The sequence below is a fragment of the Caulobacter sp. GW821-FHT12F03 genome, assembly GCF_058806855.1.
Genome location: NZ_JBXAQC010000001.1, coordinates 109,732 through 164,753, shown reverse-complemented (window position 1 = coordinate 164,753; position 55,022 = coordinate 109,732). Strand labels below are relative to the sequence as shown.

The following is a 55,022-nucleotide window of genomic DNA, read 5'->3' as shown; positions in this document are numbered from 1 at the left end:
CGACGGCGACGCCCTGATCGAGACCGTCGACGCCCGCAAACCTCGCCTGCTGATGTTCGGCGCCGGCCATGTCGGCCAGGCCATCGCCCGGGCGTTCGCGCCGCTGCCCTTCTTGCTCGACTGGCATGACAGCCGCGACGAGGCCGCCGCCCCCGGCGTGGCCGTGCACGACGAGGCACGGCTGGTCGCGATCGCCGGCGACATCGCCGAAACCGACTTCGTCCTCATCCTGACCCACAACCACGACCTGGACTACCAGCTCACGCGGGCCGCCTTGACCGCCGGGACCTTCCGCTACTGCGGCCTGATCGGCTCCGACACGAAGCGCGCCCGCTTCCTGCGCCGCCTGCGCGAGGACGGCGTTCCCGAGGCCGCCGTCGCCCGCCTGACCAGCCCGATCGGCCTGCCCGGCCTCAAGAGCAAGGCGCCGGAAGTGATCGCCGTGGCCGTGGCCGCCCAACTCCTGCAGATGATCGAGACGCCATGATCGCCGACCTCCTCGCCTGGCTGAACCTCGGCGTCCGGTGGCTGCACGTCATCGCCGGCATCGCCTGGATCGGCTCGTCCTTCTACTTCATGTGGCTGGACGCCCGGCTGAAGGCCGATGCGACGACGCCCCAGGGCGTGCAGGGCGACCTGTGGGCCGTCCATGGCGGCGGCTTCTATCACAAGCGCAAATACCTCTCGGTCCCGCCGGACATGCCCGAGGACCTGCACTGGTTCAAATGGGAGGCCTACACCACCTGGCTCAGCGGCTTCGCCCTGCTCGGGGTGATCTACTACCTCGGCGCCCCGACCTACCTCATTGATCCATCCAAGGCGGCGCTGGCGCCGTGGCAGGCGGTGGCGATCGGCCTCGCCTTCCTCGCCGGCGGCTGGCTGCTTTACGACGGCCTGTGCCGCTCGCCGCTGGGCCAGCGGCTGCGGCTGTTCGGGGTGGTCTGGTTCCTGATCCTCACCGCCGCCGCGTATGCGCTGAGTCACCTCTTCAGCAACCGAGGCGCCTTCATCCACCTGGGCGCGATGATCGGCACGGTGATGGTGGCCAACGTGTTCCTGGTGATCATCCCCAACCAGCGGAAGATCGTCGCGGCCATGCTGGCCGGCGAACCGGTCGACCCGGCGCTCGGCAAGCGCGGCAAGATGCGCTCGGTGCACAACAACTACATGACCCTGCCGGTGCTGTTCCTGATGGTCAGCAACCACTACCCGATGGTCATCGACCATCCGCTGAACTGGCTGCTGGTCGCCGGCATCGGCCTGGCCGGCGTCACCATCCGCCATTTCTTCAACCGCCGGAACGCCGGCTCCAGCGAGCCGATGATCCTCGTCGGCGGCGGCTTCATCTTCCTGCTGGTCATGCTGCTGGCGATTGGCACGAAGCCCAAGGCCGCGGAGATCGCCGGGGTCGTGCCGTTCCGCGAGGTGCAGGTCATCGTCCGCACCCACTGTATCGCCTGCCACTCGGCCAACCCGACCAACCCGGCCTTCGCCGGCCCGCCCAACGGCGTGGCCTACGACACGCCCGAGGAAATCCGCCGCTACGCCCCGCGCATCTACGAGCGCGCCGTGGCCACCGACAGCATGCCGCTCGGCAACGAGACCGGCATGACCCGGGCCGAGCGCGACCGTCTCGGCGCCTGGATCAAGGCGGAGACGAAGTGATGCGGCGGGTCACGCCAAAGCTCATGACGCCTGAGGCCTTCGCCCCCTACGGCGACGTCATCTCGGCCCGCGACGGCGTCGAGCGGTATCCGATCAACTACGGGGCCACGACGCGGTTCAACGACCTGGCGGCCATCGACACGGCCGAGGGCGGCGGCCGGACCATCGTCAGCCTGTTCCGCTCGCAGCCGCTCATCCCGGCCGTGCTGAAGATCATGGAGCGCCATCCGCTGGGCAGCCAGGCCTTCATGCCGCTGAACGGCCGGTCGTACCTGGTGGCCGTGGCCCCGGCGGGTGATCTGGACCCGGACCGGATCGAGGTGTTCCTCGCCTCCGGCGACCAGGGTGTGAACTACGCCGCCGGAACCTGGCACCACTATTCGCTGGCGCTGGAGGCCGAGAGCGACTTCCTCGTCATCGACCGCGCCGGTCCGGGCGAGAACCTCGACGAGGTGGAGCTGGGCGAGGCGGACTGGATTGAGGTGGTGGTCCCCTGATCCCGTCATCCGGGGCCCTGTGCCCAGGATCCCTCGCGCAGCCGCACGTGCGGCTTTCCAGCCTTGGCTGTTCGCTTCGCGTCCAGAGGAATCCTCGCCACAAGGGCGAGGATGACGGAGTTAGTCGGCTCGAGCCCTACAGCCGCTCGTAGGCGCTCAGCGTCAGGAACTCCGCGAACTCGTCCTGCAGGCAGAGGTCGCGCATCAGCTGCGCCGCCTCGTCCCAGCGGCCGGAGGCCCAGCGCGCCTCGCCGACCTCGGCGCGAACCACGGCCAGTTCCTCGACAAAGGTCTTCTCGAACAGCGCGGCCGTCACCGGCGTTCCGTCGTCGAGCGTCACGCCATTGCGGATCCACTGCCAGATCGAGGCGCGGGAGATCTCGGCCGTCGCCGCGTCCTCCATCAGGCCGTAGATGGCCACCGCGCCGGACCCGCCGAGCCAGGCCTCGATGTACTGCACCGCGACCCGCTGGTTGTGGCGCAGGCCGGCTTCGGTGAACGGTCCCGGGGGCGGGGCGAGCAGGTCCGCTTCCGTCACCGGCGCGTCATTGGCGCGGCTGACCTCCAGCTGGTTGGTCCGCCCCGGCGCGAAGGCCTTGCCGTAAACATCGTTGACCACGTCTGACAGGCCGGGATGGGCGATCCAGCTGCCGTCGTGGCCGTTGGCCGCTTCGCGCGCCTTGTCGGCCCGCACCCGCTCCAGCACCTGGGCGTTCTCGTCCGGATCCTTGCGCGGAATGAAGGCGCTCATGCCGCCCATGGCGAGGGCTCCCCGGCGGTGGCAGGTGCGGATCAGCAGGCGCGAGTAGGCGTCGAGGAACGGCTTGTCCATGCCGACCGACATGCGGTCCGGCAGCAGCCGGTCGCCGTGCCGGCGCAGGGTCTTGATGTAGCTGAAGATATAGTCCCAGCGGCCGCAGTTCAGCGCCGCCGCGTGGTCCTTCAGCTCGTACAGGATCTCGTCCATCTCGAAGACCGCCGGCAGGGTCTCGATCAGCATAGTCGCCTTGATCGTGCCGACGGGGACGCCGTGACGTTCCTGGGCGAAGATGAACACCTCGTTCCACCAGCGCGCCTCCTCGTGGTGCTCCAGCTTGGGCACATAGAGGTAGGGCCCGCTGCCGATGGCCTTCAGGGCGGCGTGGTTGTGGTGGAAGTAGAGGCCGAAATCGACCAGCGCCCCGGGGACCTTCCGGCCATTGCGCAGGATGTGCTTCTCGTCGAGATGCAGGCCGCGGACCCGGGCGACCAGGGTCGCGAGCTTCGGGCCGAGCGCATAGTGCTTGCCGCTGGCCGGATCGTCCCAGGTCAGCGTCCGGGCGATGGCGTCGCGCAAGGCCCGCTGGCCGCCGACGACGTTGGCCCAGGTCGGCGACAGGGCGTCCTCGAAGTCGGCCATGAACAGCTTCACGTCGCTGTTGAGGGCGTTGATGACCATCTTCGGCTCGGCCGGGCCGGTGATCTCGACGCGCCGGTCGAGCAGGTCCGCCGGCAAGGCTCCGACCGTCCAGTCGCCCTCGCGGATCGTCGCCGTCTCGGGCCGGAAGCCGGGCAGGCCGCCGGCGTCGATCCGCGCCTGCCAGACCTTGCGGGCCGCCAGCAGCTCGTCGCGGCGCGCGGCGAAACGGTCGACGAGCTCGCCGAGGAAGGCCAGCGCCTCGTCGGTGAGGATCTCGCGATCCGCCTCGGTCAGCGTCTCGGTGAAGGTGAAGCCCGCGGCCATGTCTCGCTCCTGAATGGGGACCGGTGATAGACCCCTGCACACAGGGGCGACAAGTCGGGGAGCCATCCATGCCGTTCAACGCCGATCTCGCGGGTGCGACCTGGGGGCCCGTCGCATGGGAGATGACGCCCCGACGCGCGCTGGCCTATCGCGCCGCGCTGGCGCCGGACGACGCCGCCGGCCTCGACGACGCCGCGCCGGACGGCCTGTTCGCCCTGCCGATGCAGGTGGTCTCTCCGGAATGGGTGCTGGTGCTGCTGGCGCGCGAGCATCCGGATCAGACCCTGACCGCCGCCGAGGGGCGCCGCGCCGTGCACGCCGGCCAGGACAGCCGCTTCCACCGCCCGATCCGCGCCGGCGACGCGCTGGAGCTCACCGCCACCCTGCTGGGCGCCCGGGCCAGCCGGGCCGGCGTGGTGACGGCCATCCGCTTCGACACGCGGGACGCCCGGACCGGCGAACTGATGGTCGAGACCCTGTCGACCACGGTCTATCGCGACGTAGCGCTGACGGGCGCGGAGACGCCGGACCTGCCCTCGCCCGCGTATGAAGCGCCAGCCGAGGATGCGCCCACGGTCACGATCCCGACCAGCCCGGGTCTGCCGCACATCTATTCGGAATGCGCCGAGATCTGGAACCCGATCCACACCGAGCGCCATGTCGCGCTGGCGGCGGGACTGCCCGACATCATCATCCACGGCACGGCGCTCTGGGCCCTCGCCGGTCTGGAAGCGGCGCGGCTCTACGCCGGCGGCGACACGCGACGGCTGACCCGGCTGGCGGCGCGGTTCACCAGCCAGGCGTTTCCCGGACAGCCGATAACCCTGGCGCATGACCAGCATGGCGAGACCGTGCGGCTGGCGCTGCGGTCGGATGACGGGCGAGTGCTGCTGACGGGGATGGCGGCGTTCGCGTGACGATCCTCCCCCGAGAGTGGGAGGAGTGACTATCGTTCAGCCGCCAGCAGCGCCCGCAGCTCGGCCTTGGCGATCTTTTCCAGCGTCGATCGGGGCAGCTCTGGCGTCAGCCGCACCTCATGCGGCCGCTTGAAACTGGCAAGCGTCGCCGTGCAGGCCTCGAGGATCCGGTCCGGCAGGGTCGTGTCCGCCGGATCCACCGGAATCACAAAGACCACCGGCACCTCGTCGAGCATCGGGTGACGGCGGCCGACCACGGCGCATTCGCGGACCCCGGCCACCGAAGCGACGACCCGCTCGATCTCCGACGCCGCGACGTTCTCGCCGCCGACCTTGAGCATGTCCTTGCTGCGGTCGGCGAAATACAGGAACCCGTCCTCGCCCAGCCGCACCCGGTCGCCGGTGATGAACAGGCCGTCGGCCGTGTAGGCGTTGGCGGTCGCTGCCGGGTCGCCGGCGTATTCCAGGAACAGCGACAGACCCGGCTGGCCCTCGACCAGCAGGTCGCCGGTCTCGCCGGGCTTCACCGGCCGGCCGTGCTCGTCGAGCACATGGATGCGGTATCCCGGCGACGGGCGGCCCATCGACATCGGCGCATCGGGCAGATGCGGGTTGCCGACCGTGCCGTGGGTCATGGTCTCGGTCATCCCCCACCAGCCGATGGTCTTGACCCCGAAGAGTTTGTCTGTCGGCGGCTCGCAGATGCCGTTGCCCCAGAGGCGGTAGCTGTGCCGGTCCGGCTTCGGCTGCTCGGCGATGGCCTTGAGGCAGAACGGCACCATGGAGGCCCAGGTGCAGCCGTGCTTCAGCGACACCGGCCAGAACCGCGAGGCGGAGAACTTCGGCTGCAGCACGATGGTCGCTCCCGCCCAGAGCGCCGCCGCCACGGAGTAGACCTGGGCGTTGGTGTGGAACATCGGCAGGTAGACCAGATGCACGTCCTCCGGACGCAGGTCCTCATGCAGGGCGCACATCTTCGCGCCCCACAGGAAGTTGGCGTGGGTCCACAGCACCGCCTTGGGCCGGGCCGTGGTGCCCGAGGTGTACTGGATGCCGAAGTGGGCCATCGGATCGTGCGGCCGGGCGGTCAGGGTCGCAGGATCGCCCGACAGGGCGGAGAAGGGTTCGTATCCCGAGATGTCGGCCGTCGCGGGCGCGCCGTTGTCGGTCTCGGTCACCACCAGCCATCCGAGGCCCGGCGCGGCGTCGCGAACCAGCGCGGCGAAACAGGGCTGGGTCACGCCGCCGACCGCGCCGCTGTGGCTGGCGAAATAGCTGATCTCGTCGGCGCTGGACTTGGCGTTGGTCGTCACCGCCACCGCGCCCGCATAGGCGCAGCCGAGCCAGGCGATGACCGACTCCGGACAGTTGTCGAGGTGCACCAGCACCCGGTCGGCCGGCTTCACGCCCCGCGCCTGCAGGCCGGCTGCGAAGCGGCGGATGTCCTCGGCCAGTTGCGCGTAGGACCAGGTCCGCCCCTCGCCCTCGAAGGGTTCCCAGATCAGCGCGGGATGATCGCCGCGCCGCGTGGCCTGCGCATCGATCAGGGTGCGGGCGTCCTGCCCGGCGAAGGGGTTGATCGGCGTGGGCGTGGTCATCGGCGTTTCCCCTTGTGGCGTCAGGCCGTCTGCGCGGTCTTGCTGGGCAGAGCCCATGCCCGAACCGCGACCGGCTTGCAATTCTGACTGACTAGTTCAATAATGACTAAACAGTCAAATATGGACCCGCGCGATGATCGCCGCCCCTATCGACATCAAACCGGACCGGCGCCGGGCCCGCACCCGGGCCGCGTTACTGCAGGCCGGGCAGAGCCTGTTCGCCGCCCAGTCCGTCGACGCGGTCAGCATCGACGACATCGTCGCGGCGGCCGATGTGGCCAAGGGCAGCTTCTACAACCACTTCACCGACAAGGAGGCCCTGGCGCGCGAGATCGCGAGACAGGTGCGCGCCGAAGCGGAAGCCCAGGTCGACCGCGTCAACGACGGCGTGACCGACCCCGCCCGCCGCATGGCCCGCGCCCAGACCGTCATCGTGCGCTTCGCCCTCCAGAACCCCGAACGGGCCCGGGCGATGATGCGCCTGTTCGCCGGCGCGACCCTGCCGAACGCGCCCCTGAACCGGGGCGTGCGGACGGATATCGAGGCCGGCCTGGCGACGGGCGCCTTTCGCGGCCTGACCGTGGAAACCGGGGTCCTGATGGCCATGGGCATGGCCATGGTCGCCGTCAGCCGGGTCCTGGAACCGCGCGGCCAGACCCCGGCGGCGGACCTTTGCCGCGACCTGAACTTCGGCTTGCTGCGCGGCCTGGGCGTCGCCGAAGACCTCGCCCGCGCCATCAGCGACGCCGCCGCCGTCGACATATTCACGGAGACCCGATCATGAGCGTGATCCGCATCGAGGACATCGCCCACGTCCGCTTCCGCGCGCCCGACCTGGCGCAGATGCGGGCCTTCCTCGAACAGTTCGGCCTCGAGGTCGCCCAGGCCGATGACACGCGCCTGTTCATGCGCGGCCAGGGCGGGGCGCCGTTCCTGCACGCCACCGAACTTGGCGACGCCGGCTTTGCGGCCGTCGGCTTCCGCGCCGCGAGCCTCGCCGACCTTCAGACGCTGGCCGCCGCCGAAGGCGTCGCGGTCGAGCCGCTGGACGCGCCGGGCGGCGGATCGGTCGTGCGGCTGACCGATCCTGACGGCCACCGGGTCGAGGTTGTCGCCGGCCAGACCTGGGCCGAGCCCGCGACCTTCGAGCCGCGACCGCCGTGGAACAGCATCGAGGCCCGCGCCCGCCTGCGCGCGGTCAAGCGCACCGGCCAGGGGCCGGCCCACGTCCTCCGCCTCGGCCACGCGGTGCTTGGCGTGTCAGACTTCCGGACCTCCGAGGCCTGGTACAAGGCGCGGTTCGGCTTCCTCACGTCCGACGAGATCGCCGTCGCGCCGCAGTTCTCGATCGGCGCCTTCCTGCGCTGCGACCGGGGCGAGACGCCCACCGACCACCACACCCTGTTCCTGCTGCAGGCGCCGACCGGGCCGGGCTTCAATCACGCCGCCTTCGAGGTGCTCGACCTGGACGACCTGATGGCCGGCCACGACCACCTCAAGGCCGCCGCCCGCACCGCCGCCTGGGGCGTGGGCCGCCACATCCTCGGCAGCCAGGTGTTCGACTATTGGCGCGACCCCTGGGGCCACATCCTCGAACACTGGACCGACGGCGACCTGCTGACCGCCGCCGAAGCCCCTAACACCGCCACCCTTCAGGACCTTCTCGGCGTGCAGTGGGGCCAGCCCTCGCCGCCGGACTTCGGCTAGGAACGACAGACATGAAACTCGCCACCTTCACCGCCGGCGGCGCGCCGGAACTGGGCGCGGTCACCGGCGACCGGATCACGCCGCTCAATCGGGCCGCGCCCGGCCTGCCCGCCGACATGATCGGCCTGATCAAGGCCTGGCCCGCCGTCGAGGCCGAGGTCCGCGCCATCGCGGCGGCCGGAACCGGCGCCCTCGCGCTGGACAGCGTCCACCTGCTGGCCCCGATCCCGCGGCCCGGCAAGATCTGGGCGATCGGTCTCAACTACGCCGACCACATCGCCGAGAGCGGCGCGGAGACGCCGCCCAACCAGGTCTGGTTCACCAAGGCCGGCACAGCCGTGACCGGCCCGTTCGATCCGGTCCAGGTCCCCACCCCCGCGTGCGACTACGAGGTCGAAATGGTCGCGGTGATCGGCGCCGGCGGCCGCAACATCGGCAGGGCGGACGCCCCCGCCGCCGTGTTCGGCTGGTGTGTCGGCAACGACGTCACCGAGCGGATGTGGCAGCACCGCACGCCGCAGTGGTCGCTGGGCAAGTCGTTCGACACCCATGCGCCGTTCGGCCCGTGGATCACCACCGCCGACGAGATCGCCGACCCGCACGCACTGGACCTGCGCTGCCTGATCAACGGCGAGACCCGGCAGAACTCGAACACCAGGCACCTGGTGTTCGACGTCTGGGCGCAGATCGAGCATCTCTCGACGGCCATGACGCTGGAGCCCGGCGACGTGATCTTCACCGGCACGCCGGGCGGCGTCGGCGCGGCGATGAACCCGCGCCGGTTCCTCAAGGCCGGCGACGTGATGCGCTGCGAGGTCGACGGCCTGGGCGCCATCGAAGCGGTCTGCGAGGCGGTCTGATGGACTACGATTGCGATGTCCTGGTCGCCGGCATGGGGCCGGTCGGCGCGGCGCTCTGCGCCCTGCTGGCGCGCGAGGGCGTCACGGCCATCGCCGTGGAGAAGGACACCGGCGTCTATCCCCTGCCGCGCGCCGCCCACTTCGACCACGAGATCATGCGGCTGTTCCAGAAGCTGGGCATCGCCGGTGAGATGCAGGCGGCCTCGCAGCCGGCGGCGGCCTACGAGTTCCGCAACGCCGCCGGCGAGATCCTGATGCGCTACGACCAGCGGTTGGACAGCCCGTCCGGCTGGGCGCCGGGCTATATGTTCCACCAGCCGAGCCTTGAGCACGCCCTTCGGCGGCTGACGTCGGAGTCGCCGCTGATCGAGGCCCGGCTGGGCTGCACGCTCGCCGCCTTCACCCAGGACGCCGGCGGCGTGACCGCGACGGTCGAGGGCCCGGACGGCCAGGCGACGATCCGCGCCCGCTGGATGGTGGCCTGCGACGGGGCGAAGAGCCCCGTTCGCGAGGCCCTCGGCATCGGCCAGAGCGACTACGGCTTCGACGAACCCTGGCTGGTCATCGACGCGGTGGTCAGCGACGTCTCGCGGCTGCCCTCGGCCAACCTGCAGATCTGCGACCCCGCGCGACCGACCACCTGCCTGGTCATGAGCCAGGGCCGCCACCGCTGGGAGTTCATGCTGCTGCCCGGCGAACAGCCCGAGGACCTGCTCGACGACGCGGTCATCCGCGACCTGCTCAGGCCGTGGAACTGCGAGGACGTCGTCGAGATTGAGCGCAAGGCGGTCTATCGCTTCCACGGCCGGGTCACCGACCGATGGCGTGAGGGTCGGGTGCTGCTGGCCGGCGACGCCGCGCACCAGACCCCGCCGTTCGCCGGCCAGGGCCTCTGCTCTGGCCTGCGCGATGTCGACAACCTGGCCTGGAAGCTGGCGGCGGTGATCCGGCGCGGCGCCGACCCCGCCGTGCTCGACAGCTACCAGACCGAGCGCGAGCCGCCGGTGCGCAGCGTCATCGAGCTGGCCATCGCCATGGGCCGGGTGGTCTGCATCAGCGACCCGCAGGCCGCGGCCCAGCGCGACGCCGGCATGCTGGCCCAGCGCGCCGCCGGCCAGGCCCCGCCGCCGATCGCGCTGCCGCGCCTGGGCCCCGGCGTGATGCTGGACGGCCCCGGCGGCGAGTACTTCCCCCAGCCATGCGCGGGCGACGTCCGCCTCGACGACCGGCTCGGCGAGGGGCCGTGGCTGATCACACGCGCGTCGCTGGCCGACGGCCCCCTCGCGCCGTTCGCCGACCAGCTGACGCCCTGGTTCAACAGCCGCGCCGCCGAGGCGGTGCTGGTCCGGCCGGACCGGTATGTGTTCGGGACCGGGACGCCGGAAGCGCTGGAGAAGGCGTGGGCGGAGCGGGTCGGCTAGCCCTGCCGTCGTCATCCTGGGCCTTGTGCCCAGGATCCCTCTCGACACGTTCCGAACGCGTCAGGCTGGAGAGCCGCTGCTGCAGCTGCACGAGGGATCCTCGCCACAAGGGCGAGGATGACGGCCGGTGTGTGCGCCTTGGCTCTGCGCTCTACAAGATCCGGCACGCCTCCTCGAAGTCCAGCCGGGGCGCGCGGGGGTGCAGGTGCTCGTCCGTGCCGTGGCCGATGTTGCAGATGAAGTTGGCCTCCCAGGTCGTGCCGGCGAAGAACTCGGCGTTCACCCCGTCGAGCTTCACGCCCGACATCGGCCCGCAGTCCAGCCCGAGCGACCGGGCGGCGATCATCAGATAGGCGGCCTGCAGCGAGCCGTTGCGGAAGGCCGTTTCCTTGACCAGCGCCTCGTTGGAGGTGAACCAGTCCCTGGCGTTCGGACTGTGGGGCGCGAGGTAGGGCAGTCGCTCGTAGAAGGCCATGTCGTAGGCCAGGATCACATTGACCGGCGCAGCCAGGGTCTTGGCCCGGTTGCCCGACGACATGTGCGGCGCGAGCCGCGCCTTGGCCTCCTCGCTGGTCAGGAACACGAACCGCCCGGGACAGCAGTTGGACGAGGTCGGACCCCATTTGGCCGTGTCGTAGATCTCGCGAATCAAGGCCTCGCTGATCGTCTCCGGCGTCCAGCCGTTGCGCGTGCGGGCGGTGCGGAAAATCTGGTCAAGGCTGGCGTCGGGCAGGCGATCGGACATGGAACGGGGTCTCCGGCTCGGTATGGGTTGGCGCCACGTCCCCGTATGCCATGGTACGGCCCCGACAACGCAAGGGCCCGCTTCGGCATGGCATCGCCCGACGACCTCATCATGCTCCCCGCCCGGCCCGAGCCGATCCCGGTTTCGGTGTCGCAGACGGCGGTGATCGTCATCGACATGCAGAACGCCTACGCCTCGCCGGGCGGCTATCTGGACCTGGCCGGATTCGACATCTCCGGGGCCGACCGGGTCATCCAGAACACCAGGGGCGTGCTTGAGGTGGCCCGCGCGGCCGGCATGCCGGTGATCTATTTCCAGAACGGCTGGGACGCCGACTATGTCGAGGCCGGCGGGCCGGGCTCGCCCAACTTCCACAAGTCCAACGCCCTGAAGACCATGCGACAGCGCCCGGAACTGCAGGGCACGCTGCTGGCCAGGGGGACCTGGGACTACGAGCTGGTCGACGACCTCAAGCCCCAGCCCGGCGACATCGTGCTGCACAAGACCCGCTACAGCGGCTTCTTCAACAGCCAGCTCGACAGCACCCTGCGCTCACGCGGCATCCGCAACATCGTCGTGGTCGGCATCGCCACCAACGTCTGCGTCGAGTCGACCCTGCGCGACGGCTTCTTCCTCGAATACTTCGGCATCGTGCTGGAGGACGCCACCCACCAGGCCGGCCCCGAATTCCTGCAGCAGGCGGCCATCTACAACATCGAGAAATTCTTCGGCTGGGTGTCCAGCGTCGCCGACTTCAAGGGCGCGTTCGGCCAGGTCGCGCCGAAATCCTGAGGAGCTCCATCATGCCCAAGACCGTCATCACTCCGCCCGGGACCCAGACGCCCATCGCCCCCTTCTCGCCCGGCACGCTCGCGGACGGCGTGGTCTATGTCTCGGGCACCCTGGCGTTCGACAAGGACAACAACGTCGCCTGCGTCGGCGACGCCGAGGGCCAGACGCGCATCGTGCTGGAGACCATCAAGTCGGTCATCGAGACCGCTGGCGGCACGATGGACGACGTGACCATGAACCACATCTTCCTCAAGGACTGGGCCGACTACGCGGCCCTGAACAAGGTCTATGCGGAGTATTTCCCGGGCGACAAGCCGGCCCGGTTCTGCATCGTCTGCGGCCTGGTGCGGCCCGACTTCCTGGTCGAGATCGCCTCGATCGCCCACATCGGCAAGCGCTGACGCCGGTGCCGCAAGCGGGGACCGCCGACGGCCTGTACTACGAGCTCCATGACGCGGGGCCCGACGACATGCGCGAGGTCGTGGTCCTGTCGGCGGGGCTCGGCGGTTCGGCGGCCTTCTGGGCGCCGCAGATGGCGGCCCTCTCCGAGCGCTTCCGCGTGCTGCTCTACGATCACCGCGGCACGGCCCGCAGCGTGCGAACGCTGCACGACGACCACAGCGTGGACCGCATGGCCGATGACATCGTCGCCGTGCTGGACGCGGTCGGGCTCACCAAGGCCCATGTGGTCGGCCACGCGGCCGGCGGCATCGCCGGGCTGGCGCTGGCGCTGAACCATCCGGACAGGCTGGACCGGCTGGCGGTGATCAACGGCTGGGCCGCTCCCAACGCCCATGTCGCCCGCTGCTTTCGCACCCGCATCAGCCTGCTCAACGACAGCGGGCCGGAGGCCTATGTCCACGCCCAGCCGCTTTTCCTCTACCCGGCCGACTGGATCAGCGAGAACCACGACCGACTCGAACTGGAGGAGCCGCACCACGTCGCCGGCTTCCCGACGCGGGAGGTGATGCTGGCGCGCATCCAGGCCCTCCTGGATTTCGACATCGACGCCCGCCTGCCCGAGATTCCCCATCCGGTGCTGATCAGCGCCAGCGCCGACGACATGCTGGTCCCGGTCGGTTGCTCGCGCCGACTGGCCGCCCGCCTGCCCAACGCCACCCTCGACATCGTCCCCTGGGGCGGACACGGCTTCACCGTGACCGCGCCGGACGCCTTCAACGCCTCGCTCGTCGCCTTCCTCGGCGGCGCGACGCACTAGCCCAAGGACTCCCCATGGAAATCGGCGTCTTCATCCCGATCGGCAACAACGGCTGGCTCATCTCCGAGACCGCGCCGCAGTACATGCCGTCCTTCGAACTGAACAAGACCATCACCCAGGCGGCGGACCGCTACGGCTTCGACTTCGCCCTGTCGATGATCAAGCTGCGCGGGTTCGGCGGGAAGACCCAGTTCTGGGAGCACAACCTCGAGAGCTTCACCCTGATGGCCGGCCTGGCCGCCGTCACCGACCGGATCAAGATCTTCGCCACCGCCGCGACCCTGACCCTGCCGCCGGCGATCGTCGCCCGCATGGCCGCGACCATCGACTCGATCGCGCCGGGCCGGTTCGGCATCAACCTGGTCACCGGCTGGGCCGAGGCCGAGTACAGCCAGATGGGCCTGTGGCCGGGCGACAGCCACTACACCCGCCGCTATGACTACCTGGCCGAATACGCCCGGATCCTGCGCGACCTGTTCGACACCGGGGTGTCGAACTTCAAGGGCGACTATTTCCAGATGACCGACTGCCGGGTCAGCCCGCAGGCCAGGGACACCAAGATCATCTGCGCCGGCTCCTCGACCGAGGGCCTGGCCTTCACGGCCCAGTACGCCGACTACAGCTTCGCGCTCGGCAAGGGGACCAACACCCCGACTGCCTTCGCCGACGTCAACGAGCGCCTGCGCGCGGCGAAGGAGAAGACCGGCCGGGATGTCAGCGCCTACATCCTGTTCATGATCATCGCCGACGAGACCGACGAGAAGGCCATGGCCAAGTGGGAGCTCTACCGCGACGGCGTCGACAAGGAGGCCGTGGCCTGGCTGGTCGGCCAGGCAGCCGGCAACACCTCGGAGGACACCAACACAAAGCAGCTGGCGGCCGAGAAGGCGGCGGTGAACCTCAACATGGGGACGCTGGTGGGGTCGTATGCGTCGATCGCGAGGATGCTGGACGAGGTGGCGACGGTGCCGGACACGGCGGGCGTGCTGCTGACTTTCGACGACTTCGTGCAGGGGGTTGAGGACTTCGGCACGAAGATCCAGCCGCTGATGACGTGCCGGGCGGGGGTCGAGACCCGCTAGCCCCCCACTCCCGCTCATCCCGGCGGATGCACGGTGTTTTTGGGGCTCATTTTTTTAGCCCGATCGCCCTCAGCCGCTCGTCGAGAAACGCCCCCGCCGTCACCGGCTCGAACTTCGCGCCGTCGCCGACGCAGCTCTCCAGCACCGCCAGCGACGTCTCCAGCGTCGGATGCATGAAGAACGGCATCGAGTAGCGGCTGACGTTCGGCCCGGTCGGGTTGACCACGCGGTGGGTCGTCGCCGGGATCACGCCGTTGGTCATGCGCGCCAGCATGTCGCCGCTGTCGACGATCAGGTTGGTCGGCTCGGTGACCACCGGCAGCCAGGTCCCGTCGCGGTCGAGCAGTTCCAGGCCCGCGCCCTTGGCGGCGACCATGATGGTCAGGAAGTTGATGTCCTCGTGCGCCGCCGAGCGCACGGCGTTCGGGTCGGCGTCCGGCGCCAGCGGCGGATAGTGCAGCACCCGCAGCAGCGAGGTGCCGTAGCGCACCTTGTCGTCGAAGAAGTCGCCGGCCAGGCCGAGCGTCGGGGCCAGGGCCCGTAGCAGGATCACGCCCGTCTCGTTGAGCGCGGCGAACAGGCTCTGGAATGCCGGCTGCACGCCCGGCGCCTCGGCAGGCCAGACGTTGGGCTCGAGATCGGCGCCGGCCTCCGGCGAGGGATCATGGCCGACCTGCCAGAATTCCTTGAGGTCCGGATGACCGCTGTCCTTGGCGTGCTCGACGCCAAACGGGGTGTAGCCGCGCATGCCCTTGGCGTACTGGCGCTTGGTGTCGTCCGGCAGGGCGAACAGCCCCTCGGCCTCGCCGTAGGCGCGTTGCAGCAGCTCGACCGGCACGCCGTGGTCCTTGAGGACGAAGAAGCCGTAGTCCTGCAGGCCGCGCATCATCGCGTCGGAAAAGGCCTGCCGCTGGGCGGCGTCGCCCTCGGTGAAGGCCCTGAGGCTCAGTTCGGGAACGGATCGGGTCATGGGAGGAATGATTAGACCCATCATGAGAGCGGGCAAAGTGTGCGTGGTTCGAGACGCTCGGCTGATGCCTCGCTCCTCACCATGACGAACAATTTTGCAGCCCGACCCTTTTCGTCATCCTGAGGAGCGAGCCTCAAGCGAGCGTCTCGAAGGACGCACCCTGCGTCACCCCGCCAGCACCGCCTCCACCTCGGCCCGCGTCGGCAGCGACGACTGCGCCCCGGCCCGGGTCGCGGTCAGCGCCCCGGCGGCGCAGGCGAAGGCAAGCGCCTCGCGCTGGCCCATACCCTCCAGCAGGGCGACGGTCAGGGCCCCGACGAAGGTGTCGCCCGCGCCGGTGGTGTCGACCACATCGACCTCCGGCGGCTCGGCCGTGGCCAGCCGCGCGCCGTCGCGGAACAGGCCGGCGCCGCGCGAGCCCCAGGTCACCGCCACCACCCCCGGCAGGCCGTGCAGCCGCTTGCCGTAGACCTCGGACTCCCCCTGGTTGACGACGATCAGGTCGGCGCGTTGCAGCACGCTGTCGGGCACGTCGAGCGCCGGGGCGAGATTGACGCAGACAAAGCCGGTCGCCCGCGCCACGGCCGCCGCGACCGTTTCGGCCGGCAGCTCCATCTGGCAGATCAGCGCGCCCTCGATCACCGCCGGCAGCCGGTCCGGCGTGAAGATCGCGTTGGCTCCGGGCGCGACGATGATCTGGTTCTCGCCCTCGGCGTCGACGCCGATCAGGGCCACGCCGGTGGGCGCCGCCGGATCGACCGCAACGCCCGACAGGTCGACGCCGCTCGCCTTCAACAGGGCCAGCGCCTGACCGGCCATGGCGTCGGCGCCGACGCGGCCGACCATCCGCACCTCTGCCCCCAGCCGGCGGGCGGCCAGCGCCTGGTTGGCGCCCTTGCCGCCCGGATGGGTGGCCAGGGTCGCGCCGGTGACCGTCTCGCCAGGCGCCGGCAGGGTCGCGGCGGTGGCGACGAAGTCGAGATTGATCGATCCGACCACGGTGATCAGCGGCGCGCTCATCGGGCCAGCAGCTCCAGGATCACGGCGAACACCGCCTCATGGTCGACGTCCGTCACCCAACGGCAGGTCGCGGCCGCGGGATCGGCCAGACGGAACTCGACGGCGGTATGCCCCATGGTGAGCTCCGAACCGGTCTCGACCTGCAGGTCGACGGGAACGGCGGTGAAGTGCTGCGGCGCCAGCAGATAGAGGATGGTGCAGGGGTCATGCTGCGGCGGGCTGTCGCCGCCGACATGGGTCTGTTCGGTCCAGACCGCGAAGTCGAACAGCTGCGCCACGGCCCGGGCGGCCGGGGTGTCGATCGCCTTGACCGCCGCCACCCGCGCCGGCGTGGCCCGCACCTGATGGGTGGCGTCGAGGCCCAGCACGACGGTCTCCACGCCAGAGCGGAACACGACGTCGGCGGCGTGCGGATCGGCGTAGATGTTGTACTCGGCCGAGGCGGTGATGTTGCCGCCCTCGCGCCGGGCGCCGCCCATGACCACCACCGGTCCCAGCCGCGCGGCCAGCGCCGGCTCGCGTTGCAGGGCCAGCGCCAGATTGGTCATCGGCCCGGTCACAGCCATCGACACGCTGCCCGGCGGGCGGCTCATGACGATGTCGATGATCGCCTGGGCGGCGTCGCCCGGCGCTGCCGGCGCGTCGGGCTCGAACGCCGGCAGGGTTCCGAGACCCGACTCGCCGTGGAAATGGCTGGCGATGACCGGCGGCCGGACCAGCGGGGCCGATGCGCCGACATGGACCGGCACCTCCTCGCGGCCGGCGATCTGGCGGATGATCCGGGCGTTGCGGGCCGTCAGGTCGGCGGCGACGTTGCCGGCCACCGTGGTGATGGCCAGCAGGTCCAGCGCCTCGGGCGCGGCGAAGGCCAGCAGCAGGGCGACCGCGTCGTCAACGCCGGGGTCGCAGTCGATGATCAGGGGTGTGGGCGTCATTGTGCCGACGTCTATAGCTGATCCAGCGGCACGGCGGTCAGCCCCTGTTCGGCGGAGGCCTTCGCCTGAGCCGCCTTGGCGCTGATGAAGCCCGGCCGCGCCTGCATGCGCGCCCAGTAGGCGGCGACGGCCGGCGGGAACTTCTCCTCCAGGCCGAGCGAGCAGGCCAGCAGCAGGGCGTAGGCCACCGAGATGTCGCCGCCGGTGAACCGGCCGGCCGCGACGAAGGGGGCCTCGCTGACGATCGCTTCCAGCCCCCGCAGCCGGGCGAGGAACCACTTGGCGTAATCGTCGGCCACCTGCGGCTGGCGGCGCTCCTTCGGCTCGAGGCGCGTGTAGCGAAGCACCAGCGTCTGCGGGAAGGTCAGGGTCGCCTCGCCGAAGTGCAGGGCGTTGAGCCAGGCGCCGAAGCCGGGCTCGTCGGGCTCCACGGCCAGGCCGCTGGTCCCGCCGTACCTGCGGCTGAGATACTCGACGATCGCCGCCGACTCCGTCATCCGCGTCTCGCCATCGACCAGCAGCGGGATCGTCCCGAGCGGGTTCTCCTGCAGGTACTCCTTCTTCAGGAACCGCGGCGGGAACGGCAGCATGCGCAACTGGTAGTCGAGCCCCAGTTCCTCCAGCGCCCAAAGCGGCCTGAACGAGCGCGCATCGGCGCAGTGGTAGAGGGTGATCATAGAACAGACCCGGGATTAGAGAGAATTATCGTGTGTAGATCGGAAGGTCTTGACGCGACGGGATATCGGGGTGATTTCGCCATGGCTGTAAATATTCCAGGGGCGGGAAATTGCACTATAGACCAGACGTCGATGGACTGCGCGCGGTCGCAATTATACCCGTAATTCTCTTTCACATTGGAATTACAACCGGGGGTTTTGTCGGGGTCGACGTCTTTTTTGTCATTTCGGGCTTCCTGATCACCAACCTGATCATTGAACAACAGAAAAGCGGATCTTACTCGATAATCAAATTCTACGAGCGCAGAATAAGAAGGATCATACCTGCGCTGCTTACCGTGCTTTATGCATTTCTTGTGGTTTCTATAATCGCATTTTCACCATCGGACCGCGAAAATTTCGCTAAGACCGCGATATTTTCGATATCATCTTTATCGAATATCTATTTTTCTTTTACGAGTAATTACTTTGAACGCGGCGCTGACAGCCAGCCTCTTCTGCATACCTGGTCTCTGGGCGTCGAGGAGCAGTTCTATCTATTCTTCCCAGTCCTGCTGATCCTTCTGGCAAGGCGGAATATCTCTGCGAAAGCCGTCCTCTGGCTGATCTTCGCCGCCTCACTCGCCGTCAGCGCCGTGGGCGCCCTGCTCCACTGGCCGTCCGCCTTCTACATGCTCCCCAGCCGGGCCTGGGAGTTGCTGACGGGGTCGCTGCTCGCCATCGGCGCGGTCCCGCCGATCCGCTCCGGCGCGGCCCGCAACCTGGTCGGCCTGGCCGGCCTGGCGCTCATCGGCGGGTCGGTCCTGTTCATCACGCCGATCACGCCGTTCCCCGGCCTGACGGCCCTTGCGCCCTGCCTCGGGGCCGCCGCGCTCATCGCTGTTGGCGGCTCGGGCCCCAACGGCGCGAGCTGGCTGCTGTCCCGGTCCCCGATGGTGGCGATCGGCAAGATCTCCTACTCGCTGTACCTGTGGCACTGGCCGATCCTGACGTTCCAGCGCATGGCCTGGACCTTCTTCCCCCACGACTCCAAGATCGGCGCCGGCATCGTCGTCATCGGCCTTTCGTTTGTCGCCAGCTACCTGACATGGCGCTTCGTCGAACAGCCGTTCCGCGGTAAGCGCATTTCGCGGCGAGGCCTGGCGGTGACGCTCGGCGGCGGGTCCGCCCTGCTGGTCGCCCTGTGCTCTCTCGTCCTTGTGACCGGCGGCCTGCCGAACGTTCTGCCCGGTCACGCGGGCCCCTACGGGAGCTACATCAACTACAATTCGGACGCGAACTCGCGGCGCGGCGTCTGCCTGTTGTGGAAACGCTACAAGTCCGACCTCGATGACGATGTCTGCCTGACGCCGGCGACGGACCGGCCCAACGTCCTGATCATGGGCGACAGCCATGCCGCCGACCTCTGGCTCGGCCTCCACGAGGCCTACCCGGAGTACCACTGGCTGCAGGCGACCGCCGCGGCCTGCAAGCCGCTCGAGGTGCAGACCGAAGAAAGCTACGACCGATGCGATGCGCTGACCCGGCGCCTGTATCAGGACTTCCTCCCGACCCGGCCGGTCGACGCGGTGGTCCTGATGGGCAACTGGAAGGCCTTCGACGTCGAGCCGGCCGCCCGGACGGCCCTGGCCCTGAAGGCGCAGGGCTTCCAGGTGATCTGGGTCGGGCCGACGGTGCAGTACGACAGCGAGTTGCCGCGCATCCTGACCCTGGCCTGGCTCCGGAGCGATCCGGCGATCGTCGACCGTCACCGACGCCCGGGGCCACGAGAGGTCGACCGGCTGATGGCCGCCAGGGCCCGGGACATCGGAATTCCCTACGTCTCGGTGGTGGATATTCTCTGCGACGAGGCGTCGTGCACCTCCACCTTGCCGGGCGGCGCCCCGGTTGAATACGATGGCGCGCACATGACGGGCGAAGGCTCCAGGTTTGTCGCCGCGGCCATGCGCACGAACGGCGTTTTCGCCAACATCTCGCGTGAGCCGCCCCCGTGATCCTCGGCCGACGAAGTCTGATGCTGATGGGATTGGTTGCCGCCAGCTTTCTTGCCGGCTACTCGGTCCATTACCTGAAGCAACAGATCCACAGGGATTCGCTGCTTCGCGAGCGGGTTCCAGACACGTCGGGTTCCACGCTCTACCGGGAGCGCACATCGCAGTTTCGGCTGCTTGAGAACGGCCCGACGACCGTTCTCATCGGGGATTCGATCACCGGAAACGGCAACTGGGGCGAATGGCTGGGTCCGACGGTCGGCAATCGCGCCGTGAACGGCGATACGTCGCTCGGCGTGCTCAAACGCCTCGACGTATCCGTGCCACCCTCGGCCGATACCGTCTTCCTGATGATCGGCCTGAACGATCTGAAGAACTTCCACGTCAGACCCGATCGGGTCGCCGGATACACCGCCCGGATCGTGCAGGGTCTCAAGGGCCGGCGGGTCTATCTGCAGTCGGTGGTCTACACCGATCGTCCCGAGCTCAATCAGAACATCCGGACCCTGAACGCCCTGAACCGCCGTCTCTGCGATACGGGGGCCTGCACCTACATCGACCTGAACCCCCTGCTCGCCCCGGAAGGGTGGCTGCCCAAGACCATGAGCTTCGACGGGCGACATCTGAACGGGCGTGGCTACCAGGTCTGGTCTGACCGCATCCGCCCGCTGATCGCCGAACCGGCGAACGCCGGCGCGCGGGCCGGCCGCCGGCCGTGACCCGCCCATGAGGACGAAGGCTGTGACCCGGATGGCCCAGGACCAGTCATGACCGATCCGCAGCGACTGGCCCTCATCCGCGCCATCCACACGGCGATCTACCTGGTGATGGCCGCGGCGATCCTGATCGTCGACTACGCCGGCGTCACCGGGCGATCAGGCCCCTGGCTGTTCGCGGCGCTCGGCCTCGCCCTGACCGAGGTCGTGGTCTTTGTGACCAGCGGCATGAAGTGCCCGCTGACGGCCGTGGCCGTCCGCTACGGGGCGGGCGAGGGGCCGATCTTTGACACCTTCCTGCCCGAACCCCTGACACGCAACACCCTGCGGATCTTCGCGCCGCTGCTGACCGTCGGCCTGCTGCTGCTCGCGGCCCGCGGCCTGCGCTTCCTGACCTGATCAGGCCGGAATGGGATCCACCGTCACCCGCCGCATGTGCCGGCGCTGGCCGGGGTAGTCGTTGAGCGCATAGTGCCAGACCGAGCGGTTGTCCCAGAAGGCCACCGTGCCCGGGCGCCAGCGCAGGCGACAGGTGAAGGCCTCCTTGCGGCTGTGCTCGAACAGGTAGTCGAGCAGCGGCCTGGAGTCCCGCCGGCTCCAGCCGTCGATGTTCATCGTGAAGGCCGGATTGACGTACAGCGCCTTGCGGCCGGTCTCGGGGTGGACCTTGACCATCGGATGGCTGAAGCGGCCGGCCATGCCCTCGGCGTCGCTGATCTTCATCGACTCGCGCTTCTGCGCCGAGGGGCCCGTCGGGGCGTATTCGCGCTCGGCCGAGTGGATGGCGTTGAGCCCCTCCAGCGTCGCCTGCAGACCGGGCGACAGGGCGTCGAACGCCGCCGCCTGGCTGGCGAACAGGGTGTCGCCGCCCCAGTCGGGCAGTTCGACGGCATAGAGGATCGAGCCGATCGCCGGGGTCTCGAGGAAGCTCATGTCCGAGTGCCAGCCGCCGCCGAAATTGATCCGGTCGGTGGGCTCCTTGATGATCTCCATCACCTCCGGATAGTCGGCCATGCCGGCGACGTAGGGATGGATGTTCAGCGGCCCGAACCGGCGGCCGAACGCCAGCTGCTGCTCGGGGGTCAGGGCCTGGTCGCGGAAGAAGATCACCTGGTGCTCGACCAGCGCCTGGCGGATCGCGGCGATGGTCGCGTCGTCCAGCGCGACGGACAGGTCGACGCCGCCGATCTCGGCGCCCAGCGCCCCGGCGACCTTCTGAACCGTGATCCCGCCCATGGATGTGTTCCCCTTGCCTGTTGCATCCATTCTCGAACCTCGAACCCGGAGGCGCAACAGATTGAGGAGGCTGCGGCGTCAATGCGTGGTTCGACACGCGCTGTGCGCTGCTCACCATGACGTAGACCTGCTGCACGTCATCCTGAGCAGGCCCGAAGGGCGTGTCGAAGGACGCGGGGAACGCTATCCCCGCTTCACCGTCCGGAAGCCCACGTGGCTGGTCCCGGTGTCCGGCGGCCCGGGCTGGCGGGCGCTCGGGCGATAGCGGTAGCAGAAGTTGTCGGCGCAGAGGAACGAGCCGCCCTTGATCAGGTGCGAGCGACCGACGGGGTTGGGCGTTTCGTACCAGTCCTTCGTCCACTCCCAGACGTTGCCGGTCATGTCGAAGAGCCCGTAGGCGCTGGCCGGATAGCAGCCGACCGGGGCCGTGCGGGCCTTGTAGCCGTCGTCGCCGGTGTCGAGCGCCGGGAACACGCCCTGCCAGCTGTTGGCGCGCGGCTGGCCCGGGGCCGGCTTGTCATCGCCCCATTCGTAGCGCGCGCCGTCGAGCCCGGCGCGGGCGGCGAATTCCCATTCGGCCTCGGTCGGAAGGTCGCGGCCCTTCCAGCGGGCATAGGCCAGGGCGTCGTCGTACGCGACCTGCACCACCGGATGGCGCTCGCGCCCCTTGAGGTCGCTGCCCGGCCCCTCTGGATGTTTCCAGCTGGCGCCGTCGACGATACGCCACCAGAGCGACGGATCGCCCGAGCCCAGACCCTTGGCCCCGACAAACACCAGCGAGGACGGCTTCAGCTTGCGCGCCGGCACGCCCGGGTAAAGCTTCGGGTCCGGCTGCCGCTCGGCCAGGGTGACGTAGCCGGTGGCCTTCACGAATTGGGCGAACTCGGCGTTGGTCACCTCGGTGCGGTCGATCGAGAACGGCCCGACCGTCACCCGGACCGGCGGCCCCTCGTCATTGTGCTCGGGCATCGCTCCCAGGGTGAAGGTCCCGCCCTTCAGGGCGACCTCGCCCGTCGGCATGGGAACCGGACAGGCGCGCGTCGGCGTTGCCAGCTCCGGGACCTTCGGCCCGCACGCGGCCAGGCCGAGCAACAGGACCAGCAGGAGGCGTTTCACGCCACGTCGCCCGTGAGCGCGGCCGCCATGCGGCGCATGACGGCCCGGGCCTGGGCGATGTCGGCGCCCTGGTCGGTGCGCAGGCGGCGCCAGGCCTCGAAGCTGAGCGCCAGGTCGAGCGCCTGGACCCGCTCGGCGTCCGCCTGGATCTGGGCGGGCAGGACGGCCAGCAAGGTGTCGCGCTGACCCTGCACCAGGCGCCGGCGGCCCTCGCGCAGGGCGGCGGACCGGGTGCGCGGGCTGTCAGCGGCGATCTGCAGCGGCAGCAGGATTTCGAACGCTTCGGCGCGCCGGTCGATGAGGATGTTGATGGCCTCGCGCCAGTCCGCCGCCTCGACCGGCGCCTCGAGCAGACCGCCAAGGCGCGCGGTCATCACCGCCTGCATGCCGCGATAGAGGCCGTCCATGTCCTCGAACAGACGGAACACTGTGCGCAGGCCGACGCCGGCGCGGGTGGCCACGGCCTCGGCCGGCGGCATGGTCAGGCCTTCCGACACCAGGGCGATCATCGCCTCGACGATCCGCAACCGGCTGGCCTCGGAGCGCAGCCGGCGGCCGTCGACCACGGGTTCGGCGGCGCGTGGAGGTTTCGTCGGGGCGGTCATGGGATCAGGCCTATCATCAGCGGCGCATCCTGCAAGCCATCAGGTTCGGCGGCCCGGTCGGGCGAACTCCCAAAGCGTCGCCAGGCCCAGCACGACCGCCGCCCCGACGATGCCCTTCGCGCCGGGATAGCCGGCCCCGACCGACTTGGACACGAAGGCGATATAGAACGCCAGCAGCGCCCGCAGCAGCTCGATCGCCAGCAGCGGCGCGGCGAACGCCCGGAACCGCCAGACGACCAGCAGGTCGATCAGGCCCGCGCCGATCTGGCTCGCCCCGACCATCGCCAGCAGGAAGACGATGACCGTTCCGCCCCGCGCCAGATCGAAATGGGCGATAACCCCGGCCCCGCTGTCCGGCAGGAAGACGTGGATCGCGCCGCGGACGAGGTTGATCAGCCCGAGCAGGACCAGCAGAGCCAGCGTGATCCGCGACGGCGACCGGCCCGGCGCGCTCATTACGCGCTCGCCTCCGAGCACTGGATCAGCAGCTGGCCGGCGAGACCGGCCTTGCGGTGCCGACCGATCTCCTGGACCTCCGGCAGGCCGATGATCTCCAGAAACGCCGACCGGCTGGGATATTCCATGATCGCGACGGCGTCCCACAGCTCGCCCACCTCGCCGATGACCAGGGCGTCGACCTTGCTGGAGAAGCGCAGCTTGCCGCCCCGCGACAGCACGACCCCGGCCATCACCCGGCCGTAACGTTCATAGGCCTCGCGACCGGTCATCTCCGGCTCACCGGGCTCGTCGTATTCCGCCCGCTCGCGGAACTTGAGCAGGTTGACCATGACGACCGGCCGGTCGCCGCCCATGGCCAGAAGGGTCTGCAACTGCTCGCCGGTCGGCACGACCGCGTTCTCCACCTTCATCAGCGGGTCTCCGAAATGAAACGGTCGATCAGGGCGGCGATCTCGGCGGGCTTGTCCTCCTGCAGGAAGTGGCCGCCCCCTTCGATGATCGTGTGCTTCTGGCCCTTCGCGCCGGGCACGCGTTGCTGGAAGGGAACGTCGCCCCCCTTCGAGACGGGATCGCCGTCGCTGAAAGCGGTCAGGAACGGCTTGTCGAAGGCCTCCAGCACGGTCCAGGCGGCCTTGTTCTCGGCCACCGAGGGATGCTCGGGCGTCACCGGCACGAAGGTCGGGAAGATCCGCGCGCCGGACTTGTAGGTCTCGTCCGGATAGGGCGCGTCATAGGCGGCGATTTCCTCCGGCGACAACTCGCGCAGGCTGCCCATGTTGACGATCATACCCGCCGGGAAGACCGGAATGGTCTGGCTCATCGTCAGCCACGCCTTGAAGCCCTCGGTCATGCCCGAGCCGGTCGGCATGCCGGTGTTGGCCACGATCACCCGGGCGAACCGCTCGGGGAAGGCGGCGACCAGGCGCAGGCCGACCAGCCCGCCCCAGTCCTGGCAGAACAGGGTGATGTCCTTCAGGTCCAGCGCCAGCAGCCAGGCGCTCATCCAGGCGACGTGCTTCTCGTAGCTGTAGTCGCTCTTCTCCGCCGGCTTGTCCGACCGGCCGAAGCCGACGAGGTCGGGCGCGACGACGCGGTGCCTGTCCTTCAGGGGCGCGACGATCCCGCGGTACAGATAGGACCAGGACGGCTCGCCATGCATCAGCAGCACAGGCGCGGCGTCGCGGGGGCCCTCGTCGATGTAGCCGATGCGCAGGTCGACGCCCGACGCATCGCGGATGGTCTCGTAGTGCGGCGCGAACGGGAAGTCCGGCAGGTTGGCGAAACGGTCGTCGGGGGTTCGGAGAACCTGCATGCTCTGTCTCTGGGCGCGTCGTGAAGCCGGTTGACCGGCGGAAAAACTAATGGCACAAATTATGCCAATATAATTCAGGCAGGCAAGCCGGAATTGGGGGGCGACATGAAGCGCGTGTTCACCGGACTGCTGGTGCTGCTGATCCTGCTGGCGGCGGGGGCCTACGCGGTGCGTGGCCAGATCGCCCTGCGGATCATGGAGCGCCGCCTCGACCGGGCCATGAGCCATCCCGTCATTCCCGCGCTCAAGGATGGCCTGCACGTCGCCGTCTGCGGCGCCGGCGGTCCGTTCCCGGACCACGACCGCGGCGGCCCCTGCACGGCGGTGATCGCCGGCAAGCGCATGTTCATCGTCGACACGGGCGAAGCGGCCGGCCGCACGCTCGGCCGCATGGGCCTGTTCGGACCCGACTTCGTGGTCCTGCTGACCCACTTCCATTCCGACCATATCGACGGCCTTGGCAACGTGGCCCTGCAGCGCTGGGGCGGCGGCAACCTGATGACGCCGCTGCAGCTCTATGGCCCGACGGGCGTCGAGCGCGTCGCGGCCGGCTTCACCGAAGCCTACGCCCTCGATTCCGGCTACCGCACCGCCCACCACGGCCCGAAGATCATGCCGCCCTCGACGGCGGGCATCCAGCCGCACGCCTTCGCCATTCCCGACGGCCAGGACTCGGTCGTGGTGCTCGAGGAGGACGGCGTGAAGATCACCGCCTTCCGGGTCAACCACGGTCCGGTCGGCCCCTCGGTCGGCTATCGCTTCGACTACAAGGGCCGCAGCGTCGTCATCAGCGGCGACACCGCCCCCTCGCCCGTGGTGGCGAAATACGCCAGGGGCGTCGACCTGCTGGTCCATGAGGCCCTGTCGCCGACGCTGGTCAACCTGATCCGCGAGGCCTCGCTGCGCACGGGCAACGCCAAGCGCGCCCAGATCATGCAGGACATCCAGAACTACCACACCAGCCCGTCGGCGGCCGCCGCCATCGCCCGCGACGACAAGGTCGGCGCCCTTCTGCTGAACCACATCGTGCCGCCGCTGCCGCTGAAGGCGCTGGAAGGACCGTTCCTGGGCGACGCCCGCAAGGTCTATACCGGCCCGTTGTGGATCGCCCGTGACGGCGACCTGATCGACCTGCCGGCCGGCGACAAGACCATCACCCGCACCACCCTGCTCCGCTGACGAGAGGATCGACCGTGAACCGCAAGCTTCTCTGGACCCTGGGGTCCGTCGCCGTCGTCGCCGTAGCGGGCGTCGTCGCCTTCCAGCACTTCTGGATCTACATCCCCGGCGTGATCGGGCGGATCAAGGATCCGATCCAGAACTATCATGAGGTCACCTGGGGAACGGGCGCCGCCCCGGCCCTGGCGCCCGGCGCCACGCGTCCGCCGAACGTCATCGTCATCGTCGCCGACGACCTCGGCATCAACGACCTCGATTCGACCGGCCAGGGCGTCGCCAATGGCGCGGTGCCGACGCCGAACATCGACTCCATCGCCCGCGACGGCGTCAAGTTCACCAACGGCTACGCCGGCAACGCCACCTGCTCGCCCTCGCGCGCGGCGATGATGACCGGCCGCTATCCGATCCGCTTCGGCTTCGAGTTCACCTCCGTCCCCGTGGCCTTCGCCCGCAACATCCAGCGCCTGGGCGGCCACGGCCCGGTGAAGCCGATCTTCTACGAGGACCGCGTCGCGGCGATGCCGCCCGTCGAGGATCTCGGCGTGCCCGCCAGCGAAGTGACTCTCGCCGAGACGATGAAGTCGGCCGGCTACCGCACCCTGCACATCGGCAAGTGGCACCTGGGCGAGGCCAAGGGCCTGCGGCCCGAGGACCAGGGCTTCGACGACACCCTCGGCTTCCTGATCGGCGGCGGGATGTACATGGACCAGCACGACGCCAACGTCGTGAACTCCAAGCAGGACTTCGATCCGATCGACCGGTTCCTGTGGGCCAACCTGCCCTATTCCGTGCGCTTCGACGGCGGCAAGCCGTTCCACCCCGACCGCTACCTGACCGACTACTTCGGCGACGAGGCCGTCCGGGCGATCGACGCCAACAAGAGCCGCCCATTCTTCATGTACCTGGCCTTCAACGCGCCGCACACGCCGCTGCAGGCCCTGAAGTCCGACTATGACGCCCTGCCGCAGATCAAGGACCACCGCCTGCGCGTCTATGCGGCGATGATCCGCGCGCTCGATCGCAACGTCGGCAAGGTGCTGGCCGAGGTCGACGCCCAGGGCCTGCGCGACAACACCATCATCATCTTCACCAGCGACAACGGCGGGGCCAACTACATCGGCCTGCCGGACATCAACAAACCGTACCGCGGCTTCAAGGCGACCTTCTTCGAGGGTGGCGTGCGGGTGCCGTTCTTCATGCGCTGGCCGGGCCAGATTCCGGCCGGCTCGACGAGCCCGGCGCGGGCCATGCACTTCGACATCTTCGCCACGGCGGCGGCGGCGGGCCGCGCGCCGGCGGCCAAGCCCGGCGTGCTCGATGGCGTCGACCTGGTCGCCCTGTCGCGGGGCCAGGTTCCGGACCGTCCGCTGTTCTTCCGCTCGGGCCACTACCGCGTGGTGATCAATGGCGACTGGAAGCTGCAGCTGTCGGAACGGCCGAAGAAGACCTGGCTGTTCAACATCAAGGCCGACCCCACCGAACAGACCAACGTCGCGGCGGCCAACCCGGCCGTGGTGGCCCAGCTGACGGCGATGCTCGACGCCCAGGACCGTCGCGCGGCCAAGCCGATCTGGCCGGCCCTGATCGAGGGCCCGATCTGGATCGACAAGCCGGTCGACGGCACGCCGATGCCGAAGGACGCCGAATACGTGATGTGGGCTAACTGATCCGCAGCTGATGCAGGGCGATCCCGGCGGCGACCGCGACATTCAGCGAGTCGAAGCCGGGCGCCATCGGGATCGAGACCGTCCGGCAGCGGGCCAGGGTTGCGGCAGGCAGCCCTGGCCCCTCCGCGCCGAGCAGCAGCGCCGGACGGGCAAGGGCCGGCAGATCTGACAGGGCCGTCTCCCCGGCCGGGCTCAGCGCCACCGGGGTGAAGCCGCGCCGCTCCAGCAGCCCGATCAGATCCTCGCCCTCGTCGAGGCGGGCGTAGGGCACGCGCAGCACCCCGCCGACCGACACACGGATGGCCTTGCGGTAGAGCGGGTCGCAGCAGGTCGGATCGAGCAGGACGGCGTCGACGCCGAACCCGGCGGCGTTGCGGAACAGCCCGCCCATATTGTCGTGGTTGGCGATCCCGACCAGCGCCAGCACCAGCGCCTTGTCGGGCAGACCGGCCAACAGGGTGTCGGCCGCCACCGGCGCGGCCCGCTCGGCCAGCGCCAGGATGCCCCGGTGCAGCTCGAAGCCGACGATGCCGTCCAGCACCGGCTGGCTGGCCAGATAGACCGGCAGGTCGTCGGCGAACGTCTCGAGGATCGGGCGCAGCTTCTCCAGCCGCTTGGCCGCGATCAGCACCGACAGCGGCCGATGACGGTCCTGTCCCGCAAGCACCCGCAGCACCGTCTCGCCCTCGGCGATGAACCGCCCTTGCCGCCCGACGAGGTCCCGTTCGCGGATGTCGCGATAGGTCTCGAGCCGGGGGTCGGCGGGGTCGTCGATGGGGATCAGGTTCGGCACCGGCCAGCGATACCGCCCCGCCGGATGAAAACCTAGGGCGTCAGGTCGACGGTCAGGCGCAGACCGAAGATCACCTCCGTCTCCGCCCGCGAGTCGCCGCCGGGGTCGAAGATCACCTGCAGGTCGGGCTGCAGGGTCAGGCGCGGCGCGATGCGGTCGGACAGGGTCAGCTCGAACCCGGACTCGGCCGACGCCGGATCGAGCCCGCCGGCGGCCATGTTCGCCTTCATCTTCGACGACAGCACGCCCTGCTGCAGCCCGAGCGAGACCTGGCTGTCGGGCCGCCCGGGCAAGGCGTGGTCGAGCAGCAGGCCGGCCTGCCAGCCGCCCCGAAACGGCGAGGTGTCGCCGTCCGAAAGCCCGACCCGGACAAAGCCGCTCAGCGTGCGGTCGGCCTCCCCGCCGTCGATGAAGGTCGCCTCGCCGATCAGATAGGCGCCCTGCGCCGTACGCTGGACGGGATCCCCGCCCGGCGTCAGGTCGCGGATGTCGTCCTGGGACGCGCCGTACCGCCAGACGCCGACCCCGACCCTCGCCCGGCCGGTCATGCCGGCCTCGGCGATGAACAGCGCCCCGTCGCCGAAGCTGAGGTCGACGCCGTCGGGATCGCCGGGCACGCCTGCCTTCGCGTTCAGCACCGCCGCCCGGACATAGCCGGCGGAGAAGTCGTGGTTCACGCGCAAGGCCAGCGCCGTCGACGGAAAGATCGACGGCCCGTTGGGGCCGGTCGCTGCCAGCTCCGATCCGATCCCGAACGCCGGACCGATCAGCAGTCCCGCGGCGTCGTTGGCGTAGAATTCGCTGTTGAGGTCGTAGAGCCCGGCCAGCACCGTCGTGCCCGCGCCGACCGGCGCCTGGAGCCACAGCTCATAGAGCCGCAGGCCCTGCCGCCCGACCTCGATGTTGTCGACGCCCTGCAGCGTGCCGGCGTCATCGTTGGGCGCCTGGCCGTTGTTCGACAGCAGATAGCCGTGAAGGGTCGCGCCGCTCCAGCCGATCGCCCGGCCCAGGTCGACATCGGCGACCAGATCGAGATCGTCCAGCACCCGGCCGCGGCGTTGCAGCCCGCCTTGCACGGGCCCGACGACGTCGACCCGGTAGGTCGCCTCGAACGAGACCGGTGACCCGGGCTCCGCCGCGAGCGCCGGCCCGCTGGCCAGCATCACCAGCCCCAGGAGGCCGCCGGCCCCACGCCTCAGCGCCTGCGCGCAAACTCGTCCGAACATGTCGCCTCCCCAGGCTCAATCTGGAAGACAACCTGCCGATATCGACCTAAGCCCGCGCTACTGCGCCCCTCAAAATGAGCACAGCGGCGCATCATATAATCAAGACGAGACCTTCAATCCGCATCGGAATATCAAGATGCCAGAATAGTTACAATACGCGTATATTATACTCGAAATGGGGACAAACGTCACTCAACTCGGTAATGATTATTCTTATCATCGTCGTTAAGCGACCAGTAACGACATAAATCCTACCGTAAGAATTCAAATACTCATTGCGGTCGGGCCAAATGAACTTTTCCACTATCAGCGGCAAGGCGATGATCGCCGGGGCGTCCGTACTGGTCCTGGTCAGCCTGGCGTCGGGCGCCGGCCTGGTCGCCAGCATCAGTCTGGCGAGCAACCTGAGGGAGGCCACCCGGTCGGCCTCGGTGCTGCGCAGCCACATGTACGCGGACATGATGCACGACGCCCTGCGCGCCGATGCGCTGTCAGCCCTGCGCGCCGCCGATCCAGCGAGCGGGACCTCGATGGCCGCCGTCCGGGCCGACCTCAAGAGCCACACCGACGCCTTCCGGGAGGCGGTGGCGCACAGCCGGAGCCTGGCCGCCGATCCTTCCGCCAAGGCGGCGCTGGCGGCGGTCGAAGGTCCGCTGGACGACTACATCACCTCGGCCAACAGCCTGGTCGCGGCGGCCGGCCGCGACCGCGCCGAGGGGGAAGCCCGCATGCCGGCCTTCCTCGCCAAGTTCTCGGCCCTCGAAGGCCGCATGGAAGACGCCTCGACCAAGATCGAGGCGGCCAGTGAAAAGGCCGCCCGGACCGCCGAACGCGACGCCCGGCTGGCCGAGATGGTGATGTCCGCCATGCTGCTGATCGGCGTGCTCTTCTCCGCGGCCCTGATCATCGTCGCCCGGCGCGGTCTGGTCACGCCGCTGGTGGACGTCACCGGCGCTCTCTCGCGCCTGGCCGCCGGCGACCTCTCGCTCGAGCTCAAGCACACAGAGCGGAAGGACGAGATCGGCGCCATGACCAAGGCGCTGTTCGCCTTCCGGCAGGCCGTCGCCGACCGCCAGGCCGAAATGCTCGCCGCCGACGACCGGCAGGCGCTCGAGCAGGAGCGCGCCCGGCTTGAAGCCCGGCGTCTGGCCGAAAAGGCCGAGCAGGATCATGTCGTGAGCACGCTTGCCGAGGGCCTGAACAGCCTGGCTTCGGGCAACCTGACCTACCGCATCGCCGAGCCCTTCCCGGGCGACTACGAGCGGCTGCGCACCGACTTCAACGCCGCCATGGGCGAGCTGCAGACCACCATCCAGACCGTCCGGGACGCCGCCGGCGGCATCAAGTCGGGCGCCAGCGAGATCTCGCAGGCCTCGGACGACCTGGCCCAGCGCACCGAGCGCCAGGCCGCCAGCCTGGAGGAAACGGCCGCCGCCCTGCATGAGGTGTCCGCCACGGTGCACAGCGCCGCGGAGTCGGCGCAGCAGGCGCGCAAGGCCGCCGAGGTCGCCTCGAACGAGGCCGAACAGAGCGGCGCGATCGTGCGCGACGCCAACGCCGCCATGAGCGAGATCGAGACCTCCTCGCGGCAGATCGGCCAGATCATCGGCGTGATCGACGAGATCGCCTTCCAGACCAACCTGCTGGCGCTGAACGCCGGGGTCGAGGCGGCCCGGGCCGGCGACGCCGGTCGCGGCTTCGCGGTCGTCGCACAGGAAGTCCGCGCCCTGGCCCAGCGTTCGGCCGAGGCCGCCAAGGAGATCAAGGGCCACATCTCGGCCAGCAGCCAGCAGGTCGACGCCGGCGTGGCGCTGGTCAACCGGACCGCGGACGCCCTGCTGCGCATCGTCGACCAGGTGGCCAGCGTCAACGTCCTGATCGCCGGCATCGCCGGCTCGTCCCGCGAGCAGTCGACGGCCCTCGTCGAGGTCAGCGCGGCAGTCAGCGAGATGGACCAGGTGACGCAGCAGAACGCGGCCATGGTCGAGGAGACCACCGCCGCCAGCCACACCCTGGCCCGTCAGGCCGACAGCCTGGCGACCCTGATCGGCCGCTTCAATGTCGGCGGCGGATCGACCGGGGCGGCCTACGAACGCCAGCGCATGCGCGCCTGACGCCGGCTCAGAAGCTCTTGGGCATGCCCAGCACGTGCGTGCCCACGTGGCTGAGGATCAGGTTCGTGCTGATCGGGGCCACCTGGTAGAGCCGCGTCTCGCGGAACTTGCGCTCGACGTCGTACTCCTCGGCGAAGCCGAAGCCGCCGTGGGTCTGGATGCAGGTATCGGCGGCGGCCCAGCTGGCCTCTGACGCCAGCATCTTGGCCATGTTGGCCTCGGTGCCGCAGGGCTGGCCGGCGTCGAACAGCGCCGCCGCGTGATCCACCGCCAGCGCCGCCGCGGACAGCTGCACGTAGTTCCGCGCGATCGGGAACTGCACGCCCTGGTTCTCGCCGATGGCCCGGCCGAACACATTGCGCTCCTTGGCGTAGGCGCTCGACCGGTCGATGAAGAACCGCCCGTCGCCGATGCATTCGCTGGCGATCAGGATCCGCTCGGCGTTCATGCCGTCGAGGATGTAGCGGAAGCCCTTGCCCTCCTCGCCGACGAGGTTCTCGACCGGCACCTCGAGGTTGTCGAAGAACAGCTCGGTGGTGGCGTGGTTCAGCATGGTGCGGATCGGCCGGATGGTCAGGCCGTTGCCCACCGCCGTGCGCATGTCGACCAGCAGCACGCTCATGCCGTCGGCCGGGCGGGCGGCGTCCTCGCGGGCCGTGGTGCGGCAAAGCAGGACCATCAGGTCGCTGTGCTCGGCCCGGCTGATCCAGATCTTCTGGCCGTTGACGATGTACTTGTCGCCCTCGCGCCGGGCGAAGGTCGAGATGCGGGTGGTGTCGGTGCCAGCCGTCGGCTCGGTCACGCCGAAGGCCTGCAGGCGGATCTCGCCGCTGGCGATCTTCGGCAGATAGGCTTCCTTCTGCGCCTGACTGCCGTGCTTGAGCACCGTGCCCATGGTGTACATCTGGGCGTGACAGGCCCCGCCGTTGCAGCCCGAGCGGTGGATCTCCTCGAGCACCGCCGTCGCCGCCGAAAGCCCCAGGCCCGAGCCGCCGTATTCCTCGGGGATCAGCACCGACAGGAAGCCCGCCTCGGTCAGCGTCTTCACGAACTCGGTCGGATAGGTCCGGTCGCGGTCCAGCGCGCGCCAGTACTCGCCGGGAAAGCCCGCGCACAGCTTGCGGACGGCATCTCGGATCTCGGGATGGGATTGCTCGCTCATGGCCGCGAGCTAACGGGCGGACGTTGGGTGAGGCAAGAGCGGATGCCGTCAGGAATAGGGGGACAGCTTACTCATTTCCGGCGCGGACCGCACCGCCGGGCGCGTGAAATGAGTAAGCTGTCCCCCTATTCGACCTACGCGACGCTCTTCAGCGCCTCGCCCAGCTCGTCGACCATCTCCGGCGTGGTCGCCCAGCTGCACATGAAGCGCACGGTCCCGTCGATGAAGCGGTAGACGAACCAGCCGGTGGCCGCGAGCCGGTCGAGCGTCGGCTGGTCCATCGCGACGAACACGCCGTTGGCCTCGACAGGATGCACGATCGGGAACGGCATCAGCGCCGCCAGCCGCCGCGCCATGGCGTTGGCGTGGGCGGCGCGGGTCTGCCACGCGCCGGTTTCCAGCAGGCCGATCCACGGCGCGGCGAGGAACCGGCCCTTGGACACCAGCTGGCCCGCGTGCTTCAGCCGCGCGTCGAAGCGGCGGGCGAGGTCCTTGTTGAGCAGGACGATGGCCTCGGTCGGCGTCGAACCGGCCTTGGTCCCGCCCATGATCAGGATGTCGACGCCGAGCTTCGGGACGGCCTTCAGGTCGAAGCCGGCGGCGACGGCGTTGGCCAGTCGCGCGCCGTCGAGATGCACGCCATAGCCCTTCGCCTTCACCGGATCGATCAGGGCCCTGAAGCTCTCGACCGAGCAGACGGTGCCGTATTCGGTGGTGTTGGTCAGCGACAGGGCCGCCGCCGGCTGGCGATAGGACACTTCCGGCTGGGCGAGGGCCTCGGCCAGCGCCGCGGGGTCGATGCGGCCGCTGGCGCCCGGCAGGCCGATCAGCCCGACGCCGGCGCCGAAATAGCCCGGCGCGCCGGTCTCGTCGGTCAGGATGTGGGCGTGCTCATGGGCCATCACCGCCTCGTGCGGCTGGGCCAGGGTCGCGCAGGACAGGGCGTTCGCCGCCGTGCCCGAAGCCACGAACCGCACCACCGCGTCGGCGTCGAGCGCGGCGCGGATCAGGTCGGCGGCCCTGCGGCTGACGTGGTCGGTCCCGTAGCCGGACGCGACGCCCGTGTTGGCGGCCATCAGGGCGTCCATCACCTCGGGCATGGCCCCGGCGACGTTGTCGGAGGCGAAGTCGTAGCGGGCCATGGCGACTACTTCCGCGGGGCCGGCTTGGATTGCGAGAACGATCGCGCGGCGGCCAGCGCCTCGCCGGCCTTGCCGCCAGTCGCGCCCGCGCCCTGGCCGGCGCGCGCGGCGCCGCCCTGTTTCGCGGCCAGGATGGCCTTCATCTTCTCGGCGGGAGTCTGCGGGGTATTGGTCATGCCGGCGCTATAGCACAGCTGTGGCGGGGTGCGTGGTTCGAGACGCTCGGCTGAGGCCTCGCTCCTCACCATGACGAACACCTCTCTACGTCATCCTGAGGAGCGGACCCTCAGGTCCGCGTCTCGAAGGACGCACGCTTGACCCGCCGCCCTTCGCCCCGCCATTCAGGGACAACACACCGGGGGATCACATGGCGACCGACATCCAGGGCAAGACAGCCCCCTCCAGCCGCACGGTGCTCACCGCCAGCCTCGTCGGCACGGCGGTGGAGTTCTACGACTTCTACATCTACGCCACGGCCGCCTCGCTGGTGTTCCCGGCGCTGTTCTTCCCGACCAGCTCGCCGACGGCGCAGCTGATGAGCTCCTACGCCACCTTCGCCATCGCCTTCATCGCCCGGCCGGTCGGCGCTGTGTTCTTCGGCCACTTCGGCGACCGCATCGGGCGCAAGTCGACCCTGGTCGCCTCTCTGCTGCTGATGGGCGGCTCGACCACGGCGATCGCCTTCCTGCCAGGCTACGCCCTGGCCGGATGGATCGCCCCGCTGCTGCTGTGCATCCTGCGCTTCGGCCAGGGCTTCGGCCTCGGCGGTGAGTGGGGCGGGGCTGCCCTGCTGGCGGTCGAGAACGCCCCGCCCGGCTGGAAGGCCCGCTTCGGCATGTTCCCGCAGCTCGGGGCGCCGGTCGGCTTCCTGTGCGCCAACGGCCTGTTCCTGATCCTCGGCCTGCTGCTCAAGCCCGACCAGTTCCTCGCCTGGGGCTGGCGCATTCCGTTCCTGCTCAGCGCCGTGCTGGTGGCCATCGGCCTGTGGGTGCGCCTCAGCCTGACCGAGACGCCGGCCTTCAAGGCCGCGCTGGAGGAAGCCCCGCCGCCGTCGGTGCCGCTGGGCGAGGTGATGCGGACCAACTGGCGCGAGGTGCTCGGCGGCACCTTCGGCGTCGTGGCCTGCTTCTGCATCTATTACATCTCGACCGCCTTCGCGCTCGGCTACGGCACCAAGACGCTCGGCTACAGCCGCGAGGCCTTCCTCGGCGTGCAGCTGGTCGCGATCCTGTTCATGGCCGGCGGCATCGTCTGGGCCGGTCACTGGTCCGACGCGGCCAACCCGCGCCGGGTGCTGATGGTCGGTTGCGTGCTGGCGGTGCTGGCCGGCTTCGGCCTCGCGCCGATGCTGGGGTCAGGCTCGCTGCTGCTGGTCGGGGTGTTCCTGTCGGTGGCGATGGTGCTGATGGGCCTGGTCTACGGCCCGCTCGGTGCCTGGCTGCCCGGCCTGTTCCCGGCCCGGGTGCGCTATACCGGGGCCAGCGTGGCCTTCAACGTCGGCGGCATCATCGGCGGCGGCCTGACCCCGCTGATCGCTCAGGACCTGGCCAACAAGGGCGGCCTCGCGCCGGTGGGGCTCTACCTCAGCGCCGCCTGCGCGCTGAGCCTGGTGGCGCTGCTGCTGCTGAAGCCGAAGGTGGACTCCGAGCCCATGCCGCTCATCCCGGGCTGAGTTCCGGGGACATGTACCGAAGGTACGTGTCCCCCATTCGGTTCCGCTCGGATAGGGGACACGTACCTTCGGTACATGTCCCCGCTCAGACTTCCCGCGCCCACGCCCGCACGTCCGCCACGAACAGGTCCGGCTCTTCCATCGCGGCGAAGTGGCCGCCGCGCGGCATGTCGGTCCAGCGGGTGATGTTGTAGGCGCGGTCGGCCCAGCTGCGCGGCGGGGCCTTGTAGAGCGGCTCGCCGGGGAAGTTGGCGAAGGCCGTCGGGGTCTCGCAGCGCTGGCCCTCCATGGCCGCGATGCCGCCCTCCTCCATCAGGCCGCGGTAGTACCAGGCGCCGGTCGTGAAGCTGCCGGTCATCACATAGATCATCACGTTGGTGATCAGCTGGTCGCGCGTGTAGGCCCCGATCAGCGGCTTGGTCCGCAGGTCGGACCAGTCATGGAACCGCTCGAAGATCCACGCCGCCTGTCCGACCGGGTTGCCAGCGCCGAGCCAGGCCAGCGACTGCGGCTTGGACGCCTGCAGGCCGAAATAGGCGCCGAGCATCTGCATCATCATCTGGCTGTGCTGCAGCCAGGCGATCTCCTCGGGCGACTGCGGCCCGCCCTTGGGCCGGAAGCCGATCATGTTCAGGTGGATCGCCTTCGCATGGGCCCCGTGGTCGAAGCCGATCCAGGAGGTGACCAGACCGCCCCAGTCGCCGCCCTGGGCGAGATATCGATCGTGGCCCAGCACCTCTGTCATCAGGGTGTTGAACATCCGCGCCGTGGCCCGCTGGCCGATCGGCCGCGGCGGCTTGGACGAGAAGCCGAAGCCCGGCAGGCTCGGCACCACGACGTCGAACGCGTCCTCGGCCTTGCCGCCGTGTTTGCTCGGAAAGGCCAGCTTGTCGATCGAGGCCCAGAATTCGTAATGGCTGCCCGGCCAGCCGTGGGTCAGCAGCAGCGGCCGCTTGCCGCCGGCCTCGCCGACCACATGGACGAAGTGCAGGTCGAAGTCCTCGACCCGGGCGATGAACTGCGGAAAGCGGTTCAGCTCGGCGACCGCCGCCTTCCAGTCGTAGTGGTCGGCCCAGTAGGCGCAGGTCTCTTCGAGGAAGGCCGCGTCGCAGCCGTACAGCCAGCCGTCGTCGACCGCCGGCGCCGGCGGCCAGGGATACTGCCGCACCTGATCCAGCACGCGGCGGACGTCGGTCTCGGACCAGTCGACGGTGAAGGGTTTGGGCTGGGTCATGGTGGTCTCCGTGCGTGCTTCGACACGCGGTCTTCGACCGCTGCTCAGCATGACTAGATGGGTTAGCCTACAAAAGCAGTCATCCTGAGCAGCCGCGAAGCGGCGTGTCGAAGGACGCACCCAGCTTCGGCACCCTTCCCCAGCGACCGTCAAGCGTCCGGCTTCAGCCCGCGCAGGATCGTCTCGAAGGCCTGGCGGCGCAGGGCCGAGGGGTCGATGTCGGGCGACAGCTTGCCGGCCATCTGCAGCACCAGCCCGCCGTGCAGCGAAGCCCACAGGATATGGGCGATCATCATGGGGTCGCCGCGCGCCTCGCCGGACGCCACCAGCGCCTGCGCATGCCGGGCCATCATCGTCCGCGCCCGGGCCGAGGCGGCGACCAGCTCGGGGTACTCGGTCTCGTTGGGCTGCGAGAAGTCGAACATCAGCCGGTAGGCGTCTGGGTGGCCGAGCGCGAACCGCACATAGGCCCGGCCCGTGGCCTCCGACAGCTGCTGCGGATCGGTCAGTCCGGCCGTCGCCTCCTCCATCGCCTGGGCGAACCGGGCGAAGCCGCTGGCCCGCACGGCGGCGAGGATCGCGTCCTTGTCCTTGAAGTAGCGATAGGGGGTCATCGGACTGACCCCCAGCTCGGCGGCCAGCTGGCGCATCGTCACGCCGTCGGGCCCGCGCTCGCCGAACAGCCGCTCGGCCGCGGCGATCAGGCGCTCGCGGAAATCGGCGACGTCGGTGTCGGACAGCAGGCGGGGCATGGAGCGTTGGACTCGGGCGGTCAGGCAGATTTACAGTGTACGCCTAACAACACGCAAGGACACGGGACATGACCGCGCCAGCCTGGGACTTTCTCGTCGGCAAGACCGACCTGCACCAGACCCGCGTGGACGCCGCGCCGCTCGCGCCCCTGGCCGACGGCGACATCCGGCTGAAGGTCGAGTCCTTCGCCCTGACGGCCAACAACATCACCTACGCGGTCTTCGGCGAGCGCATGGGCTACTGGAAGTTCTATCCCGCGCCGGAGGGCTGGGGCCGGGTGCCGGTCTGGGGCTACGCCGTGGTCAGCGAAAGCCGCCATCCCGAGTTCGCGGTCGGACAGCGCTTCTTCGGCTATGTGCCGATGTCGACCCACATGACGGCCACGCCGCGCAAGACCGCCGGCGGCTTCTTCGAGACCGCGCCCTGGCGGTCCGGCCTGGCAGCGCCCTACAACCAGTACCGCGCGGTCGAGGGCGTCGAGGCGCATGAGGACCAGCAGGCCCTGCTGTTCCCGCTGTTCATGACCTCGTTCGTCATCGACGACATGCTCGAAGACAACGGCTTCTTCGGCGCGAAGTCGGTGGTGCTGTCGAGCGCCTCCAGCAAGACGGCCATCGGCCTCGCCCACCTGCTACACCGCCGCGGTGCGGTGCAGGTCGTCGGCCTGACCTCGCCGGGCAACGTGGCCTTCACTGAAAGCCTCGGCTGCTACGACCAGGTCATCCCCTACGCCGGCCTCGGCGGCGCGGCGGTCGAGGGGCCGGTGGTCTATGTCGACTTCGCCGGCAACGCGGGCGTCCGTACGGCCGTCCACCTGCGGTTCGGCGAGGAGCTGGTCTACGACTGCGTCGTCGGCGGCACCCACTGGGACGCCGAGCCGGCCGTCGCTGCGGACCTGCCCGGCGCGAAGCCGGCCTTCTTCTTCGCCCCCGACCAGATCACCAAGCGCCGCCAGGACTGGGGTCCCGGCGGACTGGAGGCGCGGTTCGCGAAGGCCTGGCCGGTGTTCGTCGAGCATGCCGCCGGCTGGATGAAGGTCGAGCGCCGCGCCGATCCGGACGCCGTGGCAAAAACGTATATCGAGGTGCTCGACGCCACGGCCTCGCCCGATCAGGGCTTCATCTGCACACCCTGATCAGCCGGCGGGGAGCAGATGGGAGCAGATGGGGACAGGTTATCCTGTCCCTCGGGACTGGATAACCTGTCCCCGTCAGCGGACGGGGACAGGACAAGCAGTCCCGAGGGACAGGTTGGCCAGTCCCCTCCAGCCTTGGTCAGCCGGTGCCCTCTTCCGCCATCATCTCGCGGGTGATGCGGTAGCCGCCGTCCAGGAAGTCGACAATCTCCCGCGCGCCGGGATGGTCGAAGGCGGCGAACCGGGCGCGCAGCGAGGCGACCGTATCCGGCTCCATCCTGTCGAGGCCGGTCTGCTGCAGCACCAGCAGGCGGCCGTGGATCATGGCGCCCAGCCCGTCGCCGAGCACGGCGGCGGCGGCCCGCGCCGTGGCCGCGCCGTATTCATAGGCCTCGCCCAGACGATAGCTGTCCGCCAGGCTGAGCAGCGGAATGCGGGACAGCACCGGCTGCAGGGCCGGATTGACCGCATGGCCGGCGAGGTGCGCGCCGATCGCCGCCGGCCGGCCGGTCATGGCCCGCAGATGCAGGAAATTCGACATGCGCGGGCCGTCGTTGACCGGGTAGTTGTCCCACAGGACCGGCTTGCGCCGCAGCCGCCCTTCGACCCGCGCCAGATGCCCCGGACTGTATTCCGCCGAACACACCTCCTCGCCGGTCCAGAACAGGCCGATGGCCGGGTCGAGCGCCGCGCCGAGGTCTTCCAGATAGCGGTCCGGCCGCGCGCCGAAGAACCGGTCGAGCACCGGATCGTCGGTGTAGTAGGTCGGGCAGGCGATGACCCGGCTCGCCCCGGTGCGCGCCGCGATCCAGTGCAGGATCTCCGCCTGGGACTTCGCAAGATCCGGCAGGTCGCCGCGCATGTCGTCGAACAGGATGCCGAGGTCGTCGACGCCGATCTGGTCCAGCCAGGCCAGCTTCCGCGCGAGGTCGGCGCGCGCCGCGTCGCCGAAGTCGCGATAGAGCTCGTAGGGGCTCAGCCCCACCCCGAACCGCACGCCCCACGCCCGGCAATGGGCGGCGAAGTCGGCCAGGGCCGCCGTCTCGGCCGCCGGGTGATCTTCGCGCCAGCGCTTGCGCAGGAAGGCGTCGGCCTTCGGCGCGTACATGTAGAAGCGATAGCCGTGCGGGGCGAGGAACGAGACCTGCTCGCGCCGCTCCGCCCAGGACCACGGCCGCCCGTAATAGCCCTCGATAATCCCCAGGTCCGTCGTCACGCCGTCCTCCCCGCCATGACGGGTATCGGGCCCTGCGAAACAGCACTTGCCAAGCCCGGAGATCGGCCACATAAATTTACGACGTAAATAACAATAGAACCCAGGGAGGCCGACATGGACCGCGATGTGCGTGCAAATCCGTATCTGACGGGCGCCTTCGCCCCGCTGCGGTCGGAAGACGACTTCGAGCTGACCGTCGAGGGCGAAATCCCCGCCAGCCTGCGAGGCGCCCTCTACCGCATCGGTCCCAACCCGCAGTTCGAGCCCCGCGATCCGAACCACCACTGGTTCGCCGGCGACGGCATGGTGCACGGCTTCTGGGTCGCGGACGGCAAGGTCCACTACCGCAACCGCTACGTTCGTACCCCCAAGTGGGAGGCCGAGAACAAGGCCGGCAAGTCGCTGTTCGGCACCTTCGGCAATCCGATGACCACCGACCCCGAGGTGTTCGGCAAGGTCGACTCCGGCGTGGCCAACACCAACATCGTCTGGCACGGGGGCCGCCTGCTGGCGCTTGAGGAAGGCCACCAGCCGTTCGGGCTGGACCCCGACTCGCTCGAGCCGCGCGGCTACCAGGCCTTCGGCGGCAAGGTCACGGCCCACCCCAAGGAAGACCCGGTGACGAAGGACCTGCTGTTCTTCGGCTACGCCGACGCGCCGATGCCCTTCTCGCCCAACGTCAGCTACGGCGTCATGGGCGCCGACGGGACGCTCAAGCGCCGCGACACCTTCGAGGCCCCCTACTGCTCGATGATCCACGACTTCGCGGTAACGGCCGGGCACGTGCTGTTCCCCGTGCTGCCGCTGACGGGCAGCCTGGACCGGGCGATGAAGGGCCTGCCGCCGTTCGCCTGGGAGCCGGAGAAGCCGGCCCTGGTCGGCGTCATGGCGCGTGACGCGGCGGTCGACAGCATCCGCTGGTTCCAGACCGACGCCTGCTACGTGTTCCACGTGATGAACGCCTGGGACGAGGACGGAAAGATCGTCGCCGACGTGATGAAGTACGCCGTCGCCCCGCTGTTCCCGCTGGCCGACGGCAGCCGCGGCCAGCAGGCCGGCGCCTATCTGGTGCGCTGGACCTTCGACCTGGGCGACGCCTCCGACGTCATCAGGGAGGAGCAGCTGGACGACCTGGCCGGTGAGTTCCCGCGCTACGACGAGCGGTTCACCTTCAAGGCCAACCGCCACGGCTGGTATTCGACCCAGACGGCCAAGCCCGGCGACATCCGCACCAACGGCCTGAGCCACATCGACCTGACCACCCGCAAGCGGACCGACTGGGTCAGCGGCGCCGGCGACGCGGTGTCCGAGCCGGTGTTCGTGCCGCGCTCGGCCGATGCGCCCGAGGGCGACGGCTGGATCCTGGCGGTGCAGTACCTCGCCGCCGAGGGCCGCAGCGACTTCGTGGTGTTCGACGCCCAGGCGATGGACAGGGGCCCGATCGCGCGGGCCAACGTCCCCCGCCGCGTGCCGCTCGGCTTCCACGGCAACTGGGTCGACGGACGTTAGATCCTCCCCCATCGGGGGAGGGGGACCACGCGAAGCGTGGTGAAGGGGGTCCGCTGAGGTCGCGGGTAACCCCCTCAGTCAGGCCTTCGGCCTGCCAGCTCCCCCAAAGGGGAGCACCCGCACCGTTCTACTTCCGCCCCAGCGCGCTCGCCGCGGTCAGCAACTCGACCGGCATGGCCACGACGATCGTCGAGTTGTGCTCGACGCCGATCTCCGTGAGCGTCTGCAGACGGCGGATTTCCAGCGCCGCCGGCGAGCCGGCGATGACATTGGCGGCGTTGAGCAGGCTCAGCGCCGCCGCCTCCTCGCCCTCGGCCTTGATCAGCCGCGCCTTGGCCTCGCGCGACGCCTCGGCCTCGCGGGCGATGGCGCGCTGCATCTGCTCGGGGATGTCGAGATCGCGCATCTCGGCGGCCTCGACCTCGACGCCCCACTTCACGGCGGCCCGGCGGACGAGCTCCACCAGCTTGGCGTTGACGTCCATGCGGTTGCGCAGGAGGTCGTCGAGCAGGTGCTGGCCGATGCTGTCGCGCAACGCCGTCTCGGCGGCCTGGCGCACGGCGTGATCGCGCTGGAGCACGGCGTTCACCGCCAGGCTGGGGTCGGCGATCTTGTACCAGAGCACCGCGTTGACCCGCACGGCGACGCCGTCCTTGGTCACGGTCTCCTGGGTTTCGAGCGAGAAGGTGACGGTGCGCAGGTCGACGACCACGGCCCGCTCGACCAGCGGAATGAGGAAGAACAGCCCCGGCCCGCGCGCGCCGGTCAGCCGCCCGAGCCGGTAGACCACGGCCCGCTGGTATTCCTGGTTGATACGAATGGAGAGGATGGCGAGGAGCCCGATCAGCACGACCAGGCCGGTGAAAATGGCCACGATGGACCTTCTTTCTCCGCCCGCAATTGGGCGGAGCGGCGGTCTACGCCCGTCGATGCTGCACCGCAACAGAAACCGGAGAACGGCGGTCACGGAAGCGATCAATCCGGCGTGATGGGCCCGCAAGCCGTTATGGCGCGACGGAGTGAGGCCGGCAGAAACCGTATCGACGCCTCCCCCATCGCATGACACGCTCCGCGTCAAACACCACCGGGAGAGACGTCATGCGGTACTGGCTGTTGGCGGGCGCGGCGGCGCTGGCGATCGCGGGGACGGCGGCGGCGCAGGAGCGCAAGCTCTCGATCACCGTCTACAACTCCAACCTGGCCCTGGTGGAGGACACCCGGACCGAGACCCTGACCGCCGGCCGCCAGACCATCGAGTTCAAGGACGTCTCGCCGCAGATCCGGCCCGAGACGGTCGCCCTGTCCGGCGCGGGCATCGGCATCGTCGAGCAGAACTTCGACTACGACCTGCTCTCGCCCGACACCCTGATGGAGAAGGCGGTCGGCCAGCAGATCCGCATCGTGCGCACCAATCCCGCCACCGGCGCCCAGACGACCGAGACGGCCACGGTGCTGGCGGTCAACAACGGCGTGGTGCTGCAGATCGGCGACCGCATCGAGGTGCTGCGCGACGACGGCATCCCCACCCGGGTGATCTTCGACCGCGTGCCGCCGAACCTGCGCGCCAGGCCGACCCTGTCGGTGAGCGTAGACGCGGCGAGCGCCGGCCCGCGCGTGACGCGCCTCAGCTACCTGACCACCGGCCTCAGCTGGAAAGCCGACTATGTCGCCCTGTTCGACGAGAAGGCCGGCAAGCTGGACCTGCAGGGCTGGATCACCCTGACCAACACCTCCGGCGCGGCCTTCGAGAACGCCGACGTGCAGCTGGTCGCCGGCAACATCAACCTGGTCCGCAGCGAGCAGGAGTACTGGCAGCAGCAGCAGTGGGCCCGCCAGGCCCGCGGCCAGCGCCAGGCCGGCGTAGAGGGCGGCGTCCAGGGCGGCGTGGCCGACTACTACCTCTACCCGCTGGCCGAACGCACCACCGTCGCCCAGAACCAGACCAAGCAGGTCGGCTTCCTCGACGTGGCGGGCGTGGCGGCGGTCAAGAAATACCAGTACCGCGCCGGCGGCTTCCAGAGCCTGGACGAGCCGCAAAGCGCCGACGTGGTGCTGCAGTTCGCCAATTCCAGCGGCGGCGGGCTCGGCGCCCAGCTGCCGGGCGGGATCATCCGCGTCTACGTGCGCGACGCCAACGGCGATCCCAAGTTCATCGGCGAGAACCACATCGACCACACGCCGCGCGGCTCGGAACTGTCGGTCAAGACCGGCGAGGCGTTCGACGTCACGGTCCAGCCGACACTGGTCAGGATGGAGAAGGTCTCCACCTGGCGGTCGCGGTATTCGATGAGCTACCTCGTGCGCAACGCCCGCAGCGAACCGGCCACCGTGCAGGTCGTTCAGCCGGGCCTGTGGCGCGACGGCAAGGTCGTCACCGAGAGCGCGCCGAGCAAGCGCCTGAACGCCTCGACCCTGGCCTGGGACGTGGTCGTGCCGGCCAACGGCGAGACCACCCTGACCTTCACCGTCGAGACCGGCTGGTAGGGCCATGCCCCTCCCCGTCCGGACATGGGCTGCGGCGCTGACGCTGGCGCTGGGACTGGCAGGCCCCGGCCACGGCCAGCCCGTGTCCGAACGACCGGATACGGTGGCGGTGACCATCTATCGCGACGGGCCGGTCAACACGGCCGACTTCGACACCCGCGGCGAGGATCTGGACGGTCTGGCGCTGATCACCGAGACCCGCTTGGTCGACATCCCCGCCGGAACCAGCCGGGTCAGCTTCCGCGGCGTGGCCGAGGGCATCGTGCCCCAGACGGCGGCCATCGAAGGCCTGCCCGGGGTGATGCTTGAGCGGAACCAGGACTACGACCTGCTGAGCCCCGGGTCGCTGATCGCCAGGTCGATCGGCAAGACCGTGCGGCTTGTGCGCACCAACCCCGGCACGGGGGTCACGACCGAGGAGACGGCGGTGGTCCGCTCCGGCCCCGACGGGGTGATGCTCGACTTCGGCGGACGGCTGGAGGCCCTGCGCTGCAGCGGCCTGCCCGAGCGGCTGGTGTTCGATGAGATCCCGGCCGGTCTGAGCGACCGCCCGACCCTGTCGGTGCTCGTCCGGTCGCCGGCGGCGGGCCGCTACAAGGTGCGGCTGTCCTATCTGGCGGTCGGTCTGAACTGGTCGGCCGACTACGTCGCCCGCATCCGCCCGGACGGCAGGACGCTGGACCTGACCGGCTGGATCACCCTGGCCAACAGCAGCGCCACCAGCTTCGCCAACGCCCCGACCGAGGTGGTCGCCGGCACGCTGCAGCGCGAGGACGACACCGAGCCTACCTTCATCGAGCGGGTCAATCTCGCGGCCCGCTGCTGGCCGCTGCCGATCTACAATGCCGAGCGCGACATGCGAGGCATGGTGTCGGGGCTCCCGCCGCCGCCGCCACCGCCGCCACCTCCGCCGGCGATGATGGCCCGGGCGCCGATGGACGAGATCGTCGTCACCGGCTCGCGCATCGCCGTGCAGACGGAGCTGGGCGACTACAAGCTCTACACCCTGCCCGACCCGACCACCGTCGCCGCGCACCAGACCAAGCAGGTGCTGATGCTCGAACAGTCGGCCGTGCCGTTCGAGCGGGTCTATGTGTTCGACGTTCAGGACGGCCACGAGGACGGCGGAACCTACGCGCCGCAGGCGGTGCTGCGGCTGACCAACACCCTGGCCCGCGGGCTCGGCAAGCCGTTGCCGGGCGGCGCCGTGTCGGTGATGGAGCCCGGCCCGCGCGGCGGTCTGATCCTCGCCGGCGAGAAGCGGATGAAGGACATCGCCGTCGGCCTGCCGGTCGAGATCGAGCTGGGCGGCGCGATGGACATCAGCGTCCGGTCCACGAACCTGCGCGACTGGCGGGTCGGCGGCAATCGGCGCGTCGAGGTCGAGACGGCCATCGCCAACGACAAGAGCGTGCCGGTCGTCGTCGAGATCCGCGAGGCGCGGACCTACGGCCCCGGCTTCAGGGTCGTGCGGGAATCGATGCGCCACCACAGCGACCGCGGCGACGAGGTCTGGGCCGTCCGGCTGGCGCCGGGCGAGCGGAAGATCCTCACCTACACCGTCCAGGTCGACCTGGACTGATCCCTAGATCAGCTTGCCGTGGCAGTGCTTGAACTTGCGGCCGGAGCCGCAGGGGCAGTCGGAGTTGCGGCTGGTGCGTTCCCAGCCGGCCGGCAGGGCCGAGATCGGCAGGGCCGCGCGCTGCTCGCCCGACAGGTCCGCGCCGGCGCTGGCGAAGGACAGGGCCCGCTCGTTCTCGCCGGTCAGGGGGTCCATGTGGACCTCCTGGAAGTTCAGCGGTTGCAGGTCGGGCTCGGGATCGGCGAACTGGAACTCGACCGTCATCAGCCAGCGCGTGACGTTGGTGCGCAGGTCGACCAGCAGCTTCTCGAACAGGCTGAAGGCCTCGGTCTTGTACTCGTTCAGCGGGTCGCGCTGGCCATAGCCGCGCAGGCCGATGACGTTGCGCAGGTGGTCCAGGTGGACCAGGTGCTCACGCCACTGCATGTCGATCATCTGCAGCAGGAAGTTCTTCTCGAAGCCGCGCATCTGCTCGGGCGAGACCAGCTCCTCGCGCGCCTTCGCGCGGGCGTTGGCGGCCTCGTCGAGGCGGTCGCGCATCTCTTCGTTGGCGATTCCTTCCTCGGCGGCCCACTCGCGCAGCGGCAGTTCCAGGCCCAGGGTCGTGCGCACACGCTCGTCGAGGTCGTCGATATCCCACTGCTCGGCATAGGCCTTCGGCGGCAGGTCGCGGGCGATCATGTCGTCGATCACGTCCTGGCGCATCTGGGCGACGACTTCGCCGAGGTCGGTCGCCTCCATGAACTCCTGGCGCTGCTCGAACACGGCCTTGCGCTGGTCGTTCACGACGTCGTCGTACTTGAGCAGGTTCTTGCGGATCTCGTAGTTGCGCTGCTCGACCCGCTTCTGGGCGGTGGCGATGGCCTTGTTCAGCCACTTGTGGGTGATCGCCTCGCCGTCCTGGACGCCGAACGAGCGCATGATCGCGTCCAGCCGGTCGCCGGCGAAGATGCGCAGCAGGTCGTCCTCGCAGCAGAGGAAGAACTTCGACTTGCCGGGGTCGCCCTGACGGCCCGTCCGGCCGCGCAGCTGGTTGTCGATACGGCGGCTCTCGTGGCGCTCGGTGCCCAGCACGTACAGGCCGCCGGCGGCCAGCGCCTTCTGCTTGGCTTCGGCGATCTCTGCCTCGAAGCGGTGCTTCTCTTCCATCTCGGCGTCGTGGTCGACCGCCAGGCCGAGGCCCAGCTGGTCCTGGCGCCACTTGGCCATGTGCATCTCGACGTTGCCGCCGAGCTGGATGTCGGTGCCGCGGCCGGCCATGTTGGTGGCGATGGTCACCGCGCCGGGGAAGCCGGCGTCGGCGACGATATAGGCTTCCTGCTCGTGATAACGCGCGTTCAGCACGTTGTGCGGGATGCCCTTGATCTTCTTGCCGTCGATTTCGAACTCATGCTTCGACAGCAGTTCCGACAGCACTTCCGACTTCTCGATCGACACCGTGCCGACCAGGATCGGCTGGCCGCGGCGATGGCAGTCCTCGATCTGGGCGAGGATGGCGCGGTTCTTCTCGTCGGCGGTGCGATAGACCTCGTCGTCCTCGTCGATGCGCTGGACGGGGCGGTTGGTCGGAATCTCGGTGACATCCATCTTGTAGATGTCGAGGAATTCCTGGGCCTCGGTCGCGGCCGTGCCGGTCATGCCGGACAGCTTCTTGTAGAGGCGGAAGTAGTTCTGGATCGTCACCGAGGCCAGGGTCTGGTTCTCGGGCTGGATCTCGGCGCCTTCCTTGGCCTCGATGGCCTGGTGCAGACCTTCGGACAGGCGGCGGCCGGTCATCATGCGGCCGGTGAACTCGTCGATCAGGATCACCTCGCCGGCCTTGACGATGTAGTCCTTGTCCTTGGTGTACAGCACGTTGGCCCGCAGGGCCTGGTTGATGTGGTGCACCACCGAGATGTTGACCGGGTCGTAGAGGCCGGCGGAGTCCGGGGCCAGCTGGCCGCTCTCCTGCAGGATCTCCTCGACGCGCTCCGAGCCGCGCTCGGTCAGCAGAACCTGCTTCTGCTTCTCGTCGTGCTCGTAGATGCCCTCTTCCTTGATCAGGGCCTTCACGACGATGTCCATGGCCCGGTAGAACTCGGACCGGTCCTCGGTCGGGCCAGAGATGATCAGCGGCGTGCGGGCCTCGTCGATCAGGATCGAGTCCACTTCGTCGACGATGACGAAGTTGTGGCCGCGCTGGACCATCTCGCCCGCGTCGTAGACCAGGTTGTCGCGCAGGTAGTCGAAGCCGAACTCGTTGTTCGTCCCGTAGGTGATGTCGCTGCCGTAGGCTTCCTGGCGCTGGGCCTGGCTCAGGCCGTTGACGATCACGCCCACGGTCAGGCCGAGGTAGCGGTAGATCTGGCCCATCCACTCGGCGTCGCGCTTGGCCAGGTAGTCGTTGACCGTGATGACGTGGACGCCCTTGCCCTCGAGGGCGTTCAGGTAGGTCGGCAGGGTCGCGACCAGCGTCTTGCCTTCACCGGTGCGCATTTCGGCGATGCCGCCGCGATGCAGCACCATGCCGCCGAGCATCTGCACGTCGTAGTGACGCTGGCCGAGGGTGCGCTTGGCCGCTTCGCGGACCAGGGCGAAGGCCTCGGTCATCAGGTCGTCGAGCGTCGCGCCGGCCGCCAGCCGGGCCTTGAATTCGTCGGTCTTGGCCCGCAGCTGCTCCTCGCTGAGCGCCGCGTATTCCGGCTCCAGGGCGTTGATCTTCGCGACCCGCCCCATGAACTGCTTGACCTTGCGGTCGTTGGAAGAGCCGAAGAGGGTTTTGGCGAAGCCGAGCATGCGTAGGGAGATCCGGTGAAACTGGCGTGCGCGCGGCGGTTGGCTGTTCGTGCAAGCCCTTTCGGGCGCACGGATTTCCGCCCGTTCAAGCGCGGGGGAGACTTAAGCAGCGGGTCCCCCAGTGTCAACGAGAGGGCGTGGCGCGGCCGCCGCGGCGTGGCGCCGTTGCGTCACTTCCCGGGGCGGGCCGGAAGTCCCGGTGCTGTCCCGCGATGTCCCGGGAGTATCGGTCCTGAGAGTCTCGCCCCGACGCCACAGCGCGCGCGGGCGCGGGGACAAGTTAAGCTGTCCCCCGGGACTCGGGACTGCTTAACCTGTCCCCGCCGCGGCTTCCCACGCGGATAGGGTTGACCTGAGGCATAATACTCCTTGAAATTGTATTCATGGCGCGCTCATCCCGCATCGTCGTTCCCAACCTCCCCCACCACGTGACCCAACGTGGCAACCGCCGCGAACCCATATTCTTCGAGCCCGGCGACGAGGCGCGCTATCTGCAGCTGCTGGCGCATGAAACCCGGCGCAACGGGGTGGCGGTCTGGGCCTACTGCCTGATGCCCAATCACGTCCATCTGATCCTGACCCCCGCCGATGAACCGGGCATGGCGAAGTCGATAGGCCAGACGCACCGTCGGTATACCGCGATGATCAATGCCCGCCACGGCTGGAGCGGCCACCTGTTTCAGGCCCGGTTCGCCTCCGTGGTCATGGACGAAAGCCACCTGCTGACCGCCTTTCGCTACGTCGCCCTGAACCCGGTGCGCGCTCGTCTGGTAGCGCGAGCGGAGGACTGGCCCTGGTCGAGCGTCCGGGCGCATCTGGCCGGACGAAGCGACGGGCTCGTGGTGGTGGCCCCCCTCCTGTCCAGGATCGAACGCTTCGCCGACGCGCTTGAACCGGCGGGGGCGGACGCTCCCGAATTCGCCGCGCTGCGTGCGGCGGAGTCGGCGAGCCGACCGCTCGGGGATGCCGAATTCCTGGCCGCGATCGGTGCGCGTCCGGCGGGGACAGGTTAAGCACTCCCAAGGGACAGCTTAACCTGTCCCCGCCCATCCCTGATTGGCGTCGGCGCCCCCATCCCCGCCTCCTCCGGGCGAGCCGCATTTCCCTTCGCCCGAAAGCGCGCTAGGACCGGAGCCTGAGGCTCGCGTGGAGAACTGTCCGCCATGAAGACCGCTACGACCGGCGTATGGGGCGTGGTCATCGCCCTGACGGTGGCGCTGACGCTGGCCGCCTGCGGGCGCCAGGAAGGCAACGAGAAGCCGCCGCAGGCCGGCGACGTCGCGGTCGCGCGCATCGACGGCAAGACGGTCTGGTCGTCCGACGTCAAGCGCGAGGCCGTGGCCCAGGGCCTGATCAGCGAGGGCGAGCCGCTCGACACCTCGTCGGACCTGTTCCGCCGCGTGATGGACGAGGTCGTCGACCAGAAGCTGCTGGCCGCCGAGGCGCTGAAGCGCAAGCTGGACCGCGATCCCGTCGCCCAGCGCCGCCTGGCCGCCGCCCGCGAGCGGATCCTCGGCGACATGCTGGTCGAGAGCGTGGTCGAAAAGGCCGTGACGCCCTCGGCCATCCGCGAGCTCTACCAGGAACAGCTGCGGCTCTCGAAGGAGAGCGACGAGATCAAGGCCCGCCAGATCGTCGTCGCCACCCAGGCCGAGGCCGAGCAGATCAAGAAGCTGCTGGCCGCCGGCGCCTCGTTCGAGGCCCTGGCCATGGAGCGCTCGTCCGACACCGCCACCCGCTTCAGCGGCGGCGACATCGGCGGCTACTTCACCCTCGACGTGATGCCCGAGCCCTATGTCGCCGCGCTGAAGGACGCCAAGCCCGGCGACCTGATCGGCCCGTTCGCGGTCGAGGGCGGCTGGGCCCTGGTGAAGGTCGAGGAGAAGCGCCAGGAGGCCCCGATCACCTTCGAGGCCGCCCGGCCGCAGATCGTCCGCTTCCTGACCTACGACAAGGTCCGCGACCTGCTCGAGAAGCTGCGCGCCACGGCCAAGGTGCAGGTGCTGCTGGGCAAGCCGCAGGACGTGCCCGGCGCGCCGCGCGAACCGGCCTCGGCCCCGCCCGCCCCGCCGCCGGCGACGGCCGCCCCGGACGCCGCCGCCGCTGCTCCCGCCACGCCCCCGGCCAAGGCCGCCGCTCCAGCCACGCCGCCGAAGAAATGACCCGTCCGCCCTCGAAGCCGAAGCCCGAGACCGCGAAGCTGACTCCGGCCCGCGCCCTGGAAGCCGCCGCCAAGCCCGCCGAGATCGTCGGGCACGCCGTGCAGAGCGCCCTCGACCCGCTGGCCTCGGCGCTCAAGCGCGCGACCGCCAAGCGTCCGGAGAAGGCCGCCGCCGCCGAGCCCGAGCCCGCCGCCCCGCCGGGCAAGCCGGGCCTCGCCGTCTCGCCGCTGGCCACGCCCTTCCCGAAGATGCCCCCCATTGGCGGCGTGCAGATCGGCATCGGCCGGGCCGGCTTCTACAAGCACGAGCGCCCCGACCTGATGGTCATGCGCTTCGCCAAGGGCACCAGCTGCGGCGGCGTGTTTACCCGTCACGGCGTGGGCTCCGCGCCCGTCGACTGGTGCAAGAAGCAGCTCGACAGCTCCGGCGGCGAGGGCGTGCAGGCGCTGGTGGTCAACGCCGGCTGCGCCAACAGCTTCACCGGCAAGCCCGGGGCGGACGCCGTGCGCCGCGTGGCCGGGGCCGTGGCCAAGCGCTTCGACTGCCGCCAGCGCGACGTGATGATGGCCTCGACCGGCGTCATCGGCGTGCTGCTCGACGACGCCAAGATCACCACCCGCCTGCCCGACATCGAGCACCGGCTGAGCGACGACGCCTGGGCCGACGCGGCCCGCGCCATCATGACCACCGACACCTTCCCCAAGGGGGCGACCCGCACCGCGCGGATCGACGGCAAGACGGTGCGCATCAACGGCATCGCCAAGGGCTCGGGCATGATCGCGCCGGACATGGCGACCATGCTGGCCTTCGTCGCCACCGACGCGGCCATCGCGCCCAAGGCGCTGCAGACCCTGGTCAGCCTCTACACCCGCACGACATTTAACGCCGTGACGGTCGACGGCGACCGCTCGACCAACGACACCCTGCTGCTGTTCGCCACCGGCGCCTCGGGCGCGACGCGCATCAGCCGGGCCGGCGACCACCGGCTGGCCGACTTCCGCGAGAAGCTGGAAGCCGTGCTGCTCGACCTGGCGATGCAGCTGGTCCGCGACGGCGAGGGCGCCACCAAGTTCGTCAAGATCAACGTCAGCGGCGCCGAGAGCGCGGCCAGCGCCCGCAAGATCGCCCGCACCATCGCCGAGAGCCCGCTGGTCAAGACCGCCTTCGCCGGCGAGGACGCCAACTGGGGCCGTATCGTCATGGCCGTGGGCCGCGCCGACGAGCCGGTCAACCGCGACCGGATCAAGGTCATGTTCGGCAAGCTGGTCGCCGCCCAGGACGGCCTCGTCTCGCCGACCTACTCCGAGGCGAAGATGAGCGCCTACATGAAGAAGCCGGAGCTGGAGGTCAGCGTCGACGTCGGCGTCGGCCGGGGCTCGGCCACGATGTGGACCTGCGACCTGACCAAGGAGTACGTGGCGATCAACGGCGACTACCGGAGCTAATCCGCGCACGGCCGATTCCCGAAGGCCTCCTCATCCGATAGGGTCGATCCGATCCTGGGGAGGACGTCACACTATGGGCTGGCTTGCGCGGACAGTGCGATGGGCGCTGTCGACCTGGTTTCAATGGCGGGGCTGGAAGGTCGAGGGCACGGCGCCGATCCCGCGCAGGTTCGTCATCATCGCCGCGCCGCACACCAGCAACTGGGACTTCGTCTGGTTCATCGGCGGGGCCGACGCGCTGAACCTCAAGCTCAGCTTCATCGGCAAGGCGGCGCTGTTCCGCTGGCCGTTCGCGAAGATGATGAAGGACCTGGGCGGCATCCCGGTCGACCGGGCGCAGTCGAAGGACATGGTCGGGGCGATGGTCGCCGAGTTCGCCAGACGTGACGAGTTCATGCTGACGATCGCGCCCGAGGGCACGCGCGGCAAGGCGCGCCAGTGGAAGACCGGCTTCTACCACATCGCCATGGGCGCCGGCGTGCCGATGGTCTGCGGGATGATGGACTACAGGCGCAAGGTGGTCAGTCTGGGCGAAGCGATCCTGCCGACCGGCGACTACGAGGCCGACATGGTCCGGCTGAAGGCGATCTACAGTTCCTGCTCGCCTAAGCATCCGCAGCAGGCGACGGCGCTTTAAACTCCCGCTCATCCCGGCGAAGGCCGGGACCCAGGCTTTTTCAGAGCTTCGGCTCACGGTTCAGGCAAGGCCAGCGGCTGCTTGGACGGTGCGCCGCTGTTTCAAAAACACCTGGGTCCCGGCCTTCGCCGGGATGAGCGGGTAATGTGCTACCGCACCGCGGCGTGCACGGCCTTCAGCGTCGCCAGCAGCTGCGCCGCGCCGTCCAGCGGCAGGCAGCTGAGCGGATCGCACAGGGCCTTGTCCGGGTCCGGATGGAATTCGAGGAACACGCCGTCGGCGCCGGCCGCCACGGCCGATTTGGCGATCACCGACACGCCGTCGCGGCGGCCGCCGGTCGAGGCGCCGCCGGTGCGCGGGTCGGCGCCGGGCAGCTGCACCGCGTGGGTCGCGTCGATGGTCACCGGCGCGCCCAGCTTCTTCATCTCGCCGATGCCCAGCATGTCGACGATCAGGTTGTTGTAGCCGAACGAGTTGCCGCGCTCGCAGAGGATGGTCATGTCCAGCCCGCCGCCGGTCGCTTCCTTGACCTTGTCGAGGATGTTCCTGCAGTCCCAAGGGGCGAGGAACTGGCCCTTCTTGACGTGCAGCAAGCCGCCGGCGGCCTTCGTGGCGCGGGCGGCGGCGACCACCAGGTCGGTCTGGCGGCAGAGGAAGGCGGGGATCTGCACCAGGTCGGCCACGGCGGCGACCGGCTCGCACTCCTCGACCGTGTGGATGTCGGTGGCGATCGGCACATCGACCTTCGCCTTGACCTCGGCGAGGATCGCCAGGCCCTTCTCCAGCCCCGGCCCGCGATAGCTCTTGAGCGAGGAGCGGTTGGCCTTGTCGTAGCTGGCCTTGAACACATAGGGCAGGCCGAGGTCGGCGCAGATGGCCTTCAGCGTCCGGGCCGTGTTGAGCGCCAGGTCGAGGTCCTCGATGACGTTGATCCCGGCGATGACGACCAGCGGCTGGTCGTCGCCGATCGAGAGGTTCCAGCGGTCGAGGGTCAGCGTGGCCATCGCGGGGCTCCTGTCATGTGGTGGGGGTTCCATAGCAGAGGATCACGCCCTGTCGCCTGTCTGATCGGCTGGCGTGGCGCCAGTGTGGCTGGTAGGGCGATGGAGATGACCCAAGACGCCCCCGCCAAATCCATCCTGCTGGTCGCCGCCGCGGCCCTGATCGACGTCGACGGCCGGGTGCTGATCTGCCGCCGGCCGCAGGGCAAGCAGCTGGCCGGGCTGTGGGAGTTTCCGGGCGGCAAGGTCGAGGCCGGCGAGACGCCGGAGGCCTGTCTGATCCGTGAGCTGAAGGAAGAGCTGGGCATCAACGTGACCGAGGCCTGCCTGGCCCCGTTCGTTTTCGCGTCCCACGGTTACGATTCGTTTCACCTGCTGATGCCACTGTACCTGTGCAGGCGCTGGGACGGGTTTGTCACCGCGCTGGAGCATGAGGCGCTGGCGTGGGTGAAGCCCGACAAGCTGACCGACTATCCGATGCCGCCGGCCGACGCGCCGCTGGTCGCGTTCCTGCGCGATCTCATCTGAGCCGGTTCTGGCGCGACGAGTCCGGCGCCACCGCCATCGAATACGGCCTGATCGCCTCGCTGGTGTTCCTGGTCATCGTCACCTCGGTGACGGTTTTCGGCGGCAAGACCACCGCCAAGATGCAGTACGTCAGCGACGCCATCGCGGCGGCGATCAACTGATCCCGCCGTCACAAATCAGGGGACAGGATACTCATTTCCTACGCAGACCGATCCGCCCGCGCATCGGAAATGAGTATCCTGTCCCCTGATTTGCCGCGAACTATCGCGGCGCTTTCCGCTCCACCGTGCCCAGCGCATCCGCCAGCCGCATCTTCGCCGAGCCGGGCTTGAGCGGCTTCTGC

54 protein-coding genes (2 of these 54 only partly in view) are annotated in these 55,022 nt (G+C 69.3%); 29 read left to right on the top strand and 25 right to left on the bottom strand.

Features of this window, described 5'->3' with window-relative positions; translation table 11 throughout:
• The 3 genes in view from AC1RN0_RS00790 to AC1RN0_RS00780 are tightly spaced (each overlapping or abutting the next) and all read left to right on the top strand, a layout consistent with a single transcriptional unit that may run on beyond the window.
• On the top strand, positions 1-487 hold the 3' end of the coding sequence (locus AC1RN0_RS00790; RefSeq protein WP_492785520.1) for an XdhC family protein. 638 nt of this gene lie to the left of the window's left edge; 487 of the gene's 1,125 nt are visible here — the last part of the coding sequence; the start codon falls outside the window, past its left edge; it ends in the stop codon at positions 485-487.
• Entirely contained in the window at positions 484-1,665 is a 1,182-nt protein-coding gene (locus AC1RN0_RS00785; protein ID WP_492785519.1) for a urate hydroxylase PuuD, read from the top strand. Before AC1RN0_RS00790 ends, AC1RN0_RS00785 begins: the two co-directional genes overlap by 4 nt.
• The gene (locus AC1RN0_RS00780; protein WP_492785518.1) at positions 1,665-2,162 is read left to right on the top strand and encodes an ureidoglycolate lyase; all 498 of its coding nucleotides are present in this window, start codon (positions 1,665-1,667) and stop codon (positions 2,160-2,162) included. Before AC1RN0_RS00785 ends, AC1RN0_RS00780 begins: the two co-directional genes overlap by 1 nt.
• 136 nt (positions 2,163-2,298) lie before the next feature.
• Here AC1RN0_RS00780 and aceB read toward each other — a convergent pair whose 3' ends face one another.
• Positions 2,299-3,885 carry a malate synthase A gene (gene aceB / locus AC1RN0_RS00775; RefSeq protein ID WP_492785517.1) on the bottom strand — a complete coding sequence of 529 codons (1,587 nt, stop codon included), beginning with the start codon at positions 3,883-3,885 and terminating at the stop codon, positions 2,299-2,301.
• Between the two features lie 68 nt (positions 3,886-3,953).
• Between aceB and AC1RN0_RS00770 the strand changes: the two genes are divergently transcribed.
• Entirely contained in the window at positions 3,954-4,802 is an 849-nt protein-coding gene (locus AC1RN0_RS00770; protein ID WP_492785516.1) for a MaoC/PaaZ C-terminal domain-containing protein, read from the top strand.
• A gap of 29 nt (positions 4,803-4,831) precedes the next feature.
• On the opposite strand, the gene AC1RN0_RS00765 is transcribed toward AC1RN0_RS00770, so the two are convergent.
• Positions 4,832-6,400, bottom strand: a complete 1,569-nt coding sequence (locus tag AC1RN0_RS00765; RefSeq protein WP_492785515.1) for an AMP-binding protein — start codon at positions 6,398-6,400, stop codon at positions 4,832-4,834.
• A 133-nt stretch (positions 6,401-6,533) separates the two neighbouring features.
• Here AC1RN0_RS00765 and AC1RN0_RS00760 point away from each other — a divergent pair, with 133 nt between their 5' ends.
• Genes AC1RN0_RS00760 through AC1RN0_RS00745 form a run of 4 tightly spaced genes read left to right on the top strand, consistent with a single transcriptional unit; the run spans position 6,534 to position 10,388 of the window.
• Positions 6,534-7,184 (top strand): TetR/AcrR family transcriptional regulator, encoded by a 651-nt coding sequence (locus tag AC1RN0_RS00760; RefSeq protein WP_492785514.1) that lies wholly within the window; start codon positions 6,534-6,536, stop codon positions 7,182-7,184.
• Positions 7,181-8,107, top strand: a complete 927-nt coding sequence (locus AC1RN0_RS00755; RefSeq protein WP_492785513.1) for a VOC family protein — start codon at positions 7,181-7,183, stop codon at positions 8,105-8,107. Before AC1RN0_RS00760 ends, AC1RN0_RS00755 begins: the two co-directional genes overlap by 4 nt.
• Positions 8,108-8,118: 11 nt before the next feature.
• A complete protein-coding gene (locus tag AC1RN0_RS00750) occupies positions 8,119-8,967 on the top strand; it encodes a fumarylacetoacetate hydrolase family protein (protein WP_492785512.1) in 849 nt (282 codons plus the stop codon).
• Positions 8,967-10,388, top strand: coding sequence for a bifunctional 3-(3-hydroxy-phenyl)propionate/3-hydroxycinnamic acid hydroxylase (locus AC1RN0_RS00745; protein WP_492785511.1), 1,422 nt, complete (start codon positions 8,967-8,969; stop codon positions 10,386-10,388). Before AC1RN0_RS00750 ends, AC1RN0_RS00745 begins: the two co-directional genes overlap by 1 nt.
• 151 nt (positions 10,389-10,539) lie before the next feature.
• Here the strand turns inward: AC1RN0_RS00745 and AC1RN0_RS00740 are convergent, their stop codons facing one another.
• A complete protein-coding gene (locus AC1RN0_RS00740; RefSeq protein ID WP_492785510.1) occupies positions 10,540-11,133 on the bottom strand; it encodes a malonic semialdehyde reductase in 594 nt (197 codons plus the stop codon).
• Between the two features lie 87 nt (positions 11,134-11,220).
• Between AC1RN0_RS00740 and rutB the strand changes: the two genes are divergently transcribed.
• Genes rutB through rutA form a run of 4 tightly spaced genes read left to right on the top strand, consistent with a single transcriptional unit; the run spans position 11,221 to position 14,226 of the window.
• Positions 11,221-11,925 (top strand): pyrimidine utilization protein B, encoded by a 705-nt coding sequence (rutB, locus tag AC1RN0_RS00735; protein ID WP_492785509.1) that lies wholly within the window; start codon positions 11,221-11,223, stop codon positions 11,923-11,925.
• Positions 11,926-11,936: 11 nt separating this feature from the next.
• Positions 11,937-12,326, top strand: coding sequence for a pyrimidine utilization protein C (gene rutC / locus AC1RN0_RS00730; RefSeq protein ID WP_492341993.1), 390 nt, complete (start codon positions 11,937-11,939; stop codon positions 12,324-12,326).
• A gap of 5 nt (positions 12,327-12,331) precedes the next feature.
• On the top strand, positions 12,332-13,144 hold the full coding sequence (gene rutD, locus AC1RN0_RS00725; RefSeq protein ID WP_492785508.1) for a pyrimidine utilization protein D: 813 nt from the start codon (positions 12,332-12,334) through the stop codon (positions 13,142-13,144).
• Between the two features lie 14 nt (positions 13,145-13,158).
• Positions 13,159-14,226 carry a pyrimidine utilization protein A gene (gene rutA / locus AC1RN0_RS00720; RefSeq protein ID WP_492785507.1) on the top strand — a complete coding sequence of 356 codons (1,068 nt, stop codon included), beginning with the start codon at positions 13,159-13,161 and terminating at the stop codon, positions 14,224-14,226.
• A 46-nt stretch (positions 14,227-14,272) separates the two neighbouring features.
• On the opposite strand, the gene AC1RN0_RS00715 is transcribed toward rutA, so the two are convergent.
• From AC1RN0_RS00715 to AC1RN0_RS00700, 4 genes are all read right to left on the bottom strand, one after another.
• On the bottom strand, positions 14,273-15,196 hold the full coding sequence (locus tag AC1RN0_RS00715; RefSeq protein ID WP_492785506.1) for an isopenicillin N synthase family dioxygenase: 924 nt from the start codon (positions 15,194-15,196) through the stop codon (positions 14,273-14,275).
• A 165-nt stretch (positions 15,197-15,361) separates the two neighbouring features.
• Positions 15,362-16,216, bottom strand: a complete 855-nt coding sequence (locus AC1RN0_RS00710) for a ribokinase (protein ID WP_492785505.1) — start codon at positions 16,214-16,216, stop codon at positions 15,362-15,364.
• On the bottom strand, positions 16,213-17,151 hold the full coding sequence (locus AC1RN0_RS00705) for a nucleoside hydrolase (RefSeq protein WP_492785504.1): 939 nt from the start codon (positions 17,149-17,151) through the stop codon (positions 16,213-16,215). The genes AC1RN0_RS00710 and AC1RN0_RS00705 overlap by 4 nt, the downstream gene beginning before the upstream one ends.
• Before the next feature lie 11 nt (positions 17,152-17,162).
• Positions 17,163-17,828, bottom strand: a complete 666-nt coding sequence (locus tag AC1RN0_RS00700; protein WP_492785503.1) for a glutathione S-transferase family protein — start codon at positions 17,826-17,828, stop codon at positions 17,163-17,165.
• Between the two features lie 110 nt (positions 17,829-17,938).
• On the opposite strand from AC1RN0_RS00700, the gene AC1RN0_RS00695 reads away from it, so the two are divergent.
• From AC1RN0_RS00695 to AC1RN0_RS00685, 3 genes are read left to right on the top strand one after another with little or no spacing between them, the layout of a single operon-like run.
• The gene (locus tag AC1RN0_RS00695) at positions 17,939-19,822 is read left to right on the top strand and encodes an acyltransferase family protein (RefSeq protein WP_492785502.1); all 1,884 of its coding nucleotides are present in this window, start codon (positions 17,939-17,941) and stop codon (positions 19,820-19,822) included.
• A complete protein-coding gene (locus AC1RN0_RS00690) occupies positions 19,819-20,538 on the top strand; it encodes a GDSL-type esterase/lipase family protein (RefSeq protein ID WP_492785501.1) in 720 nt (239 codons plus the stop codon). The genes AC1RN0_RS00695 and AC1RN0_RS00690 overlap by 4 nt, the downstream gene beginning before the upstream one ends.
• A 48-nt stretch (positions 20,539-20,586) precedes the next feature.
• On the top strand, positions 20,587-20,934 hold the full coding sequence (locus AC1RN0_RS00685; RefSeq protein WP_492785500.1) for a hypothetical protein: 348 nt from the start codon (positions 20,587-20,589) through the stop codon (positions 20,932-20,934).
• On the opposite strand, the gene AC1RN0_RS00680 is transcribed toward AC1RN0_RS00685, so the two are convergent.
• The 6 genes from AC1RN0_RS00680 to AC1RN0_RS00655 form a co-directional block, all read right to left on the bottom strand.
• The gene (locus AC1RN0_RS00680; RefSeq protein WP_492785499.1) at positions 20,935-21,771 is read right to left on the bottom strand and encodes a TauD/TfdA dioxygenase family protein; all 837 of its coding nucleotides are present in this window, start codon (positions 21,769-21,771) and stop codon (positions 20,935-20,937) included. It abuts the gene before it with no gap.
• Positions 21,772-21,954: 183 nt separating this feature from the next.
• Positions 21,955-22,887 carry a formylglycine-generating enzyme family protein gene (locus tag AC1RN0_RS00675; RefSeq protein ID WP_492785498.1) on the bottom strand — a complete coding sequence of 311 codons (933 nt, stop codon included), beginning with the start codon at positions 22,885-22,887 and terminating at the stop codon, positions 21,955-21,957.
• Positions 22,884-23,492: a TetR/AcrR family transcriptional regulator gene (locus AC1RN0_RS00670; protein ID WP_492785497.1), complete on the bottom strand. Its 609-nt coding sequence runs from the start codon at positions 23,490-23,492 to the stop codon at positions 22,884-22,886. Before AC1RN0_RS00670 ends, AC1RN0_RS00675 begins: the two co-directional genes overlap by 4 nt.
• A gap of 39 nt (positions 23,493-23,531) precedes the next feature.
• Entirely contained in the window at positions 23,532-23,948 is a 417-nt protein-coding gene (locus tag AC1RN0_RS00665) for a hypothetical protein (protein ID WP_492785496.1), read from the bottom strand.
• Positions 23,948-24,361: a DUF1330 domain-containing protein gene (locus AC1RN0_RS00660; protein WP_492785495.1), complete on the bottom strand. Its 414-nt coding sequence runs from the start codon at positions 24,359-24,361 to the stop codon at positions 23,948-23,950. The genes AC1RN0_RS00665 and AC1RN0_RS00660 overlap by 1 nt, the downstream gene beginning before the upstream one ends.
• Complete coding sequence (locus AC1RN0_RS00655; RefSeq protein ID WP_492785494.1) at positions 24,361-25,263, bottom strand: haloalkane dehalogenase; 903 nt, start codon at positions 25,261-25,263, stop codon at positions 24,361-24,363. The genes AC1RN0_RS00660 and AC1RN0_RS00655 overlap by 1 nt, the downstream gene beginning before the upstream one ends.
• Positions 25,264-25,368: 105 nt before the next feature.
• Here AC1RN0_RS00655 and AC1RN0_RS00650 point away from each other — a divergent pair, with 105 nt between their 5' ends.
• Together AC1RN0_RS00650 and AC1RN0_RS00645 are read left to right on the top strand one after the other, a co-directional pair.
• Positions 25,369-26,442, top strand: coding sequence for an MBL fold metallo-hydrolase (locus AC1RN0_RS00650; protein ID WP_492785493.1), 1,074 nt, complete (start codon positions 25,369-25,371; stop codon positions 26,440-26,442).
• Between the two features lie 14 nt (positions 26,443-26,456).
• Positions 26,457-28,109, top strand: a complete 1,653-nt coding sequence (locus AC1RN0_RS00645; protein WP_492785492.1) for a sulfatase-like hydrolase/transferase — start codon at positions 26,457-26,459, stop codon at positions 28,107-28,109.
• Here AC1RN0_RS00645 and AC1RN0_RS00640 read toward each other — a convergent pair.
• Together AC1RN0_RS00640 and AC1RN0_RS00635 are read right to left on the bottom strand one after the other, a co-directional pair.
• Entirely contained in the window at positions 28,102-28,902 is an 801-nt protein-coding gene (locus tag AC1RN0_RS00640; protein WP_492785491.1) for a TrmH family RNA methyltransferase, read from the bottom strand. The genes AC1RN0_RS00645 and AC1RN0_RS00640 overlap by 8 nt on opposite strands.
• A gap of 32 nt (positions 28,903-28,934) precedes the next feature.
• Entirely contained in the window at positions 28,935-30,128 is a 1,194-nt protein-coding gene (locus tag AC1RN0_RS00635; protein WP_492785490.1) for a carbohydrate porin, read from the bottom strand.
• A gap of 290 nt (positions 30,129-30,418) precedes the next feature.
• On the opposite strand from AC1RN0_RS00635, the gene AC1RN0_RS00630 reads away from it, so the two are divergent.
• Positions 30,419-32,242 (top strand): methyl-accepting chemotaxis protein, encoded by a 1,824-nt coding sequence (locus tag AC1RN0_RS00630; protein ID WP_492785489.1) that lies wholly within the window; start codon positions 30,419-30,421, stop codon positions 32,240-32,242.
• A gap of 7 nt (positions 32,243-32,249) precedes the next feature.
• Here the strand turns inward: AC1RN0_RS00630 and AC1RN0_RS00625 are convergent, their stop codons facing one another.
• The 3 genes from AC1RN0_RS00625 to AC1RN0_RS00615 form a co-directional block, all read right to left on the bottom strand.
• Positions 32,250-33,404 (bottom strand): acyl-CoA dehydrogenase family protein, encoded by a 1,155-nt coding sequence (locus tag AC1RN0_RS00625; RefSeq protein ID WP_492785488.1) that lies wholly within the window; start codon positions 33,402-33,404, stop codon positions 32,250-32,252.
• A 134-nt stretch (positions 33,405-33,538) separates the two neighbouring features.
• A complete protein-coding gene (locus AC1RN0_RS00620) occupies positions 33,539-34,546 on the bottom strand; it encodes a threonine aldolase family protein (RefSeq protein ID WP_492785487.1) in 1,008 nt (335 codons plus the stop codon).
• 5 nt (positions 34,547-34,551) lie between these two features.
• Positions 34,552-34,722: a hypothetical protein gene (locus tag AC1RN0_RS00615; RefSeq protein ID WP_492785486.1), complete on the bottom strand. Its 171-nt coding sequence runs from the start codon at positions 34,720-34,722 to the stop codon at positions 34,552-34,554.
• A gap of 191 nt (positions 34,723-34,913) precedes the next feature.
• On the opposite strand from AC1RN0_RS00615, the gene AC1RN0_RS00610 reads away from it, so the two are divergent.
• Positions 34,914-36,218, top strand: coding sequence for an MFS transporter (locus AC1RN0_RS00610; protein ID WP_492785485.1), 1,305 nt, complete (start codon positions 34,914-34,916; stop codon positions 36,216-36,218).
• Positions 36,219-36,303: 85 nt separating this feature from the next.
• On the opposite strand, the gene AC1RN0_RS00605 is transcribed toward AC1RN0_RS00610, so the two are convergent.
• Both AC1RN0_RS00605 and AC1RN0_RS00600 read right to left on the bottom strand, forming a co-directional pair.
• On the bottom strand, positions 36,304-37,452 hold the full coding sequence (locus AC1RN0_RS00605; RefSeq protein ID WP_492785484.1) for an epoxide hydrolase family protein: 1,149 nt from the start codon (positions 37,450-37,452) through the stop codon (positions 36,304-36,306).
• 149 nt (positions 37,453-37,601) lie between these two features.
• Positions 37,602-38,204 carry a TetR/AcrR family transcriptional regulator gene (locus tag AC1RN0_RS00600; RefSeq protein ID WP_492785483.1) on the bottom strand — a complete coding sequence of 201 codons (603 nt, stop codon included), beginning with the start codon at positions 38,202-38,204 and terminating at the stop codon, positions 37,602-37,604.
• 68 nt (positions 38,205-38,272) lie between these two features.
• Here AC1RN0_RS00600 and AC1RN0_RS00595 point away from each other — a divergent pair, with 68 nt between their 5' ends.
• Positions 38,273-39,340: a DUF2855 family protein gene (locus AC1RN0_RS00595; protein WP_492785482.1), complete on the top strand. Its 1,068-nt coding sequence runs from the start codon at positions 38,273-38,275 to the stop codon at positions 39,338-39,340.
• A 139-nt stretch (positions 39,341-39,479) separates the two neighbouring features.
• Here AC1RN0_RS00595 and AC1RN0_RS00590 read toward each other — a convergent pair whose 3' ends face one another.
• On the bottom strand, positions 39,480-40,556 hold the full coding sequence (locus AC1RN0_RS00590; protein ID WP_492785481.1) for a beta-N-acetylglucosaminidase domain-containing protein: 1,077 nt from the start codon (positions 40,554-40,556) through the stop codon (positions 39,480-39,482).
• Positions 40,557-40,670: 114 nt separating this feature from the next.
• Here AC1RN0_RS00590 and AC1RN0_RS00585 point away from each other — a divergent pair, with 114 nt between their 5' ends.
• On the top strand, positions 40,671-42,065 hold the full coding sequence (locus tag AC1RN0_RS00585) for a carotenoid oxygenase family protein (RefSeq protein ID WP_492785480.1): 1,395 nt from the start codon (positions 40,671-40,673) through the stop codon (positions 42,063-42,065).
• 127 nt (positions 42,066-42,192) lie between these two features.
• On the opposite strand, the gene AC1RN0_RS00580 is transcribed toward AC1RN0_RS00585, so the two are convergent.
• The gene (locus AC1RN0_RS00580) at positions 42,193-42,939 is read right to left on the bottom strand and encodes an SPFH domain-containing protein (protein ID WP_492785479.1); all 747 of its coding nucleotides are present in this window, start codon (positions 42,937-42,939) and stop codon (positions 42,193-42,195) included.
• A 224-nt stretch (positions 42,940-43,163) separates the two neighbouring features.
• Between AC1RN0_RS00580 and AC1RN0_RS00575 the strand changes: the two genes are divergently transcribed.
• Together AC1RN0_RS00575 and AC1RN0_RS00570 are read left to right on the top strand one after the other, a co-directional pair.
• Complete coding sequence (locus AC1RN0_RS00575; protein WP_492785478.1) at positions 43,164-44,549, top strand: DUF4139 domain-containing protein; 1,386 nt, start codon at positions 43,164-43,166, stop codon at positions 44,547-44,549.
• 4 nt (positions 44,550-44,553) lie between these two features.
• Positions 44,554-46,131: a DUF4139 domain-containing protein gene (locus tag AC1RN0_RS00570; RefSeq protein ID WP_492785477.1), complete on the top strand. Its 1,578-nt coding sequence runs from the start codon at positions 44,554-44,556 to the stop codon at positions 46,129-46,131.
• 3 nt (positions 46,132-46,134) lie between these two features.
• Here the strand turns inward: AC1RN0_RS00570 and secA are convergent, their stop codons facing one another.
• Positions 46,135-48,906: a preprotein translocase subunit SecA gene (secA, locus tag AC1RN0_RS00565; protein WP_492785476.1), complete on the bottom strand. Its 2,772-nt coding sequence runs from the start codon at positions 48,904-48,906 to the stop codon at positions 46,135-46,137.
• A gap of 383 nt (positions 48,907-49,289) precedes the next feature.
• Between secA and AC1RN0_RS00560 the strand changes: the two genes are divergently transcribed.
• From AC1RN0_RS00560 to AC1RN0_RS00545, 4 genes are all read left to right on the top strand, one after another.
• Complete coding sequence (locus AC1RN0_RS00560) at positions 49,290-49,919, top strand: transposase (RefSeq protein WP_492785475.1); 630 nt, start codon at positions 49,290-49,292, stop codon at positions 49,917-49,919.
• 150 nt (positions 49,920-50,069) lie between these two features.
• Positions 50,070-51,068, top strand: a complete 999-nt coding sequence (locus AC1RN0_RS00555) for a peptidylprolyl isomerase (RefSeq protein ID WP_492785474.1) — start codon at positions 50,070-50,072, stop codon at positions 51,066-51,068.
• Entirely contained in the window at positions 51,065-52,513 is a 1,449-nt protein-coding gene (gene argJ, locus AC1RN0_RS00550; RefSeq protein WP_492785473.1) for a bifunctional glutamate N-acetyltransferase/amino-acid acetyltransferase ArgJ, read from the top strand. The genes AC1RN0_RS00555 and argJ overlap by 4 nt, the downstream gene beginning before the upstream one ends.
• A 73-nt stretch (positions 52,514-52,586) precedes the next feature.
• Positions 52,587-53,150: a lysophospholipid acyltransferase family protein gene (locus tag AC1RN0_RS00545; RefSeq protein WP_492785472.1), complete on the top strand. Its 564-nt coding sequence runs from the start codon at positions 52,587-52,589 to the stop codon at positions 53,148-53,150.
• Between the two features lie 149 nt (positions 53,151-53,299).
• On the opposite strand, the gene kdsA is transcribed toward AC1RN0_RS00545, so the two are convergent.
• Complete coding sequence (gene kdsA, locus AC1RN0_RS00540; protein ID WP_492785471.1) at positions 53,300-54,154, bottom strand: 3-deoxy-8-phosphooctulonate synthase; 855 nt, start codon at positions 54,152-54,154, stop codon at positions 53,300-53,302.
• Between the two features lie 105 nt (positions 54,155-54,259).
• On the opposite strand from kdsA, the gene AC1RN0_RS00535 reads away from it, so the two are divergent.
• Both AC1RN0_RS00535 and AC1RN0_RS00530 read left to right on the top strand, forming a co-directional pair.
• Positions 54,260-54,679, top strand: a complete 420-nt coding sequence (locus AC1RN0_RS00535) for a (deoxy)nucleoside triphosphate pyrophosphohydrolase (protein ID WP_492785470.1) — start codon at positions 54,260-54,262, stop codon at positions 54,677-54,679.
• The gene (locus tag AC1RN0_RS00530) at positions 54,595-54,840 is read left to right on the top strand and encodes a Flp family type IVb pilin (RefSeq protein ID WP_492785469.1); all 246 of its coding nucleotides are present in this window, start codon (positions 54,595-54,597) and stop codon (positions 54,838-54,840) included. The genes AC1RN0_RS00535 and AC1RN0_RS00530 overlap by 85 nt, the downstream gene beginning before the upstream one ends.
• Positions 54,841-54,940: 100 nt before the next feature.
• Here AC1RN0_RS00530 and AC1RN0_RS00525 read toward each other — a convergent pair whose 3' ends face one another.
• On the bottom strand, positions 54,941-55,022 hold the final stretch of the coding sequence (locus tag AC1RN0_RS00525; protein ID WP_492785468.1) for a methyltransferase domain-containing protein. Its footprint extends 824 nt past the window's final position; the window shows 82 of its 906 coding nt (coding positions 825-906); the start codon falls outside the window, past its right edge — the gene reads right to left on this strand; it ends in the stop codon at positions 54,941-54,943.

Bases quoted from the DNA above. Each gene is read 5' to 3' on its own strand.
- AC1RN0_RS00765 (WP_492785515.1), bottom strand. From the start codon at position 6,400: ATGACCACGCCCACGCCGATCAACCCCTTCGCCGGGCAGGACGCCCGC.
- AC1RN0_RS00770 (WP_492785516.1), top strand. From the start codon at position 3,954: ATGCCGTTCAACGCCGATCTCGCGGGTGCGACCTGGGGGCCCGTCGCA.
- AC1RN0_RS00630 (WP_492785489.1), top strand. From the start codon at position 30,419: ATGAACTTTTCCACTATCAGCGGCAAGGCGATGATCGCCGGGGCGTCC.
- AC1RN0_RS00620 (WP_492785487.1), bottom strand. From the start codon at position 34,546: ATGGCCCGCTACGACTTCGCCTCCGACAACGTCGCCGGGGCCATGCCC.
- AC1RN0_RS00555 (WP_492785474.1), top strand. From the start codon at position 50,070: ATGAAGACCGCTACGACCGGCGTATGGGGCGTGGTCATCGCCCTGACG.
- AC1RN0_RS00750 (WP_492785512.1), top strand. From the start codon at position 8,119: ATGAAACTCGCCACCTTCACCGCCGGCGGCGCGCCGGAACTGGGCGCG.
- AC1RN0_RS00660 (WP_492785495.1), bottom strand. From the start codon at position 24,361: ATGAAGGTGGAGAACGCGGTCGTGCCGACCGGCGAGCAGTTGCAGACC.
- AC1RN0_RS00560 (WP_492785475.1), top strand. From the start codon at position 49,290: ATGGCGCGCTCATCCCGCATCGTCGTTCCCAACCTCCCCCACCACGTG.
- AC1RN0_RS00545 (WP_492785472.1), top strand. From the start codon at position 52,587: ATGGGCTGGCTTGCGCGGACAGTGCGATGGGCGCTGTCGACCTGGTTT.
- AC1RN0_RS00585 (WP_492785480.1), top strand. From the start codon at position 40,671: ATGGACCGCGATGTGCGTGCAAATCCGTATCTGACGGGCGCCTTCGCC.
- AC1RN0_RS00715 (WP_492785506.1), bottom strand. From the start codon at position 15,196: ATGACCCGATCCGTTCCCGAACTGAGCCTCAGGGCCTTCACCGAGGGC.
- argJ (WP_492785473.1), top strand. From the start codon at position 51,065: ATGACCCGTCCGCCCTCGAAGCCGAAGCCCGAGACCGCGAAGCTGACT.
- AC1RN0_RS00760 (WP_492785514.1), top strand. From the start codon at position 6,534: ATGATCGCCGCCCCTATCGACATCAAACCGGACCGGCGCCGGGCCCGC.
- AC1RN0_RS00670 (WP_492785497.1), bottom strand. From the start codon at position 23,492: ATGACCGCCCCGACGAAACCTCCACGCGCCGCCGAACCCGTGGTCGAC.
- AC1RN0_RS00745 (WP_492785511.1), top strand. From the start codon at position 8,967: ATGGACTACGATTGCGATGTCCTGGTCGCCGGCATGGGGCCGGTCGGC.
- AC1RN0_RS00600 (WP_492785483.1), bottom strand. From the start codon at position 38,204: ATGCCCCGCCTGCTGTCCGACACCGACGTCGCCGATTTCCGCGAGCGC.
- AC1RN0_RS00680 (WP_492785499.1), bottom strand. From the start codon at position 21,771: ATGGGCGGGATCACGGTTCAGAAGGTCGCCGGGGCGCTGGGCGCCGAG.
- AC1RN0_RS00625 (WP_492785488.1), bottom strand. From the start codon at position 33,404: ATGAGCGAGCAATCCCATCCCGAGATCCGAGATGCCGTCCGCAAGCTG.
- AC1RN0_RS00705 (WP_492785504.1), bottom strand. From the start codon at position 17,151: ATGACGCCCACACCCCTGATCATCGACTGCGACCCCGGCGTTGACGAC.
- AC1RN0_RS00700 (WP_492785503.1), bottom strand. From the start codon at position 17,828: ATGATCACCCTCTACCACTGCGCCGATGCGCGCTCGTTCAGGCCGCTT.
- rutB (WP_492785509.1), top strand. From the start codon at position 11,221: ATGGCATCGCCCGACGACCTCATCATGCTCCCCGCCCGGCCCGAGCCG.
- AC1RN0_RS00650 (WP_492785493.1), top strand. From the start codon at position 25,369: ATGAAGCGCGTGTTCACCGGACTGCTGGTGCTGCTGATCCTGCTGGCG.
- AC1RN0_RS00635 (WP_492785490.1), bottom strand. From the start codon at position 30,128: ATGTTCGGACGAGTTTGCGCGCAGGCGCTGAGGCGTGGGGCCGGCGGC.
- AC1RN0_RS00570 (WP_492785477.1), top strand. From the start codon at position 44,554: ATGCCCCTCCCCGTCCGGACATGGGCTGCGGCGCTGACGCTGGCGCTG.
- aceB (WP_492785517.1), bottom strand. From the start codon at position 3,885: ATGGCCGCGGGCTTCACCTTCACCGAGACGCTGACCGAGGCGGATCGC.
- AC1RN0_RS00615 (WP_492785486.1), bottom strand. From the start codon at position 34,722: ATGACCAATACCCCGCAGACTCCCGCCGAGAAGATGAAGGCCATCCTG.
- AC1RN0_RS00710 (WP_492785505.1), bottom strand. From the start codon at position 16,216: ATGAGCGCGCCGCTGATCACCGTGGTCGGATCGATCAATCTCGACTTC.
- secA (WP_492785476.1), bottom strand. From the start codon at position 48,906: ATGCTCGGCTTCGCCAAAACCCTCTTCGGCTCTTCCAACGACCGCAAG.
- kdsA (WP_492785471.1), bottom strand. From the start codon at position 54,154: ATGGCCACGCTGACCCTCGACCGCTGGAACCTCTCGATCGGCGACGAC.
- AC1RN0_RS00610 (WP_492785485.1), top strand. From the start codon at position 34,914: ATGGCGACCGACATCCAGGGCAAGACAGCCCCCTCCAGCCGCACGGTG.
- AC1RN0_RS00605 (WP_492785484.1), bottom strand. From the start codon at position 37,452: ATGACCCAGCCCAAACCCTTCACCGTCGACTGGTCCGAGACCGACGTC.
- AC1RN0_RS00780 (WP_492785518.1), top strand. From the start codon at position 1,665: ATGCGGCGGGTCACGCCAAAGCTCATGACGCCTGAGGCCTTCGCCCCC.
- AC1RN0_RS00755 (WP_492785513.1), top strand. From the start codon at position 7,181: ATGAGCGTGATCCGCATCGAGGACATCGCCCACGTCCGCTTCCGCGCG.
- AC1RN0_RS00685 (WP_492785500.1), top strand. From the start codon at position 20,587: ATGACCGATCCGCAGCGACTGGCCCTCATCCGCGCCATCCACACGGCG.
- AC1RN0_RS00665 (WP_492785496.1), bottom strand. From the start codon at position 23,948: ATGAGCGCGCCGGGCCGGTCGCCGTCGCGGATCACGCTGGCTCTGCTG.
- AC1RN0_RS00740 (WP_492785510.1), bottom strand. From the start codon at position 11,133: ATGTCCGATCGCCTGCCCGACGCCAGCCTTGACCAGATTTTCCGCACC.
- rutC (WP_492341993.1), top strand. From the start codon at position 11,937: ATGCCCAAGACCGTCATCACTCCGCCCGGGACCCAGACGCCCATCGCC.
- rutA (WP_492785507.1), top strand. From the start codon at position 13,159: ATGGAAATCGGCGTCTTCATCCCGATCGGCAACAACGGCTGGCTCATC.
- AC1RN0_RS00595 (WP_492785482.1), top strand. From the start codon at position 38,273: ATGACCGCGCCAGCCTGGGACTTTCTCGTCGGCAAGACCGACCTGCAC.
- AC1RN0_RS00655 (WP_492785494.1), bottom strand. From the start codon at position 25,263: ATGCAGGTTCTCCGAACCCCCGACGACCGTTTCGCCAACCTGCCGGAC.
- AC1RN0_RS00785 (WP_492785519.1), top strand. From the start codon at position 484: ATGATCGCCGACCTCCTCGCCTGGCTGAACCTCGGCGTCCGGTGGCTG.
- AC1RN0_RS00535 (WP_492785470.1), top strand. From the start codon at position 54,260: ATGACCCAAGACGCCCCCGCCAAATCCATCCTGCTGGTCGCCGCCGCG.
- AC1RN0_RS00575 (WP_492785478.1), top strand. From the start codon at position 43,164: ATGCGGTACTGGCTGTTGGCGGGCGCGGCGGCGCTGGCGATCGCGGGG.